The sequence below is a fragment of the Rhodovulum viride genome, assembly GCF_003265965.1.
Taxonomy (GTDB): domain Bacteria; phylum Pseudomonadota; class Alphaproteobacteria; order Rhodobacterales; family Rhodobacteraceae; genus Rhodovulum; species Rhodovulum kholense.
The window spans coordinates 1-54,919 of record NZ_MUAV01000001.1; the positions used below are offsets into that span (position 1 = coordinate 1).

Here is a 54,919-nt window from a genome sequence, read left to right on the forward strand (position 1 = left end):
CGGGCCGACCCGCCGGGGGCTTTGCCCCCGGACCCCCAGGGTATTTCTGCCAAGAAGAAGGCTTGGCCCAGGTCGCGCGGGGCCCAGGCGGGCAGCGCATCGCGGTCGATCTCGATCCCGAGACCGGGGCCGGTGGGATGGCGACGCGGCCCGCCTCGAGCCGGACAGGCGTCTTCACGATCTCGGCGAGGAACGGATTTCCGGTGCGGTCGAGGTCGGGCAAGGGATCGTTCGGCGCATGGCGCCGGGGCACCGGTGGCAGCAGCGCCAGCATTTGCCGCGAAGCGTCCAGGTGGACGCCGGGTCCCCAGACATGGGCGACGACGCGGATGCCTTCGGTTTCGGCGCAGGCCGCGATCTTGCGCATTTCGGTCAGCCCGCCGCAGCCGGTCACGTCGGGTTGCAGGATGTCGATGGCACCGGCGCGGATCGCCTGCGGATGGGCGTGACGGGTGTGCCAGGTCTCGCCGCCCGCGACCGGGATCGGCTGGCCGCGCCGGACCTCGGCATAGGCGCCGAGATGTTCGGGCAGGACCGGTTCCTCGAACCAGGCGATGTCGTATCGGGCGGCGGCGCGCCCGAGCCGGATCGCTTCGATCGCGTCATGGCCGTGATTGGTGTCGATCATCAGCGGGCGCGTTCCGAGGATCTGGCGCGCGGTGCGGATCGCGTCGAGATCGGCGTCATGGCCGAAGACGGTCTTGATCGTGGCGGCAGTGAAGCCCTCGGCCCGTGCGCGGTGGAGGTCTGCGCCAGGCGCGTCGATCCGGTCGCAGAGGCCGGGACGGAGGTCCGGTGGGCGCCGCCCGCCAGCGCGTGGACCGGCACCCCGTAATGCCGCCCGGCAATGTCCCCGAGCGCGATGTCGAGGGCCGATTGCGCGGTGACGCTCGGCCGCGCTGGCCCTGGTCGCGGAACTGGGTCGCGAGCCGCGTCCAGAGCGGCTCGATCGCCAGGGGGGCGCGGCCGCTCAGCCAGGGCGCCATCTCGGCGATCACGGCGGCATCGGTGCGGGCGGGGCCGAGCGCCTCGCCCCAGCCGGGGGGCCGTCCTCGCAGACGATCTCGACGAGGCAGGCCCAGCGGTCGCGGAAGGTCGAGAAGGCGCTTTCGAAGCCGGAATCGAGCCTCTGGTGCAGAAGATGCGGGCGGATCTCGGCGATCTTCACGGTCCCGATCGCTTCGCACCGCGCAGCTGCGCCCGTTCGCGGCGCCAGATGTAAAGTCCCGAGGCGATGATGATGGCGCCGCCGCAAAGCGTCCAGACCGTGGGCCAGGTGTCGAAGACGAGGATGCCCGCCAGCGCCGCGAGGAAAACCTGAAGATAGACGACAGGCGCCAGCAGCGAGGCATCGGCCAGCCGGTGGGCCTCGGTCGCGGCGATATGGCCGGCGGCGCCGAAGGCCCCGATCAGCAGGAAGACCGTCCAGTCGGTGCCGCCCTCGGGCCAGACCCAGCCGCCCGGAACGAAGGGCAGGATCGCCAGGGCCGCAAGCCCCGCCGACCAGATCTGCTGGGTCGAGATCGCCTCGATCCCGGCCAGTATCCGGGTCAGCACGAAGTAAAGCGAGGCCAGGGTCAGGGCGCCGAGGCTGAAGAGCATCGCCGGGTGGAAGGCCGCGCCCCAGGGCTGCATCACCACCGCGACGCCCAGAAAGCCCGTGCAGACCGCCGCGATCCGGCGCAGCCCGACCCGTTCGCCCAGCATCGGGATCGCCAGCAGCGTCACCGCGATGGGGCCCGCGAACATGATCGTGGTCGTCACCGTGATCGGCAGGTATTTCAGCGCCGCGAAATTGCAGACCGTGCTGCCCAGCAGGAAGACCGACCGCAGCACCTGACGCACCGGGCTGTTCGAGCGCAGCGCCGCCAGCCCCTCGCGCGGCAGGAAGACCACCAGCGCCAGCAGGAAATGGATCAGATAGCGCGCGAAGACCACCTGCAGCGCGGGCAGCCCGGCGAGGATCAGCCATTTCGCCGAGCTGTCGATGCAGGTGAAGAAGGCGACCGCCAGTGCCATGGCCAGCACCCCGGTCAGCCTGCGATCCTCGCGCGGACGTCCGATCCCCATCGGGGCTCAGCCCACCGCCCAGCCGCCGTCGATCACATGGGTCTGGCCGGTGGTGAAGGCGCTTTCGTCCGACGCGAGATAGACCGCGAGATGGGCGATTTCGGCCGGGGTGCCGATCCGGCCCATCGGCTGGCGGGCGACGAAGGCGCGGTGGGCGGCCTCGTAATCGCCCATGGCGCGCAGCCGGTCATGCAGCGAGGGGCTGTCGACCGTGCCCGGGCAGATCGCGTTCACCCGGATGCCGCGCGTGACATAGTCGAGCGCGACCGATTTCGTCATGCCGATCACCGCCGCCTTGGTCGCGCCGTAGACAAAGCGGTTGGGGGCCGCGACCAGCGACGAGACGACCGAGGCGATATTGACGATCGAGCCATGACCGCGCTTGAGCATGCCCGGCAGTGCGGCCTGCATCGCATGGAACTGCGCGCGGACATTCAGCGCGACGGCGAAGTCGAACTCGTCGTCGGTGGCCTCGAGTAGCGTGCCCGCATGCACGATGCCCGCGCAATTGACCAGCACCTCGGGATCGGCCGCGCGGATCGCCTCGGTCAGGGCCGCCTTGTCGGTCACGTCCAGCCCGAAGGTTTCGGCCGTGAGCCCCGTCAGCAGCGTCGGGTCGAGATCGGTCGCGACCACGATTGCGCCTTCCGCCGCGAAGGCCTCGGCGATGGCCCGGCCGATGCCCTGACCCGCGGCTGTCACGAAGGCGCGTTTTCCGTCCAGTCTCATGTCTGTCCCTTTTTTGAATGGGTTGCGATCCAGTCGGTCATCTGCGGCACCATCAGATCGCCCGCGCCCCCGTCGCGGGCGGCACGCAGGGTGGCATCGGTCGCGCCCGAGATCGGGCTTTCGCGTCCGAGATCCTCGGTCATGCGCCGGTAATAACCCACATCCTTGGCGGCATTCGCGACCGAGAAGGCCAGGTCGATCCGGCCCTCGACCGCATAGGCGCGGATGAAGTCCATCATCCCCGATTTCAGCGGCCCGGCCGACATCACCGAATAAAGCGCCTCGCGCTCGATCCCGGCGGCATCGGCCATGGCGAAGGCCTCGGACATGGCGCAGGCGGTGGTCATGGCGAAGAAGTTGTTGATCAGCTTGATCGTGTGCCCGTTGCCGAGCTTGCCCAGATGAAAGACGTTCTCGCCGAGGATGTCGAGTACCGGCCTGACCCGGTCATAGGCGGCGCGCTCGCCCGCGCACATGATGTTCAGCAGCCCCTCGCGGGCCTGGGCGGGGGTGCGCCCCAGCGGCGCATCCAGATAGACCGCGGCCTTTTCGGCCAGATCGGCGCCGATCTTCAGCGTCGAGGCGGGCAACGAGGTGCCGAAGTCGATCACCACCTGGCCCTCGCGCGCGCCTGCAAGGATGCCGTCGGGGCCGTAGATCCGGGCCTCGACCTGATCCGAGGTCCCCATGCACAGCATCACGATGTCGCTTTCCTCGGCCAGCGCCCGGCCCGAGGCGGCCTCGGTCGCGCCTTGCGCCAGCGCCTCGTCGATCCCCGAGCGGTCGCGATGGCCCAGCACCGTCAGTTCCATCCCGTTCTTCTGCAGGCATTCGACCATGGCCCGGCCCATGAGGCCGAGCCCGACGAAGCCGATCCTCGGATCATCCATATCCCTCTCCCGTTCCGGTCCCGTTCACATCACCGCGCCGATCTGCCAGGGCACGAATTCATGATCTCCGAGCCCCTGCGCCTCGGATTTCGTTCTCTCGCCGCTCGCGACGCGAAGCCACAGATCGTAGATCTCGCGCCCGACCTCCTCGACGCTGGCCGCGCCCTCAAGGATGCGGCCCGCATTCACGTCCATGTCCTCGGTCATCCGGGTGAACATCGCGCTGTTGGTGGCGATCTTGACGGTCGGGGCGGGTTTCGAGCCGAAGGCCGAGCCGCGACCGGTGGTGAAGGCGACCAGCGTGCAGCCCGAGGCGATCTGGCCTGTCACCGAGGCCGGGTCATAGCCGGGGCTGTCCATGAAGACGAAGCCCGTCTCGGCGATGGGCTCGGCATAGCGCAGCACGGCGGTCAGGGGCGTCGTGCCGCCCTTGGCGGCCGCGCCCAGCGATTTTTCAAGGATGGTGGTCAGCCCGCCGCGCTTGTTGCCGGGGCTCGGGTTGTTGTCCATCGAGCCGCGGTTGCGCGCGGTATAGTCCTCCCACCAGCGGATCAGGCCGATCAGCTTTTCGCCGGTGGCGCGGTCCTTGGCGCGGGCGGCCAGCAGATGTTCGGCGCCGTAGATTTCAGGCGTTTCCGCCAGAACGCCGGTGCCGCCCTGGGCGACCAGCAGGTCGCAGGCATGGCCCAAGGCCGGGTTCGCGGTGATCCCCGACCAGGCATCCGAGCCGCCGCATTGCAGCGCGACGGTCAGATCCGAGGCCGGGCAGGGCGTCCGGCGGGCGGCATCGACCAGCGGCAGCATCGCCTCGATCCGCGCGATGCCCTCCTCGACGGTGCGGCGCAGCCCGCCGGTGTCCTGGATCGTCATGTGCTGGAACAAGGGCCCCGGGGTCAGGCCGAAAGCCTGGATCAGCCAGTCGATCTGCATCGTCTCGCAGCCCAGCCCGGCCATCAGCACGCCGCCCACATTGGGGTTGCGGGCATAGCCCCAGATCACCCGTTGCAGCGCCTCGAAGCCCTCGCCCGATCCGGCCATTCCGCAGCCGGTGCCATGCACGAAGGCCGCGACCCCGTCGACATTCGGGTAGGGCGCCAGCCGGTCTGGGGTGAAATGCGCGGCGATCCGGTGCGCGGCGGTGGCCGAGCAGTTGACCGAGGTCAGCACCGCGATGAAGTTCCGCGTGCCGACCCGGCCGGTCGGGCGGCGATAGCCCAGGAAGCGGTCCGCCGCCGGTGCGGGCGGGGCCGGGCGCAGGTTGGTGGCGAAGGCATAGTCGGCCCCGACCGCGCGGAAGGCCAGATTGTGGGTGTGGACATGGGCGCCGGGCGCGATGTCTTCGGCGGCATAGCCGATGACCTGGGCGTATTTCAGGACCGGCGCGCCCGTGGCGATCGCCTCGGTCGCCATCTTGTGGCCCATCGGGATCGGCTGGACCGCGCCCGCCTGGCCAGGGGCCAGCGCCGTGGCGGCGGTGACCACATTGTCGGCCTCGGACAGTCTGACGGTCTTCATGGCGTCTCCTCCGGGCCGGTCCCGCAGATGTGCGGCGCCCCCCTCACAGGAACAGCGTCACGATGGGCGGCCAGATCAGCAGGACCGACAAAGCGAGGATCTGCAAGCCGATGAAGGGCAGGAAGCCGCTGAAGATGTCGGTCAGCGAAATCTCGGGCGGGGCCACCGATTTCAGATAGAAGGCGGCGGGGCCGAAGGGCGGCGAGAGAAAGCTCACCTGCATGTTCATGCAGAAGACGACGCCGAACCAGATCGCCACATGCCGGGGGTCGAGCTGGCCAAGCACGCCGATCTCGGCCGGGGGCAGCTTCAGCACGATGGGCAGGAAGACCGGCATGATCAGCAGCACGATGCCGACCCAGTCCATGAACATGCCCATGACGAGGAAGATCAGCATCATGACGAGGATGATGCCCATGGTCGGCATGTCCGCCCCGACGATCAGGTTCGCGACATAGTTCGGCCCGCCCGCCAGCGTATAGGCCGCGGCCAGCGCGGCCGCGCCGATGGTCACCCAGATGATGGTGCCGGTCGAGCGCAGCGTGCGCATCAGGCTGTCCCAGACGATCTCGAAGGTCATCTCGCGCCGGATCAGCCCGATCGCGAAGACCGCGACGACGCCCATGCCCGCGGCCTCGGTGATGCCGGTGATGCCGCCATAGATCGAGCCCAGAACCACCCCGATCACCACTGTCGGCGCGACCAGTCCCTTGCCCATCTGCCAGCCCGCGCGGGTCCGCTCTGGCCCGACGGCCAGAAGGATCGCGGCCAGCGCCAGCGCCAGCGCGCCCACCAGCCAGGGAATGTCCGACACCATGCCAAGGAAAATGGGCGCGACACCCTCTTGCACGCGATTGGCGCCGGTCGCCGTCAGGAAGGCCACCCGCACCAGCAGCGCGCCCGCGATCCACAGCGTCATGCGGGCAAGGAAGCCCAGAAACATCAGCGCCTTCTCGCGCCCGGCCGGGTCGCCCGGATCGGCCGGTGGCAGGGGGGCGAGGCCGGGGTTCAGCCGCGTCCGCACCAGAATGTAGATCAGGAAGAACGAGGCCAGCATGAAGCCCGGCAGGAAGGACGCGGTGAACAGCGCCTTGATCGAGGTCTCGGTCACGAGCCCGTAGAAGATCAGCACGATCGAGGGCGGGATCATGGTGCCCAGCGAGCCCGAGGCGCAGATCGTGCCGATGGCGAGGTTCCGGTCATAGCCCAGCCGCAGCATCTGCGGGAGTGCGATCAGGCCCAGCAGCACGACCTCGCCGCCGATGATCCCCGACATGGCCGCCATGATCACCGCCATGATCGAGGTCACGACCGCGATGCCGCCCCGGGTCCGCGACAGCCACATGTTCAGCGAGGAATACATGTCGCGCGCGATGCCGGAGCGTTCCAGCAGCGCCGCCATGAAGATGAAAAGCGGGATCGAGATCAGCACGTAATTCGTCATCTGCCGATAGATCGCCTGGCCAAGCACCGCGAAGGGGCCGCGCCCGAAATCGCGAAACAGCAGATCGGGGCCGAATTTCATCACCAGCGTCGCGACCGCCAGAAAGGCCGAGGCAAAGCCCAGCGGCATTCCAATGGCCAGCAGAGCGAACATCCCCAGAAGCAGGATCAGGCTGATCGTGCCGATATCCGAGACCTTCATCCAGCCGAAGTCGAGGATCAGCTCCATTTCAGTCCTCCAGCGTCCGGCGGATATTGGCGATTTCGGTCTCGTCGATATCGTCGAGCGCGGAATGGTATTCGGGCGGGCGGTTCCAGTCGGCGATCAGGTTTGACAACGCCTGCAGCGCGACCAGCCCGATGACGATCAGGATGGCGGGCTTGATGGTGGCCGGAAGCGGCGGGTCCCAGGCGGTGCCGAAGGTCTCCATCCGGGCGAATTTGGTGACCGCCTCGCCATAGCCGCCCCAGAGAAGGCAGAGGAAGAAGCCCCAGATCAGCCCGACCGAGACCACGTCGGCCGCCTTCTGCAACGGCCGGGGCAGCAGGTCGTAGATCACATAGATGCGGATATGGCTGCGCTGCTGCATGGCATAGAGCCCGGCCAGCAGGAAGATGAACCCGGCGATCCACAGCGACAGTTCATTGGCCCAGAGCGTTGGTTTTTCAAAGACATAGCGCGCAACGACCTCGTAGATCATCACCACGACGACGCAGACGATGCCGATCATCGCCAGCCGGGACATCACGAGCGCCACGATGTCCATCGGCCCGGTCGGCGGGCGTTCGATGGCGCCTTTCCGGTCCGACAGGTGCAGTGCCGCGAACAGCATCGCGGCCGCGAGGCTGCCCAGCATCAGCGGCACCTCGGGCCGACCCTCGGGGCGCAGCATCTCGAACATGCCGACCGGTTCGGCGCGCCAGACCTGGCCCGCGATCAGCCAGAGCGCCATCGCGGCGGCAGCCGCGCCCGAGACGATCATCGCTCCTTTCACCGCCGGGCCAAAAGGCCCCAGCCAGACGCCGTCCTTTTCCTGCATGCCGTTCCGTCTCCCTCCGGATCGGCGCGCCCCGGCCATGGCCCGGGGCGCGCGGAATGGCGGACCTAGTCGGCGATCAGGCCAAGCTGGGTCAGATAGGCCTTGTGGCTGTCGACCAGCGCCTTGGCCTCGGGCGATTTGTCGGCCCAGACGTCCCAGGCGGCCTGAGCTGCCTTGCGGAAGGTGGCGCGGTCCTCGGCCGACCAGTCATGCAGCGTCACGCCCTTTTCGGTCAGCCGCGCCGCGGCCTCGGCATTGGCCTTCTCGAAATACAGCGCAGACCGCAGCGCGAGCTTTTCCATCGCCACTTCGACGATGCGCCGCTGCTGCTCGGTCAGCCCGTCCCAGACTGCCTTGTTGCAGGCCAGATGGTCGGACGGCATCGAATGGAAGCCCGGATAGGTGGCGTGGTTCGCCAGATCGAACAGCCCGATCGACTCGTCGTTCGAAAGCCCCGAATAGTCGGTGCCCTCGATGATGCCGGTCTCCATCGCGGTGAAGACCTCGGTGAAGTCCATCACGATGGGCGAGGCGCCGAGATTGGCGAAGATCTCGGTTTCCATCCCCGGGGGCGAGCGGAACTTCCAGTCCTTCAGATCGTCCGGCCCGGCAATGGGCGTCGAGGAGACCAGCGATTCCTGGCCATAGACCCACCAGCCGATCAGCTGCATGCCGAATTCGTTGTAAAGCGTCTGTGCCTGTTCCAGCCCGCCGCCGTAATAAAGCCAGGACAGCTGCTGATAGGGCGTGTCATATCCGCCCATGATGTCGCCCACGAACTGGAATCCCGGGTTCTTGCCGGTCTGGTAGGCGCCGCCGGTCATGTCGCAGTCGAGAATGCCGTTGGCGGCGGCGTCGAAGGTCTCGACCGTCGCGACCACCGACGAGGCATAGAACATCTCGATGTCGATGGACCCGTCCGACATCGTCTCGACATCCTCGACGAACTGGGCGGCCAGTTTGCCCGAGGTCTGTTCGGGGTTGTAATGGGTCTGGATGCGCAGCGTCACGTCCTGGGCCGCCGCAGGCAGAGCCGCCCCGGCGGCAAGCGCCACCGCGGCCAGCATCGGTCTCGGATTCATGGTGTCTCCTCCCTGGATGGGGCTTCCCCCGGTTGGCGGGCCGTCTCTCCCCCGGCTCGCGATGGTGCCTTGTGAGGTGAGGCTAGCCGAAGCGCCACGGCCCGATCAACCATTTTGGTATACCAAATGTGCGAAAGGTGCTTCGGGCAAGGTCCGCAGCGGCCGGCAGGGGGGCAGGGGCGCGACACGGCGTCGGACCTGGTGGCCTCGACAAGTCCGGTTTCGTTGGTATACCAAATGGAAAGACAGGGGCCACGCGCCCGCTCCCGGCCGGGCGGCCGGGGCCGAAGGAGCAGTCGCGACATGGCGGAACAGACCCGCGCCGAGGACATCGCGAACCGGTTGCGCCGCAGCATCCTGCACGGGACGCTGCCCCCCGGCGCGCCGATCAAGGAGCGCGACACCGCCGCCGAGATGGGGGTCAGCCGCACGCCGATGCGCGAGGCGATCCGGATCATCGCCAATGAGGGTCTGGTTCTCTTGCGTCCGGCGCGAAGCCCCGTGGTGGCCAGCCCGACGCTGGCCGAGGTCCGGGACGCCATCGAGGTTCTGTCCGCGCTCGAGATGCTGTCGGTCCGGCTGGCCTGCGACCGGGCGACCGAGGCCGATCTGGACGAGATCCGGCGGCTGGAGCGCGAGCTTTCGGACAATTTCACGACGCTTGACGACATCGACCGGTTCGAGGTGGACATGGCCTTTCACCTGGCCATCGTGCGGGCCGCGCACAATCCGGCGCTGGCCGAGACGCACCAATCCTATCTGGGTCGGCTTTGGCGGGCCCGGTTCCTGTCGGCGCGCCGCAAAAGCTCGCGCGACAGCGTCGTCAGCCAGCACCGGGCCATCGTCGCGGGACTCGAGGCGCGCGACAGCGCGGCGGCTCAGGCCAGCCTGCAGGCGCATCTGGACCGGCTTCTGGCCAATGTGCGCGCCTTTTTCGAAACCGGGACCGAAACTGAAATCGGGCCAGCCCCCTCCGACGCGGACTGACGGCGGGCGGGTCCGGGGCAATCCACAACAGGGAGACGCGAATGAAACTCTTGCGCTATGGCGAGGCGGGGTCGGAAAAGACCGGGCTTCTGGATGCGGCGGGCCGGGTCCGGGACCTGTCGGCCCATGTGCCCGACCTGTCGGGGGCGGCGGTCGCCATCGCGGCGCTCGACCGGCTTCGGGGACTCGATCCCGAGACGCTGCCGCTGGTCGAGGTGCCGGGCCGCATTGGCGCCTGCCTGTCGCGGGTGCCGAACTTCTTCTGCGTCGGGCTCAACTACGCGCGCCACGCCGCCGAAACCGGGGCCGAGCCGCCGAAAGAGCCGATCCTGTTCTCGAAGGCCAGTTCGGCGCTGTCGGGGCCCTATGACCCGGTGGTGATCCCGCGCGACTCGGTCAAGAGCGACTGGGAGGTCGAGCTGGGCGTGGTGATCGGGCGCGACACGCTTTACGTGTCCGAGGCCGAGGCGCTGGACCATGTGGCGGGCTATTGCGTCATCAACGACGTGTCGGAACGCGCCTTCCAGATCGAGCGCGGCGGCCAGTGGGTCAAGGGCAAGTCGGCGCCGACCTTCGGCCCGACCGGCCCCTGGCTGGTCACCGCCGACGAGGTGGCCGACCCGCAGGCGCTGGGGCTGAGCCTCGCGCTGAACGGGCAGACCGTTCAGGACAGCCGCACCGACGACATGATCTTCTCGGTGGCCGAGATCGTGTCCTACATGAGCCGCTTCATGGCGCTGCAGCCCGGCGACATCATCGCGACCGGCACGCCGTCTGGCGTCGGCATGGGCATGAAGCCGCAACGCTTCCTGCGCCCCGGCGACGTGATGGAGCTGACGGTCGAGGGGCTCGGGACCCAGAGGCAGGACGTGGTGGCGGCGGACTGAGCGGCCCACACCCCGCCGGACGGGCGCTTCGGGCCGGGGCCGAGCCTCGGGCCGATGTCCGCCCGGACGACGGGGCCGAAGAGGGGGGCAAATACAGATCCGTGCGGCTCGGCGACGCCCCGGCGGACGGGGGAAACGCCCGCAGGCATGGCGGCCCCGTCGGGTGGTGCAGGCCTGGGCTTCAGGTATGCGCGGCCTCGCTCGGCTCCAGGCGGCCGGTCCGCTCATGGGCCGCGATCAGCCCCGCCAGGGTCAGCCGGTCGCCCGCCAGCGCCTCGACATCGGCGCCCTGGGACGCCAGCGCGCTGGCATAAAGCTCCGAGACCCGCTCGGTGCCCAGCACCGCGACCGGCCGGTTGTGCCACCAGGTGCGCATGGCGCCGATATCGCAGCCGACCATCAGCCCCGACAGTCGCGCCCGGGCAAGGCCCGGGGTCGGGTTGCTCAGCAGCGCCGAGGCTCGGATCCCGAAGATCGAACTGACGATGGTTTCGGGGTGGCGCGTGCTTTCGTCGACCGCGTTGCGGAAGGCGGCCTCGTCCCAGCTGTCGTCCATCATGTGGCGCAGGACCGATTGCCGGGCGATCAGCCCGTAGATCTCGCCGGTCATCATGGTGCGGAAGCCCTGCACGATGCCGTGGCGCAGCCGCACCCACTTGCCATGCAGGCCGGGCATGCACAGCACCCCGTCGAAGGACGCGCGATCCAGCAGGAAGCCCGCGATCCGGGTCTCCTCGCCGCGCATGACATCGGGCGGATCGATCTGGCCAAGCCCCGGCAGGATGCCGACCGAGATCCGCGAATCGAGGCTTGGGGCGGGCATCGGGGGCGCGGCATGCGGGGCGCAGGGCACCATCTCATGCGGCACCTCGACCCAGCCCTTGCGGGCGCCCGCCTGACCGCAGATCAGAACCGGCGTCACCTCGTCGGGCGGCAGCATCCCGCTTGCGAGGGTCAGCAGCGCGGATTCGAAGTCGCGTGGTCCAAGCCGCGAGACCCCTTGATCCGAGGCGCCTTCGGTCAGGACCTTGCGTCCCGCCATCGCCCAGATCCTCAGCGAGGACGGGCCCCAGGCGGCGGCGATCCAGCGCGGCGCGGTCATCTTGGCCCCGCCGGATGTCGCGCGCGGCGGGGCCGCTGCGGCGGGGGTCCGGACACTGGCCTGCCGGGCGGAGCCCCCTGATGCGCGGAGGACGGGCACGGGGCGCGCCGGGGTCCGCGCGGTGTCATGGCGGATCTCCTGGGCCGGTGCGGCGGACGTGAAAGCGCGACACCTGCCGATAGACCTCTCCCGGTCGCAGCAGCACGGACGGGAAATCGGGCCGGTTCGGCGCATCCGGCCAGCCCTGGGGTTCCAGCGCGATCCCGGCATGGGCGTCATAGGGCCGCCCCTCGTGCCCCGGCACCGGGGCGGTGGCCAGGCCGCCACCATCGTAGACCTGCAGCCCGGGGGCGGTCGTCGTCACCTCCAGCTCGACGCCCGGGACCGAGAGACGGCAGGCCGGGCGCAGCGCTGCGGCGCTGTCCCCGAGGCAGAAGTTGTGATCGAGCGGCGGCGCCTCGCGCGCCAGCACGGCATCGAGAACCGGGCGCGGCGTGCAAAAGTCGAACCGGGTGCCCGCGACCGGCGCGGGCGGCCCTTGCGGGATCAATGCGTCATCGACGGGCAGATAGCGCGCCGCCGCGACCTGAAGCCGGTGGCGGTCGAGGCTGCCGCTGCCATCGAGGCACCAGTAGCTGTGATGGGCGAGGTTGCAGAAGGTGGGCGCGCCGCTGCGGCCTTCCAGCCGGATTTCCAGCGCCCCCGCTGCATCGACCAGATAGCTTGCCCGAAGATCGAGCGGGCCGGGCAGGCCGCCGGTGCCTTCGGGCAGGGACAGGCTGAGCGTGCAGGCGGCGGGGCTGTCGGCCTCGAGCCGCCAGTTGCGGCTGGCGGTTCCCGCGGTTCCGCCATGCAGCATGCTGCGCCCGGCCTCGTTGCGCTCAAGCGTCAGGATCCGCCCGTCCAGGGGCGCGCGGCCTCCGGCGATCCGGTTCGCGACCGGACCGACGATGGCCCCGAAATAGCGCATCGGTCCCAGATAGGGGGCGAAGGCCTCCGAGCCCAGCACCAGCGCATGGGGCAGGCCCTCGATCCTGAGGTCCATCAGCGAGGCGCCCCAGGTCATGATGCGGGCCCGGGTTCCGGCCTGTCCGATCCAGATCGCGCGCACCGGGCTGCCGTCCGGCGCGCTGGCCAGCCGGTCGATCCTGGGCAGGGTGGGCGTTGCTGTGAACATGCGAAGGGTGCCCCGGACTCGCTGTCGGAACCCTGCGCCGGTCGGTCGCACGCGTTGCGCAGGATTCGCCCCCAAGGGTCCGCGACAATTGCCCCTGACGCAAGAGACTTCTCGCAAAAGTTGCGCGTCGGGGCGCTCTGGGCGAATGAAATGTCCTTTCGAGCCGCCCGTCGGGCGGCTCGGGGGCATCCGGCGCGTCCCGGCTCGGTCCGGCAAGGCCCGGCAAGGATCGTCCGGATGGCCCCCGCGGGTCGGGTCAGGCGGCCTCGAAGCTCAGATGCACCTTGACCGCGCGGCTGCGGTCGCCCGCGGCCTCGAAGGCCTCCTGCGCGTCTTCCAGCGGATAGGTGGCCGTCACCATCGGGCGGACGTCGATCCGGCCCGAGCCGATGGCCGCGACCGCATCGGCGAATTCGGGGTGGAAGCGGTGGGTGCCGCGCACCTGGATCTCCTTGCCGACGATCAGGTTCAGCGGCACCGGGGTCTCGCCCGCGACGCCGACCTGCACGAGGATGCCGCGCGGACGCAGCGTGGCGATGGCCTGGCCGATGGCGGGGGCGGCGGCCGAGCATTCGAAGACCACGTCGAACTGGCCCTTGTCGGCGCCATAGGGCTCCATCGCGGCCGGGTCGCGGGCGATGTTGACGATGCGCGTCGCGCCCATCTGCAGCGCGACCTCAAGCGGCCGGTCCTGCAGGTCGGTCACCACCACCTCGGCGGCGCCGCCTTCGGCCGCCGCGGCCGCGCAAAGCGACCCGATGGGCCCAGCGCCCGTCACCAGCACCGACTTGCCGGTCAGATCGCCCGCGATCCGCCGGGCATGCAGGCAGACCGCCAGCGGCTCGGAACAGGCGGCCTGGGTCAGCGAGATCCCCTCGGCCACTGGCAGGCATTGCTGGGCACCGATCACGATCCGGTCGCGGAACAACCCCTGTTCATGGGGGAAGCGCATGGCCGAGCCGCGAAAGCGCATCTCGAGGCAGTGGTTGAACATGCCTTGCTGGCAGTAAAGGCAGCTGCCGCAGGGGTGCGAGGGGTTCAGTGCCACCATTTGCCCCTCGGCCAGCCCGGTCACGCCAGCGCCCAGCGCGATCACCGTACCCGCCGCCTCGTGGCCCAGCACGATCGGTTCGCGCACCCGGACCGGGCCGAAGCCGCCATCGTGGTAGTAATGCAGATCCGACCCGCAGATCCCGCCCGCGCCGACCGCGACCAGCACCTCGCCGGGGCCGGGACCCTCCAGCGGCAGGGTCTCGATACGGATGTCGTGGGGGGCGTGCAGGCGGCAGACGCGGGTGTCCATGGAAAGCTCCTACGGGATCAGGACGGAAGGCAGCCAGGTCGCGATGGCCGGCACGTAGGACACGAGCAGCAGCACCGCGATATTGGTTGCGAGGAAGGGCAGGATGGCGATCACCACCGGCGTCAGCGGCAGCCGGGCGATGCCCGCGCAGACGAAGAGGCAGACGCCGACGGGCGGAGTGGTCAACCCGATCATCAGGTTCAGGACCGCGAAGGTCGCGAAATGCAGCGGGTCGATGCCGACCGCCTGCGCCAGCGACAGAAGCGGCACGAAGAGGATGATGAGGGCCGCGATGGTCTCCATGAACATGCCGACGAAAAGCAGCAGCAGGTTGATGATGAGGATGACCAGGAACTTGTTGTCGGTGATCGACAGCACGCCCTGGGCGATGGCCTGGGGAATGCGCTCCGACACCAGGATCCAGCCGAAGACATTGGCAAAGCCCACCAGCGCCAGGATGCCGGCCGAGGCGACGGCGCTGTCGACGATCACCTTCGGCACCCGGGCGAGCGGCAGGTCGCGATAGACAAAGCAGCCCACGATCACGGCATAGACGCTGGCCACCACGGCGGTCTCGGTGGGTGTCGCGAGGCCAGAGAGCAGGCCGTAGATGATCAGGAAGGTCATGGCGATGGCCCAGATCGCGCCGCCAAAGCTGCGGGCGACCTCGCCGAAGCCCTGCCAGGGCTGGCGCGGGAAGTTCTTGCGCCGGGCGATGACATAGGCCGTCACCATCATGGCAAGACCCATCAGGATGCCGGGCACGGCGCCCGCGAGGAACATCTTGCCGACCGAAATCCCCGACAGCGCGCCGACGATGATCATCGGCACCGAAGGCGGGATGATCGGCCCGACGGTCGACGAGGCGGCGGTGACCGCGGCCGAATAATCGGCCGGATAGCCTGCCTTCTTCATGCCGGGGATCATCACGCCGCCGATCGAGGCGGCATCGGCCACGGCGGTGCCGGTGATGCCGCCGAACAGCATCGAGGCCGCGATATTGGTCAGGCCCAGCCCACCGCGGATCCAGCCGACGAGGGCATTGGCAAAGCGCACGATGCGGTTGGTGATGCCGCCCTGGTTCATCAGGTTGCCCGCCAGGATGAACCCCGGGATCGACAGCAGCACGAATACGTCCATGCCCGCATACATCTTCTGCGGCATGACCACCGGCGGGATGCCCGCCAGCAGCAGATAGCCCAGCGACGACAGCCCCAGCGTGACCGCGACCGGAATGCCGACGACCAGACCGCCGACGAAGATACCGAAAAGAACCCAGACCTCCATCAGATCTCCTCGGCCTTCTCGGGCGTGCCATCCTCGGTGCCGGTCAGCATGCCCAGCACGCGCAGAGCGGCAAAAAGCGCCAGCAGCGCCAGCATCAGGAACACGGTGAGATGCACATAGCTCATGGTCAGCCCCAGCGCGGGCGAGCTTTGCATCCGCCCGATGCTGACGAAGCGCCAGGCATGGGGTAGCAGATAAAGCGCAAGCCCGCCGGTCGCGAGCGCCGAGACCAGCCGCAGCCGCCAGGGCCAGCGCCCGGGCAGAACCTCGCAGACGATGTCGACATTGACCATGTCGCCGGTCCGCAGCGACAGCCCGGCGCCAAAGGCGATCAGGAACAGCAGCGCAAAGCGGGTCAGTTCCTCGGTCCAGACGGGCGAACTGCCTAAGCTGCGGCCGACCACCTGGATCAGCACGGCGCCGATCAGAACGGCGAAGGACAGCCCGACTCCGACCCGGGCAAGGGCGGTGACGGTCGAAATGAAGCGCTCTGTCTTGGTGGGCATGGGGCCTCTGGCTTTCGGGGAAGCCGGCCGGGCCCCTCGGGCGGGTCCGGCCGGTCCAACTCGTTACGGGTCCACTCGTTACGAAACACGAGACCGCGCACGACGCGTGTCAGCGAAGGCGGGTCACAGGACGCGGGTCATTGGCCGAAGATCTCTTCGGCGATGGGGCGGATCTCGTCGCTGACATTGGCCAGAACCGCTTCCTTGGCCTTGGCGGCGAAGGCCGCGTTGTCGACCTCGACGAAGGTCATGCCGTGCTCTTCCAGCCAGGCGCGGTCGTCCGCGAGGCTCTGCTCGAACAGCTCGCGCTCATAGGCCTGGGCGCGCTTGGCGGCTTCCATCACCGCGGCCTGATCCTCGGCCGAAAGCTTGGCCCAGGTCAGTTCCGAAATGGTCAGGTAGATCCAGGACCGCACATGGTCGGTGAGGTTGACGTATTTCTGCACCTCGTTGAAATTCGCCGACCGGATCAGCGCCAGCGGGTTTTCCTGCCCGTCGATGGTGCCGTTCTGCAGCGAGGTGAACACCTCCGAGAAGGCCATCGGCGTCGGCTGGGCGCCGAGCGACTTCCAGACATCGACGAAAAGCGGCACGTTCGGCACCCGCATTTTCAGCCCGTTCAGATCGTCGGGGCTCTTGATCGGGCGGTTCGAGGTCAGCTCGCGCGCGCCGCGGGCGAAATAGGTGATCGGGCGGATCTGGGCGCGTTCGACGATCTGCGCCTCGATCTTCTTGCCGATCTCGCCCGAGGCGACCTCGTCCATGTGCTCGATCGAGCCATAGGCATAGGGCAGGGCCAGAAGGGAGGCCATCGGCGCCCAGTTCTGCAGGCTCTCGCCGGTGATCGTCATGTCGACGGTGCCCAGCTGCATGCCGTTGATCAGGTCGATTTCCTTGCCGAGGCTTTCATTCGGATAGACCTCGACCGCGATCCGCCCGTCGGTCAGCGCCGACAGCTCTTCACCGAATTTCAGCGAGGCCTTGTGCCAGGGATTGTCCTCGTTGGCGAGATGGCCGAGCTTCAGCGTGATCTCCTGCGCCATGGCCGGTGCGGCGGCAAGCCCCGCGATCAGCGCGGCGGCCGCAAGGCCGGGCAGTTTCCAAGCGGTTGTCATGTGGGATCTCCTCCTGTGACGTCGGTAAGGGGGTCTGGCTCGCTCGCGGCGCTTTCGAAGAGGCCGTCGAAAAAACCGGGATTCTCGGCCGCGATGGCGGGCAGGTCGTTCAGGATCTCGCGCAAATGGGCCCGGGTCGCGGCCTCGGCGGCGGCCACGTCGCCTGCGGCGATGCCATCGACGATGGCGGTGTGCTGGGCGATGAGCTTGTCCACCGGAAACCGCCCCAGCGCCAGGAACCGCACCCGGTCCATCTGCGACTTGAGCCCTTCCAGCAGCTTCCACGCGCCGGACTTGCCCGCGCCCTCGGCCAAGGTCCGGTGAAACACCTCGTCCAGCTGGATGAAGTCGCGGGGCGCGGTTTCGACCACGGCGGCCTGCCGGTCGATCTGGGCGCGGAGCCGCGCGATCAGCGCCGGGTCGGGGCGCCGCGCCAGCAGCCGGACGATGTCGGCCTCGATGGCCTCGCGCACGAAGCGCGCGTCCAGCACCGAGGAAATGGCGATGGTGGTCACCAGGCTGCCGCGCTGCGGAAGGATCGACAGCAGCCCCTGTTCGGAAAGCTTGATGAAGGCCTCGCGCACCGGCTGGCGGCTGACCGCGCAGCTGCGGGCGATCTCGGCCTCGGACAGCCGGTCGCCGGGCTTCAGGTCGTTGCGGATGATCCGGAGACGCAGGAAGCGGTGCAACTGCGGGGTGATCGGACGCGCCGGGTCAAGCACGCATCCCACCGCCCTCTCGATGTGCTCGTCCATGATTCGCCTCCCCTCCGGCTCTGGGCTACCATACTGCCATACTAGTCAGCAATCGTCCCGGCTGCTAAACGGAACCCGAAACGCGACTCGGAAAGGCGATGCGATGCGGCAGACGTGGCGGTGGTTCGGCCCCAAGGACCTGGTTTCGATCGACGACGTGCGGCAGGCGGGGGCCGTGGGTGTCGTCTCGGCCTTGCACCATGTGCCGACCGGCGCGGTCTGGACCCCCGACGAAATCGCCCGGCGCCAGGCCGAGATCGCCACCATGAAGGACGGCACGCCTTCGACCCTGACCTGGGACGTGGTCGAAAGCCTGCCCGTTTCCGAGGACATCAAGAAGCAGAAGGGCGACTGGCGCGCCCATATCGACGCCTATCGCGACAGCCTGCGCCACCTCGCCGCCGCGGGCATCGAGGTGATCTGTTACAACTTCATGCCGGTGCTGGACTGGACCCGCACCGATCTGGCGTGGAAGCGGCCCTCGGGCGCGACCTGCATGCGGTTCGATCTGACCGATTTCGCGGCCTTCGACCTGTTCATCCTCGCCCGTCCGGGGGCGACCGACGACTATGACGAGGCCCTGCAGGCGGCGGCCGAGGCGCGCTTCCGCGCCATGTCGGATGCCGACCGCGATCAATTGGCGGGCAATGTGGTCTTCGGCCTGCCGGGTGCCGCCGAACGCTTCACGCTGGAGGATGTGCGCGCGCATTTGGCGGAATACAGCGGCATCTCCGAAGACCGGCTGCGCGGCCACATGATCGACTTCCTCTCGGAAATCGTGCCGCTTGCCGAAGAGCTTGGGCTGAGGCTTTGCTGTCATCCCGACGACCCGCCGGTGCCGCTTCTGGGGCTGCCCCGGATCATGTCGACCGAGGCGCAGTATGAGGCGGTGATGCGCGCCGTCGACAGCCCCGCGAACGGCATCACGCTCTGTTCGGGCTCGCTCGGGGCACGCGCCGACAACGATCTGCCCGGCATGATGGACCGGCTGGGCGACCGGGTGCATTTCCTGCACCTGCGCAACGTCACGCGCGAAACCGGCGCGGTGTTCGGGTCGTTCCACGAGGCCGAGCATCTGGGCGGCCACACCGACATGGTGGCGCTGGTCGAGGCCGCGCTGCGCGAAGAGGCCCGCCGCCGCGCGTCGGGCCGTGCGGACTGGTCGATCCCGTTCCGCCCCGATCACGGGCAGGACATCCTCGACGATCTCGGCCGCCGCGCCCAGCCGGGCTATCCCTCCATCGGCCGGCTGAAGGGGCTGGCGGAACTGCGCGGGATCATCGCGGCCCTCGAACCCCGGATCGCGGTCTGACCCGGCCGGGCGTGGCCAAAGTTGCCAAACCGGCCGGGCTCGGGCAGTCTTGACCCAAGGGCGCGCGGCGGCGCGCCTGCGGCCTGGAATGCACCGAACCCGGAAAGGGGGCAGCGGTGGCACGCGAGGACTCCGGAGAGCCGGCCCGCCGGTCGGCGCTGAAACGCGGGCAGGCAGTCGAGGCGCAGCCCGGGCATGACCCCGCAGCCGTAATCCTCGCGGACCCGGCCGGGGCCGATCCCGAACCGGCGCTCGAGATGCTGACCGAGGCCGATCTGCCCGAGATCGAGACCCTGGGGCCGGGGGCCGATGTCGGCCTTGATGGGGGATCGCAAGAACGGCACCTAACTCATTCCCTCATTGCCACAATTCGAAACCGAAGGGTCGATCAGCGCGTCCAACCGGTCGATCCAGTGGCGCGAGAAGGTGGTCGAGCCGCTCTTCGAGAGCAGGCCCGATCACGTGATCAGGCACATGTTCGCCGAGCCGATGTTCAAGCCTATCGCGGTCGAGAACGGCGCGCCGAGGATCGAGGACATCACCCGCGGGATCAGCCACGGCACCTGAACGATATTCTATACAGTGACTTAGCCAAGGCAGTTGAGGCTTCACATGAAGGGGGGCATGGTGCTGGCCGGATCCCAGGGCGGGCAGATCGCCGTCAAGGCGCGGGTGCCCTGCCACTTCCAGGGGCGGTTCGAGGGCGCGGACATCGCGGCCGGGCTGCTCGAAGGCACCGGCCCGTTCGTGGTCGGCGAGTCCGGCAGCATCGCCTTCAGCTAGGGCTACGACATCGGGACCAACATCCAGGAGAACAAGGTGTCGGTCTGCCGGATCTCGGCGGTGCAAGGGAGAACCACGGATGGCACGCGCGAAATTCCTGTGCGACGCGGAACGCTGCATCGAATGCAACGCCTGCGTGACCGCTTGCAAGAACGCGCACGAGGTGCCCTCGGGCATCAACCACTGCCGGGTCATCACCCTGCAGGACGGCGAGCCGGGCCAGCGGTCGATCCCGGTCGCCTGCATGCATTGTTCCGACGCGCCCTGCATGGCGGTCTGTCCGGTCGACTGCTTCTGCCAGACCGAGGACGGCGTGGTGCTGCAGTCCAAGGAACTGTGCATCGGCTGCGGCCACTGCTTCTACGCCTGTCCCTTCGGCGCGCCCCAATCCCCGCAGGCGGGCAATTTCGATCGCGATGGCGGCCCGGTTCGGCCGCGGCCTGCCCGCGCCGGGGCTTTTCGGCCATGCCGAGGCGCTGGTCGCGCTGGCAGCGAGCCTCGTCGGCATCGATCTTCTGCTGGCGCGGGGCACCGAGCGACGGCCCCGAGGCGCAGGCGGCGCTGACCGCGGCGGTCTGCGAGGGGCTGGGGCTCGGCCCTCGGATGCGGCTTGTCGATCTTGCCGACCCCGACGCGCTGTCGGAGACGCTTGATGCCCATCGCCCGCCGCCCCGCGCCCCCGCGCCGGTGCGGCCGCATGGCGGGCGGCGCGAGGCGGCGCGGCTGGCCGCGCGGGTGCTGGCCGGGCCAGAGCGCCGCGCGGGGCCGCCGATCCCGCTGCCGAAGGGCGCGCCCCATGGCGCGGTGCGGCTCGACCCCGAGGCCTGGGCGCTCTGCCTGTCCCGCGCCGGGCTCTGCCCCTCGGGCGCGCTTGGCGACACCCCCGACCGGTCCGAGCTGCGGGTCCGCGAAGAGGCCTGCCTGCACTGCGGGATCTGCGCGACGGTCTGCCCCGAGGAGGCCATCGCGCTGGTGCCGCAACTCGACCGGCCGGACGCGGCGCTGAGCCTGCGCGTGCTGAAGGCCGAAGACCCTTATGCTTGCATCGAATGCGGCGCGCCCTTCGGGGTGAAAACGACGGTCGGGCGCATCGCCGCCCAGCCGGCCGGCCGCCAGCCGATGGTCAGCGGGTCGGACAAGGCCCGGCCGATCCGGATGGGCGACCGTTGCCGGGTCCGGGTGCAGTTCGACGTCCCCTGCGCGCCCTTCCGCATGGGCGCGCGCCCGCGCACCGCCGCCGACTATCCGCGCGACCCCGAGGACTGAACCCGCCCCGCGACGCCGCACTTGCCTCGCCGTGCGGGCTGTTTGAGAACTTCGGCAAGGGGACGTGTTCGGGGAAGGAACGCGGCCACGGCGAAGGGTCTGACCCGCGCGGTGGCGCTGGAGGTGTTGAAGGCCATCGCTCCGGGCGAGGCCGGGATCGATCTGGTGGCCCGGCATGGCAGCCCCGACCAGATGCGCCGCGCTGGAAAGGCGGGCCGTGGGCCGCTAGGCTGCGCCCGGGACAGGACGCGGCAACGGGGAGGCACGGCATGGGCGGGGCGCTGGGACTGGATCTGGGAACCTCGGGGCTGCGCGCCCTGCTGATCGACGAAGCCGGGCAGCCGGTCGGCGCGGCCGAGCGCGCCTATGGGGTCGCGCATCCCCATCCGGGCTGGTCCGAACAGGACCCGGCCGACTGGATCGCGGCGCTCGAGGCCGTGATGGCCGATCTGGCGGCCCGCTTTCCCGAAGCGATGGCGGGGGTGCGCGGCATCGGCGTCTCGGGGCATATGCACGGCGCCACGCTGCTCGATGCGGCGATGACCCCGATCCGGCCCTGCATCCTCTGGAACGACACCCGCAGCCATGCCGAGGCGGCACGGCTCGACGCGCTGCCCGGCATCCGCGAGACCTCGGGCAATATCGTCTTTCCGGGCTTTACCGCGCCCAAGCTCGACTGGGTGCGCCGCCATGAACCCGAAGCCTTCGCTCGGGTGGCCAAGGTGCTGCTGCCCGCGGCCTTCCTGAACCTTTATCTGACCGGCCGGGCGGTGGCCGACATGTCGGACAGCGCCGGGACCTCGTGGTTCGACACCGGGCGGCGCGACTGGTCGGACGCGCTGCTGGAGGCCGGGCACATGCGCCGCGACCAGATGCCCGATCTGGTCGAGGGCTCGGACCCGGCGGGCACGCTGCGCCCCGAGCTGGCCGCGCGCTGGGGCATCGGCCCCGGCGCCGTCGTGGCAGGCGGTGCGGGCGACAACGCGGCCGCGGCCTGCGGCACCGGCGCGCTGGCCGAAGGGCAGGGCTTCGTGTCGCTCGGGACCTCGGGCGTGCTGCTGGCGGCGCGGGACGGCTACCGGCCCGACCCTGGCAACGCGCTGCATACCTTCTGCCATGCGGTGCCGGGGCGGTGGTACCAGATGGGGGTGATCCTGTCGGCGACCGACAGCCTGAACTGGCTGGCGCGGATCTCGGGCCAGAGCCCGGCCGACCTGACCCGCGCCCTGGGCGAAGATCTGCAGGCGCCGGGGCGGGTGCGGTTTCTGCCGTATCTCTCGGGCGAGCGGACGCCCCATAACGATGCGGCGATCCGGGGCGCCTTCACCGGGCTCGGGGCCGAGACCGGGCTGCCCGACCTGACGCGCGCGGTTCTGGAGGGCGTGGCCTTCGCGCTGCGCGACTGCGCCGAGGCGCTGCGCGGCGCGGGGGCGGATCTGGGTCATCTGCTGGCCATCGGCGGCGGGGCGCGGTCGGACTACTGGCTGCGGCTGATCGCGACGGTCCTGGGCGTGCCCTTGCAGGTGCCCGCCGGGGGCGAGCTTGGCGCCGCCCTCGGCGCCGCGCGTCTGGGCCGGGTGGCGGCCAGCGGCGCCGCGCCCGAAACCGAGATGACCCCGCCCGCCATTGCCCGCACCGTGGCCCCCGAGCCCGCGCTGGCCGACGCCTTCGAGGAGGCCTATCGGGGGTTCCGCGCGGCTTATCCCGGGCTGAAGGCGATCCAGTAAGGCCGACCGTGGTCAGGCGGTCAGGACGCCCGCAAGACCTTCCAGCATCGCCAGGCACTGGGCCAGCTGCTTGCGGCTGACATATTCGTCGGGCTTGTGGGCCTGGGCGATGGACCCGGGGCCGCAGACCGCGGCGGCGCAGCCGAGGCTCTGGAAAAGCCCCGCCTCGGTCGAGAAGGGCACCGCCTCGGCCCGGCTCTGGCCGGTCAGCCCGGCCAGAAGCGCGCGCGCCGTGCTGTGGGGCATCGGCTCGAGCCCGACCACCTCGCCCACCACATGGGTCCGGATATCGGCCTCGGGGGCGACGGCGCGCATCGCGGGCAGAAGCGACGCCACCTCGCGCGCCATGGCGGCCTTGGCATGGGCGATGTCGTCGGCCTGCACGGGCCGCATCTCCCAGGCGATCTCGGCCCGGCCGGGGATCACGTTATGCACATGCCCGCCCGAGATCCGGCCCAGATTGATCGTGGTCCAGGGCGGCTCGAACGGGCTGTCCTCGGGGGCGCGGGCCTTCAGCTCGTCGGCCAGCGCCAGCAGCCGCGCGGCATAGCGCACCGCCGCCTCGGCCGCGTTGACGCCCGCAGGCGGGTTCGACCCGTGGCCCTCGCGGCCGTGAAACTCGACCGTGTACTCGCAGCATCCCTTGTGCGCCTCGACGATGCGCATCTCGGTCGGCTCGCCGACGATGGCGATCCCGGGGCGCAGCTCGCGCGCGGCCAGCTCGGCCACCAGCGCCTGGCCGCCCAGACAGCCGACCTCCTCGTCATGGGTAAAGGCGAAATGCAGCGGCCGTTTCAGGTCGAGCCCGGCATAGACCGGCGCCATGGCCAGGCAGGCGGCGATGAACCCCTTCATGTCGCAGGTGCCGCGCCCGTAAAGCCGCCCGTCGGCCTCGTGCAGGGTGAACGGGTCGGTCGACCAGTCCTGATCGGCGACCGGCACCACGTCGGTATGGCCCGACAGCACGATCCCGCCATCGGTATTGCGCGGCCCCAGCGTCGCGAAGAGGTTCGCCTTGTGCCCGGTCGCGTCGTGGAAAAGGTCCACCCGGGCACCCAGATCGCCCAGAAGCGCGGCCATGTGCACGATCATTTCAAGGTTCGAGTCCGACGAGACGGTGGGAAAGGCCACCAGATCGGCGAGGATCGCGCAGGTGTCGTCAAGCCGGGTCATCACGGTTTCACATAAAGCTTGCGCGGGCGGTTGCACAGGGTCTCGGCCGGGCCGTCCTCGCGGATCAGGATCGATTCGGTGATCTCGAGCCCCCAGTTCTCCATCCAGAGGCCCGGCATGAAATGGAAGGTCATGCCCGGCTCCAGCAGGGTGTCGTCCTCCTCGCGCAGCGAGATCGTCCGCTCGCCCCAGTCGGGCGGATAGCTGAGCCCGACCGGATAGCCGCAGCGCGCGCCGCGCCGGATGCCCGCGCGCTCCAGCGGCGCGGCCAGCGCATTGGCGATGTCGCAGGCGCGGTTGCCGGCCTTCGCGGCCCAAAGCCCGGCCTCGATCCCCTCGATCAGCGCGGCTTCGGCGGCGCGCATGTAGTCGGGCGGCTCGCCCAGGAAGATCGTCCGGCAGAAGGGCGCGTGATAGCGGCGGTAACAGCCCGAGATCTCGAAGAAGGTGGCCTCGCCGCTCTCGAAGGGCCGCCCGTCCCAGGTCAGGTGCGAGGCCGAGGCATCCTTGCCCGAGGGCAGAAGCGGCACGATTGCCGGATAATCGCCCCAGTCGCCATTGCCCGCCAGCGCGTCGCGGTAAAGATCGGCCACCAGCTCGTTCTTGGGCAGGCCCGGCTCGATCCGGTCGAGCACCCCGTCGATCATCCGTTCCGAGATCGAGGCGGCACGGCGCATGAAGTCGAGTTCCTCGCCCGATTTGACCGTGCGCTGCCAGTTCACCAGCGCGGTCGCGTCGACCAGATGCGCCTCGGGCAGAGCATCGCGCAGCGTCACATAGGCCTTGGCCGAGAAATAGTAATTCTCCATCTCGACCCCGATCCGCCGGGCGCCATAGCCCAGATCGCGCAGAAGCTCGGCCAGGTTCTGCATCGGGTGGCGTTCGGTCGATTGCACATAGGCGTCGGAATAATGGGTGATGTGCGCACCCGCCATCCAGACCGTGCGCACCGCGCCGTTCGCGTCCATCTGGCGGCCCCACCACATCGGGTCGGCGTCGTGAAAGACCAGCACGCCCTGATGCACATAGAACGACCAGCCATCATAGCCCGTCAGCCAGGCCATGTTCGAGGGGTCCTCGACAAAGAGGATGTCGATGCCCTTTTCCGCCATCGCCCGGCGCACCAGCCCCAGCCGCCGCCCGTATTCGGGCAGAGAGAAGGGCGCGCGGCCCTCGGCGGCATAGCCGAACTGGACGATTTCTTCGGTCATGGGCGGATGGCTCCTCGCGGCAGGCCGCCGCCGGACGGGCCGGGGCGGAGAGGGGAAGGGGGGCGATGCGCCCGATCAGACAGAAGCCGGTTTTCCCCGTCAAGGGCCGAGCCTTGGCGACCCCCGACAACACCTGACCGACGGCGCGTTCTGCCCCCTTTCCGGGCGGCGGGGTAGAGACCCGGTCCCGCATGGGCTAGGTATGGGGCGAGTGGGGCCGCGCATGCCCCGGACCGAAACGCATCGGCCGGCCGCTTCGGCGGCGCCGGTGCCGGAAGAAAGGACACCGCGTATGCTGAAGAACGACATGCTGGAACAGTGGGACCGGGAGAGCTTTTTCCATCCCTCCACCCATCTGGCGCAGTTCGCGCGCGGCGAGGCTCCGGAACGGGTGATCGCGGGCGGGCAGGGCGTCTTCATCGAGGATCGCGACGGCACCCGGCTCCTGGACGCCTTCGCGGGGCTTTACTGCGTGAATGTGGGCTACGGGCGGACCGAGATCGCCGAGGCCATTGCCGAACAGGCGCGCCAGCTGTCCTACTACCACGCCTATGTGGGGCATGGCACCGAGGCCTCGATCACGCTGGCCAAGATGGTCATGGACCGCGCGCCCGATCACATGTCCAAGGTCTATTTCGGGCTGGGCGGATCGGACGCGAACGAGACCAACATCAAGCTTGTCTGGTATTACAACAACGTGCGCGGCCGGTCCGAAAAGAAGAAGATCATCAGCCGCTGGCGCGGCTATCACGGCTCGGGGCTGATGACGGGCTCGCTGACGGGGCTTGCCGGCTTTCACAACAAGTTCGATCTGCCGCTGGCGCCGATCCTGCATACCGAGGCGCCCTATTACTACCGCCGCCCCGATCTCGACATGACCGAGGCCGATTTCGTCGCCCATTGCGCGGCCGAGCTCGAGGCGCTGATTGAACGTGAAGGCGCTGACACCATCGCGGCCTTCATCGGCGAGCCGGTGCTGGGCACGGGCGGCATCGTGCCGCCGCCCAAGGGCTATTGGGACGCGATCCAGCCGATCCTGCAAAAGCACGACATCCTGCTGATCGTCGATGAGGTCGTCACCGGCTTCGGCCGTCTGGGCGAGATGTTCGGGTCGCTGAAATACGGGCTGAAACCGGATCTCATCACCATCGCCAAGGGCCTGACCTCGGCCTATGCGCCGCTGTCGGGGTCGATCGTGTCGGACCGGATGTGGACGGTTCTGGAACAGGGCACCGACGAATTCGGCCCCATCGGCCATGGCTGGACCTATTCCGCCCATCCCATCGGCGCGGCCGCCGGTGTCGCCAACCTCAAGCTCATTGACGATCTGGGGCTGGTGAAGAACGCGGCCGAAACCGGCGGCTATTTCGTCGCCGCGATGAAGACGGCGCTGAGCGAGCACGCCCATGTCGGCGACATTCGCGGCGAGGGCATGCTGTGCGCGGTCGAGCTGGTCGAGGACAAGGGCTCGCGGACCTTCTACGACCCGCCGGGCAAGGTCGCGGGCGCCGTGGTGGCCGCGATGCTGAAAGAGGGCGTGATCGCCCGGGCCATGCCGCAGGGCGACATTATCGGCTTTGCCCCGCCGCTGTGCCTGACCCGCGACGAGGCCGACCGGGTGGTCGACGTGACCGCGCGCGCCGTCGCCTCGGTCCTGGGCTAGTCCACTTTCGATGCCCGCATCCGGTCCCGCCAAGGGGGCCGGGCGCGGGCCGGTTCAGGCTTGGTCCTTCGGGCGCAGGGTCAGCCAGATCAGCGCGCCGCCCGCAAGCGCCAGGAACGGCACCATGGCCATGTTGACGGCCATCCAGCCCTCTTGCGCCGAGCTGGCCGAGCAGTTCATCAGCCCGCCCGAGGCCAGCGAGGCCAGGGTGACGCCGCCGAAGACGAGGATGTCGTTCATCCCCTGCACGGCGCCGCGCTCTTCGGGCCCGTGGGACTGCGCCAGCATCGCGGTCGCGCCGATAAAGCCGAAATTCCAGCCGATCCCCAAAAGGATCAGGGTCACCAGAAAGCTCTCGATCTCGACGCCGGTCAGCGCCACGGCGCCCGCGGCGGCCAGGATCGCAAGCCCCAGCGCCACGATGGGCCGGGCGCCGAAGCGGGCGATCAGATGGCCGGTGAAAAAGCTTGGCACATACATCGCCAGCACATGGGCGGTGACGATATCGGCGGCGGTGCCGGTGTCGAAGCCGCAGCCCACGACCGCCAGCGGGGTCGAGGTCATCACCAGGTTCATCAGCGCATAGGACACCATCCCGCAGATGATGGCGACGGCGATGGCGGGATCGCGCAGCAGGTCGGCCCGGCTCCGGCCGTGGTGATGCGCCGGATCGCGGGGCGGCGGGCGCGGGATGTCGAGAAAGGCAAACAGCAGGACGCCCGACAGGTTGATGCCGATGGCGACCAGATAGGTCCCGAGAAACGGGATCACCATCGTCTCGGCGGTGACCTTCACCAGCTGCGGCCCGAGGATCGCGGCCACCAGCCCGCCCGCCAGCACGTAGGAAATTGCCTTGGGCTGGAACGCGCCCTCGGCGGTGTCGGCGGCGGCGAAGCGGTAAAAGCCCTGCGCCGACATATAAAGCCCGGTCAGCAGCGACCCGGCGAGGAAAAGCGCGAAGGACCCCTGATAAAGCCCCAGCGCCGCGATGCCCGCGCCTGCCGCCCCACCGGCGATGCCCAGCAGGAACCCGGCCCGCCGCCCGGCGCGCTGCATGAACCCCGACAAGGGGCCCGCCGACAGCATCGAACCCAGCACGATCAGCGAAATCGGCAGCGTCGCGAGGCAGGGATTGGGCGCAAGCGTCTGCCCGGCCAGCCCGCCCACGGTGAAGATCATCGACATCTGAGCCCCCAGAAACGCCTGGGCCAGCACCAGAACGGTCACGTTGCGCCGGGCGCGCCTGCTTTCGCGGGAGGGGGCGATATCCATGGTCATGGCGTCTGACCTAGCGCGGCGGCGTAAAGGGGGGAAGCCGCTATTTCGGGTCCGGCCCGGGGTCGGGACGGGATGGCTCTTGGCGGGCGCGGCGCGCGGGCCTATCGTCCGGTCCATGGTGGGACGGATCATCGAAACCGAGGCCTGCATGGCCGAAGGCGCGGCGCATCTGGTGGCGGTCGAGCCGCGCTTCGGCCATGCGCTGGCGCTGACCGGGCCGCTGCCGCTGCGCCGCCGCAAGGACGGGTTCGAGGCGCTGTTGTCGGCCATCGTCAGCCAGCAGGTCTCGGTCGCGGCGGCCGATGCGATCTGGACCCGGATGAAGACCGCGCGGCTGACCGGCCCGCGCAAGATCCTGTGGGCCAGCGACGACGACCTGCGCGCCTGCGGGCTTTCGCGCCAGAAGATCCGCTATGCGCGCGCGCTGGCGGGGGCGGGCATCGACTTCGCCGCGCTGCGCGGGCAACCAACCGAAGAAGTCATCGCCACGCTGGTCGCGGTGCCCGGCATCGGGCGGTGGACGGCCGAGATCTACGCGATGTTCTCGCTCGGCCGGGCCGATGTCTTCGCGCCCGCCGACCTCGCGCTGCAGGAATCCGCGCGGCTTCTGTTCGAGCTGCCCGACCGCCCCGGCGAACGCGCCCTGCGTCAGTTGGCCGAGCCCTGGGCGCCATGGCGGGCCGTTGCGGCACGGGCGCTTTGGGCCTACTACCGGGTGGCCAAGGACAGGGAGGGCATCAGGTGACACGGGTTCTGGAATCGGGGCGCGCGGGCGCGGCCAGGGGCAAGGCGGACCATCTGGTGATCTTCCTGCACGGCTATGGCGCGAACGGGGCCGATCTGCTGGGGCTCGCGCAGCCGCTGGGGCCGCATATGCCGGGCACGGCCTTTCTGGCCCCCGATGCGCCCGAGCGCTGCGAAGGCGTGCCCTTCGGCTTTCAGTGGTTCCCGATCCCCTGGATCGACGGCTCGTCCGAGGAACAAAGCGAAGCGGGGATGCGGCGCGCGGTCGATGACCTCAATGCCTGGCTCGACGCGGTGCTGGCCGAAGAAGGGGTCGCGCCCGAAAACGTCATTCTCTTCGGCTTTTCGCAAGGCACGATGATGGCGCTGCATGTCGCCCCGCGCCGCCCCGCGCCCGTCGCGGGCGTGGTCGGCTTTTCGGGCCGTTTGCTGGCGCCCGAAACGCTGGAGGACGAAGCCGTCTCGCGCCCGCCGGTTCTGCTGGTCCATGGCGATGCCGACGACGTGGTGCCGGTCGAATCCCTGCCCGAGGCCGGCAATGCGCTCAGCGGCGCGGGTTTCGAGGTCTATGCCCATGTGATGAAGGGCACGGGCCACGGCATCGCCCCCGACGGGCTGTCGGTCGCGCTGGCCTTCATGCGCGAGCGGCTGGGGATCGACGGGCTCGACTAGCCCGCCGGTTCCGCAGGTCGGCCCGGCGTCTCCGGGCGAAGCGGGCGACCCGGCCCGGCGCCGCGATCAGCTTCGGGACCGGGCGGCGATGGCCTCGCCTGCGGCCCGGGCCGAAGACCAGGCCCACTGGAAATTGTAGCCGCCCAGCCAGCCCGTGACATCGACCGCCTCGCCGATGGCGTAAAGCCCGGGAACTCCCGTGGCCTCCATGGTGCGCGAGGACAGCCCGGCGGTCGAAATGCCGCCCGCGGTCACCTCGGCCTTGGCATAGCCCTCGGTGCCGGTCGGGAAGAGCGTAAGACCGCCCAGCGCGGCGGCGGCGCGGTCGATCTCGGCATCGGAGGTGTTTCCAAGCTCGGCACCGAACCCGATCCGGGCGGCCATCGCCTCGGCCAGCCGGTTCGGAAGCATCTCGCTCAGCGCGGCGCGGAGCCGGGCGCGGGGGGCCTTGCGCCGTGCCGCGCGCAGACGCTCGGCCGCGTTCGCGACCAGCGTCAGCGTCACCGGCGCGCCGGGTGTCCAGTAGGACGAGACCTGCAGGATGGCCGGGCCGGACAGGCCGCGATGGGTGAAAAGCGCAGCCTCGGTAAAACTGGCCGTGCCGACCCGCGCCGTCACGGGACAGGACAGCCCCGAAATGCCCGTCAGGTCCTGCGCGTCGGGGCCCAGCGTCAGCGGCACCAGCGCCGGTCTTGGCGGCACGATCCCGAGCCCGAAGCGCCGGGCGATGTCATAGGCGATGCCGGTCGCACCCATCTTGGGGATCGAGGGGCCGCCGGTGGCCAGCACCAGCTGCGGCGCCGTGGCGCCCGCCACGCGGAACATCCCGTCGCCATGGCCGATCTCGCCGATCGGGGTCGAGAGCCGGATCTCGACCCCGCCGCGCGCGCATTCGTCCAGCAGCATGGTCACGATCTGCCGGGCCGAGCCGTCGCAGAACAGCTGCCCCAGGGTCTTTTCGTGCCAGGCGATCCTGTGACGCTCGACCAGCGCGAGGAAATCCCATTGGGTATAGCGGGCCAGGGCGGATTTGGCGAAATGCGGGTTCTCGGACAGGTAATTCCCGGGGCCCGCGCCGGTATTGGTGAAATTGCAGCGCCCGCCGCCCGAAATCAGGATCTTCTTCCCGGCCGCCTCGGCGTGATCGAGCAGAAGCACGCGCGCCCCGGCCTGTCCGGCGGTGGCCGCCGCCAGAAGGCCGGCAGCCCCGGCTCCGAGTATGATCGCATCGTAATTCATGCCGGTGCTCTAAGCCGCCCGGCCGGAGGGGAAAAGGACGAAATGAAGGGGGCGGGGGCGGCCTTGGGGCGGATGCCGGGCTTGCGGGACGGTTGGTCCGGGGGCGGCGGAAAGCGCGCCGCTCCGGGGCCTCGGCGAGGCCCCGGGCGCGTAGCTGTCGTTCAGAGGTCCTTGCGGACGGTCTTCTTGCCGGTGATCATGGGCGTCACCAGGTTTTCGCCCTTCCACTTGGAATAGAAGGCGATGGCCGCGACGTGCAGCGCCACGAGACCCAGCACCACCCAGCCCATCTGGACGTGGAATTTCAGCGCGGCTCGGGTGGTTTCGGAACCGACGTATTTCGCCAGCGGCCCGACATTGATGTAGTCGTCGGGGTCGACGAAAAGGCCCGATCCGGCCTGCAGCAGCAGCGCGCCCAGCAGGATGAAGACGAAGAGCCCGCCCACCGGGTTGTGCCCCGGCCAGTAGGAGGGTTTCCGGCGGAACATCCCGAAGACGTATTTCAGGATGGAGAAGGGACCGTAGGCGAAGCTTGAGAACCGGGCATGCTCGGGGCCCCAGAGGCCCCAGAGCAGCCGGAAGGCCAGAAGGCCAAGCACCGCATAGCCGAACCAGAAATGCAGGGTCATCTGGTCGGGGCCGAAATGCCCCAGGCCCCAGGCCGCGACGACCGAAATCGTCAAGGCCCATTTGAAGAGGCGCAGGAGCGGGTCCCAGACCCGGACGGTTTGCAGGGTTTCGGTGTCGCCAGGGGCGGTGCTTGTATCCTTCATGGTGCGATCCTCAGGTCAGTCTCAGTGCTTGGCGCGGTACGTGTCGTGGCAGCCCTTGCAGGTGCCGCCGACCTGCTGGACGCCCTTGGCCAGCTCGCCCTTGTCGAGACCGGCAACCTCGTTGAGGTTTTCGACCGCCTTCACGAAGGCCATGCCTTTTTCCTGAACGCCGGCCATGTCTTCCCAGATCTTCGGCAGCGCATCGGTGCGGCCGGGCATGTCGGCATTCGAGGTGCCGGGCATGTAGAGATGGCCGACATTGTAGCGGGTGAGGGTCAGCATGTTGTCGGCCGCGGTCTGCGCCTTGGCCCCGTCATAGTCGGTCTCGCCTTTGACCATCGACACGAGGGTGCCCATGTTGGCGCCGAGCAGACTGTAATAGCCTTGGCGGGCCTCGACGACGTCGTCCTTCACGTCGGCAGCCGAGGCCGCCAGCGGCAGCGCGGCCAGAGCAGCGGTCAGAAGAATCTTGTGCATTGCAGGTCTCCGTCCTGGGTTGCGGGTTTGGCTCATGTTCGCGCGCCGGTCTCTATAACGTGGACCGGCGGAATTTCCGTTGCCAAAACCACGTCATTTTTCACAGAGGATCTGTGCCCGAATGCGGTATTGCGGTGCCCGTCCCAGAACCTATATCTTCAAGTTGTCTTTATCCGCGCGAGGCCTGTCCCGCGATGCCCGGTCGGGGGTGCCCGGCCCATCGCCGTCCTGCCCATCGCCGCCCGGACCGGACCGGTCGAGCCTTGCCTGTTCCAGAAACCTGTCGACGGCCTTCCATTGGCCGCGGGCGTTGCGCATCGCCGACGCGGCCGCGACCAGGGCCGCGAAGATCGCGCGCTGGCGGCGGGCATAGAACAGATGTTCGGGATGCCACTGGACCCCCAGGGCAAAGGGATCGCGGCGCCGCTCGACCGCCTGGATCATGCCGCCCCGGTCGCGCGCCGCGACCTCGAGATGTTCGCCGAGCCGCGCCACGGCCTGGGAATGCAGCGCATTGACCCGCATCGGGCGAGGGCCTGCGATCTGGGCCAGCCGGGTTCCGGGCGTCACCGTGACCGCCTTGCGCGGCAGAATGGTCCAGACCCGTTTCGAGGCGGTATAGGTGCCGTAGGCGTCCTGATCGAGCGTGCCCCCCAGTGCCACGTTCAGCATCTGCGCGCCCCGGCAGATCCCCAGAACCGGCTTGCCACGGGCGATGGCGGCCTCGACCAGACGCCGTTCCAGCGCGTCCCGCTCCGGGTCGAGCCGGGCCGAGGCCACCAGCTGCATGCCGTAAAGATCGGGCGAGATGTCGTCGCCGCCGCCGATGATCAGCCCGTCGACCCCGTCGATATCGGCACTGCGCCCGGTGCCCCAGCGGACGCCGCGCCCGCCCGCAAGCCAGAGGTTGAAGGCCACCAGCGGGAACACGCGCCATCCCGAGCGGGACGAGGTGGTCACCGCGATCAGCGGCCGGTCGTGGCGTCCGAACCGCATGTGCCGTCCCAAAGCTCCAGCCCGCAGAGAACCCGGTCGAGATGGTCGAACCAGTCCGACCGGGTGGTGGTCAGCGCCGCCCGGTAGTCAAGCCAGTCGGCAGCGAGCCCCTCCAGCGCGGCGGTGTCGGCGGCCAGCCGCTCGACCATCACCCAGCGGTTCCATTCATAGGCCAGCCGCCAGCCGGGCTCGTCGATCCGGCAATCGGGCAGGCGGTAATGGAAGGTGGGCCGCGCCCCGACCGCGTCGGCGGAGGGGCCAAGCGCCTGCGCCACCCGGTCGCCCGCGAGATGGGCAAGGCATGGCAGCATGTCGAGCCCGCGGTTGCGGGTGGGCGTTTCGGCCAGATAGGCCTCGACGAAGTCATCCCGCGACCAGCCGCGCCCGGCCGCGGCCAGCCGGTCGACGAAGCCGCGCGGATAGGGGTCGACAAAGGGCAGAAGCCGCCGCGACGGGTCGATCGGGTCGGCCTTGCGCAGCCAGTCCTCGATCAGCGCGAAGGCGCGCACGACGGGCACCAGATCGGCGGCCTCGGGGCCGGCGATCTCGGGGTTCAGATGCAGCCCGAACCCGAGAAACATCCCCTCGCGGCTGCCCTGCGCCCCCGCCGCCCGCAAGGCCCCGCGCAGCCGGTCCGCCTCGGGCAGCTGGTCGGGGGACAAAGGCGGGGTCACCACCTCGACCGGGACCACGGCGCGGCCGAGTTGCAGTCCCAGATCGGCCAGCGCGCTGCCGGCCTTGTCGCGGAAGGCGGTATCGAGGCAGATCGAGACGACGCCGAGCTCGGGCGTCTCGACCTCCAGATCGAAGGCGGCGATCTCGCGCACCGTGCCGCCCAGCGTCCGCGCCACCACCTCGGCGGCCTCGGCCTCGGTCAGACCGCCGAACTCGATCTCGATGCCGGCCCGCCGCATCTGCCCGGCACGGGTCTCGCGCGGGCAGAGCGGCAGGAACCTGTCGCGTGGCAAAAGCTGGGTAATACCGTCCATAACTGCCTTTCGGTGTCGGCCGGCGTGCCGGGCACCCCGGATCGAGCCCCCGACGCGCAGGTCGCGTCAGATCAAGCCCCGACGCGCAGGTCGCGTCAGATCGAGCCCCCGACGCGCAGGTCGCGTCAGATCAAGCCCCGACGCGCCCGGCGTGTCACAAAAAGCCTGGACGCGCCCGGTGGGTCACATCGAGAACGAGGTGCCGCAGCCGCAGGAGCTGGTTGCGTTCGGATTGTCGATCACGAACTTGGCGCCGATCAGCTCGCGGGTAAAGTCGATTGTCGCATTCTGCAGGAAGGGCAGCGATACCGAATCGACCACGACCTTCTCGCCCGCGCCCTCCAGCACCAGGTCGTCCTCGGCGGGCGCATCCAGCGTGATTGAATATTGGAAACCCGAACAGCCGCCCCCCTCGACGGCGATCCGGAGCGCCTTGCCCTGTCTGGCGGCGCCGATTTCGGACAGGCGCGCATAGGCGCGCTCGGTAACCGTGGGCGGAAGCGTCAGGTCCATCTTGCGCGAATTCCCTCATGTCAATTCCGGTCCCCAGTGAATATATGACCCCACCTGACGGGAACAAGCGACGGAGCAGACATGCTGGCGCCTTTTGCATGCAGACCTTCCGAAAGCCGCGGCCGGCTTTCCCCCGAGGAGGAAAGCGCCTTCCGGTCCTGCTTTCAGCGCGACCGCGACCGGATCATCCATTGTTCCGCCTTCCGGCGGCTGATGCACAAGACCCAGGTTTTCGTGGTCCATGAGGGCGACAGCTTCCGCACCCGGCTGACCCATACGATCGAGGTCGGGCAGGTGGCGCGGACCATGGCGAACGCGCTGGGGCTGAACGTGGAACTGGCCGAGGCGGTGGCGCTGGCCCACGATCTGGGCCACACTCCCTTCGGCCATACCGGAGAGGACGCGCTGGCCGCGCTGATGGCGCCCTATGGCGGCTTCGATCACAATGCGCAGGCGATCCGGATCGTGACCCGGCTGGAACGGCATTACGCCGATTTCGACGGGCTGAACCTGACCTGGGAGACGCTGGAAGGCATCGCCAAGCATAACGGGCCGGTGCCGCGCCCGCTGCCCTATGCGCTGGCCGAGTACGACGCCCGCCACGATCTGGAACTTCACACCCATGCCAGCGCCGAGGCCCAGGTCGCGGCCATTGCCGACGATGTGGCCTATAACAACCACGACCTGCATGACGGGTTGCGGGCGGGGCTGTTCACCGAGGAGGAACTGGCCGGGCTGCCGATCCTCGAAGACTGCTTCGCCGAGGTCGACGCGGCCTATCCGGCGCTCGACCCCAAGCGGCGGCGGCACGAGGCGTTGCGCCGCTTCTTCGGGGTGCTGGTGACCGATGTGATCGAGGGCGCGCGGGCGACGCTGGCCGAGGCCCGGCCCGGCTCGGCCGCCGAGGTGCGCGCGCTGGGGCGTCCGGTGATCGGCTTCTCGCCCGCGCTTTTCGCCGCGCTGCGCGAGATCCGCACCTTCCTGTTCCACCGCATGTACCGCGCGCCCTCGGTGGTGAAGATGCGGGCCGATGTCACGAAGATCGTGCAGGACCTCTTTCCGCTCTATCTGGGCGATCCGGCGCTCCTGCCCGCCAAATGGCGCGAGGATGTGGCCGCCGCGCCCGACGAGACCGCGCTTGCCCGGATCGTGGCCGATTACATCGCGGGCATGACCGACCGTTTCGCGATCGGGGAACATGCGCGGCTGATCGGCCCGAACGGCCTCACCCCTTCGGCGCAGGGCGGCCCGGGCGGCTCGGCCCGTTGACCCCGCGCGCGTCCGTGATAAACCGCTCGCCAGCCGGAAAGGGACCGACCATGAACCTCTTCAACGATCTGCGCGCGCTGGTGATCGACTGTCTGGACGCGATGGCCGCCGCGGGCGAGCTGCCTGCGGGGCTCGACACCTCCAACGTCGCGGTCGAACCGCCGCGCGATGCCGCCCATGGCGACATGGCCACCAATGCCGCGATGGTGCTGGCCAAGCCCGCCGGACAGAAGCCGCGCGACATCGCCGAGAAACTGGCCGCGCGGCTGGCCGCCGATCCGCGCATCGCCACCGCCGAGGTGGCGGGCCCGGGGTTCCTGAACCTGCGGCTTGCGCCCGCGGTCTGGCAGGGGCTGGTCGCGACGGTGCTGGGGCAGGGGGCCGATTTCGGCCGTTCGGACATCGGTCAGCGCCAGAAGGTCAATGTCGAATTCGTCTCGGCCAACCCCACCGGCCCGATGCATGTGGGCCATGTCCGGGGCGCCGTGGTGGGCGATGCGCTGGCGAGCCTGCTCGACTTTGCCGGCTGGGACGTGACCCGCGAATACTACATCAACGACGGCGGCGCCCAGGTCGACGTGCTGGCGCGCTCGGCCTATGAGCGGTACCGCGAGGCCAACGGGCTGGAACCCGAGATCCGCGAGGGGCTGTATCCGGGCGACTACCTGATCCCGGTCGGCGCGGCGCTGAAGGAAAAATACGGGGCGAGCCTTCTCGACAAGGGCGAAGAGCACTGGCTGGCCGAGATCCGCGTCTTTGCCACCGACATGATGATGGACATGATCCGCGAGGATCTGGCGGCCCTCGGCGTCACGATGGACGTCTTTTCGTCGGAAAAGGCGCTTTACGGCACCGGCAAGATCGAGGCGGCGCTGGACCGGCTGAAAGGCATGGGCCTGATCTACGAGGGCGTTCTGGAACCGCCGAAGGGCAAGACCCCCGAAGACTGGGAACCGCGCGAACAGACGCTGTTCCGCTCGACCGCCCATGGCGACGACGTCGACCGTCCGGTGATGAAATCGGACGGGTCCTGGACCTATTTCGCCCCCGACATCGCCTATCACTTCGACAAGGTCGAGCGCGGCTTCGACCAGCTGATCGACATCTTCGGCGCCGATCATGGCGGCTATGTCAAGCGGATGAAAGCGGCCGTCGCGGCGCTGTCCGGGGGCCGGGTGCCGCTCGACATCAAGCTGATCCAGCTTGTCAAGCTCTGGAAGAACGGCGAGCCCTTCAAGATGTCCAAGCGCGCGGGCACCTATGTGACGCTGCGCGATGTGGTCGAGCAGGTGGGCCGCGACGTGACCCGCTTCGTCATGCTGACCCGCAAGAACGACGCGCCGCTGGATTTCGATTTCGACAAGGTGCTGGAACAGTCCAAGGACAACCCGGTCTTCTATGTGCAATACGCCCATGCCCGGGTCTGCTCGGTGCTGCGCAAGGCCGCCGAGGCGGGCATCGCCGCAGATGACGCGACGCTGGCTGCGGCTGACCTCACGAAGCTCGACCACGAGGCCGAGATCGCGGTGGCGAAGAAACTCGCGGAATGGCCGCGCCTGATCGAGATCGCCGCGCGCACCAACGAACCGCACCGGGTCGCCTTTTATCTGTACGAACTGGCCTCGGATCTGCACGCGCTCTGGAACCGGGGCAACGAACAGCCCGAATTGCGCTTCCTGCAGGAGGGCGACGCGGCCACAAGTCAAGCCAAAATCGCGCTGGCCCGATCCGTGGCCGTTGTCATTTCCGCCGGTCTTGGTATTCTTGGCGTTACTCCGGTCGAGGAAATGCGCTGAAAAACAAGGCGCAATCCGTCCGGAGCGGCACAGGCAAGAACCAGAACCGGGCAGCCGAGTGCGCCTGGAAACGAGGCGGCAATGGCGGAAATCGATTTCAACGCAATGCGCGGGTCGGGGGGGCATGATGTCCCGCCCTCTCCGAAAACGATGCTGAACTGGGCCGGCGGTCTCGTCTCGCTGACCCTGATGGCGGGGCTTGTGACCTGGGGCTACCAGGTCGTCATGCGCGACGTCAGCGGGGTGCCGGTGATCCGCGCCCTCGAAGGGCCGATGCGGATCGCGCCCGACGATCCGGGCGGGCGCCAGGCCGAACATCAGGGCCTTGCGGTCAACCGCGTCGCGGCACTGGGCGAGGCCGGGCCTCCGGCCGACATGCTGCAACTGGCCCCGGCGCCGGTCGATCTGGCGGGCGACGACCGCCCGGTGATCGCGCCGCCCCCCGCCGAGGCGGCCGCCTATGGCGCAGCGGACGAGACCGCGCCGATCCTGGCTGCGGTCGGGGGGGCTGCGATGCCGGTGCCCGATGCCGATGGCGGCGCGCTCTTCGAGGGCGACGACCTGTCCGCCGCGGCCGACCCCGAAGCTCTGGCCGGGGACGATGTCGAGGGCGCCACCGAGGCCGCGCTGCCGCTGCCCGCGGGGGCGCTGCGCCAGTCGCCGCGCCCGAGAATCCGCCCGCAAGAGGACTTTGCCGCCCGTGCCGCCATTGCCGCCGCCCGGGCCGCGATGACCGCACCGGTCGCGACCGAGGTCGCCGCCGACAGCGTCGCCGTCGGGACCGCCCTGGTCCAGCTGGGCGCCTTTGACAGCGGCGACGAGGCGCGCGCGGTCTGGGACAGCCTTGCGAGCCAGCGCCGGTTCGCGGGCTTCTTCACCGACAAGACCCGGGTGATCCAGACCGTCGACCGCGGCGGCAAGACCTTCTTCCGGCTGCGCGCCTCGGGCTTTGCCGACATGGCGGCCGCCCGGCGGTTCTGCGCGGCGGTTTCGGCCGAGGGCGCGGACTGCATCCCGGTGGTGGCCCGGTGAGCAACGGCGTCGGGGCCTTCATCGCCGGATGTTCCGGACCCGTCCTGACGCCGACCGAACGGGCGTTCTTTGCCCGGACCCGGCCCTTCGGGTTCATCCTCTTTGCCCGCAATATCGAAGAGCCCGAGCAGGTCCGCAGCCTGACCCGCGACCTGCGGCAGGCGGTGGGCCGCAAGGCGCCGATCCTGATCGACCAGGAAGGCGGCCGGGTGCAGCGCCTGCGCCCGCCCCATTGGCGCCCCTGGGCGCCCGCGCTCGACCAGATCACTGTCGCGGGTCCGGCCCATGCGGCGCGGTCGATGTATCTGCGCGCGCGGCTGATCGCCTTCGAGCTGTCGATGCTGGGCATCGACGTCGACTGCGCCCCGGTCGCGGACATCGCCCGGCCCGAAACCCATGAGATCCTGAAGAACCGCTGTTACGGGACCGAGCCCAAAGCGGTGATCGCCTGCGCCAAAGCGACGGCAGAGGGGCTGCTGGAAGGCGGCGTGCTGCCCGTGATCAAGCATATCCCCGGCCATGGCCGCGCCACCGCCGACAGCCATCTGCACCTGCCGCGGGTGAAGGCCAACTGGACCGCGCTGGAAGTGACCGATTTCGCCGTCTTCCAGGCGCTCGCGGGGATGCCGATGGCGATGACCGCCCATGTGGTCTATGACGCCATCGACCCCGATCTGCCTGCCACGATCTCGCCCAAGGCCATCGCGATGATCCGGCGCGGCATCGGCTTCGGCGGCTTCCTGATGTCGGACGACGTGTCGATGAAGGCGCTGAGCGGCACCATCGCCGAACGGTCCCGCGCCTCGATCCAGGCGGGCTGCGATGCGGTTCTGCACTGCAATGGCGACATGGCCGAGATGGAAGAGGTGGCCGAAGCCAGCGGCACGCTGACGGGCGCCGCCGCCGACCGCGCAGCCCGCGCGCTGGCCCGCCGCCGCCCGCCCCAGCCGATCGACGTGACCGCCGTCGCGAGCGAGCTTTACGGACTTCTGGAGAAGGCCGCCCATGGCTGAGGGCCATGATCGCGAAACCGCCGACACGCCCGACGCCATCGCCGCGCGGCAGGCCGCCGAGGCGCTGATCGTCGATGTCGACGGCTTCGAGGGGCCGCTCGACATGCTGCTGATGCTGGCCCGGACGCAGAAGGTGGATCTGCGAAGGATTTCCGTCCTGCATCTGGCCGAACAGTATCTGGCCTTTGTCGAGACCGCGAAAAGCCTGCGGATCGAACTCGCCGCCGATTATCTGGTGATGGCGGCCTGGCTTGCCTTCCTGAAATCCCGGCTGCTGCTGCCGCCCGACCCGACCGAGGACGGCCCCTCGGCCGAGGATCTGGCCGCCCACCTGGCCTTCCAGCTGGAACGGCTCGAGGCGATGCGGGGCGTCGCCGCCCGGCTGATGGCGCGCGACCGCAAGGGGCGCGACTTCTTCGGGCGCGGCATTCCCGAAGGGGTGGAACGGGTGCGGCGGGTGCAATACACTGCGACGCTGCTGGATCTGATGCAGGCCTATGCCCGGATCCGCACCAAGGACGACTTCCGGCCCTATGTGATGGACCGGGACGCGATCTACACCATGGAAGAGGCGCTGGAACGGATGCGGGGGCTGATCGGCTATGCGGGCGACTGGGTGGACCTTGCCACCTGGCTGCCGGAAGGCTGGCACGCCGACCCCGCGCGCCGCCGGTCCGCCACCGCCGCGCATTTCGCGGCCTCGCTCGAACTGGTCAAGCAGGGCCAGCTGGAACTGCGCCAGGCGGGCACCTTCGAGCCGATCCAGATCCGCCGGAAACCGCACTGATGTCCCAGCCCGACGGCCCGGAAGACGACGAAGAGGGCAGCCTCTTCGAGGCGCCGCCGCTGGGCGAGCAGGAACGCATGGTCGAGGCGATCCTGTTTGCCTCGGCCGAGCCGGTGCGGGTTGCCGACATGAATGCCCGCATGCCGCATGGCTGCGACGCCGCCCGGGCGCTCGAGGCGCTGCGCCGCCGCTATGAGGGGCGGGGGGTGCATCTGGTGCGGGTGGGCGAGTCCTGGGCCTTTCGCACCGCGCCGGATCTGGGCTTCCTGATGCAGAAGGAAACCGTCGAGCTGCGCAAGCTGTCGCGCGCGGCCATCGAGACGCTGGCGATCATCGCCTATCATCAGCCCGTCACCCGCGCCGAGATCGAAGAGATCCGGGGCGTCTCGGTCAGCCGGGGCACGGTCGATCAGCTGCTGGAGCTGGAATGGATCCGCTTCGGCCGCCGCCGGATGTCGCCCGGCCGCCCGGTGACCTATGTGGTGACCGAAACCTTCCTCGACCATTTCGGGCTGGAAAGTGCGCGCGACCTGCCGGGGCTGCGCGATCTGCGCGCCGCGGGCCTTCTGGACAGCCGCCCGATGCCCGGCACCGAGGAGGACGACACCGACGACGCGCAGGGCGACATGTTCGAGGACGAAAGCTGAGCCGCAGGTCGGCGCCCGGCGCCGGGTCGGGCCCGGTCCCCGGGCCTGCTTGCGCCAGAGACGTGCCGCGCCAGCTGCCCTAGCGGTCCCGATCCCTAGCCCGATCCCGGTCCAGAGCGCGGCGGAAATGGGTCAGCACATGTACGCGCAGCGCCGAGGCCAGCCCTACGTCGAGCCCCCGGCTTTCGTCGATCTCGGCGGCCAGCGCATTGACCGCAATCCCGCGTTCGGCCGCGATCTCGCGCAGCGCGCGCCAGAATTCATCCTCCAGCGACACCGAGGTCCGGTGCCCCTTCAGCGTCAGCGACCGCTTGACCGGTCGCCCGCTCATGCCTCGTCGTCCGGGGTCCGCTTGTGGCCGTCAAGGGCGGCGCGGGCGCGGGCGGCATCACGCTCTTCCCGCGCCTTCTGCCCCTTGGTCCGGCCGAACCGGGCGGCGTTCTCGTCGGCCTCTGCCTTCTTCGCCGCCCGCTCGCGGGCCTTGCGCGCCTGACGCAGGTTGACGATGCCGCCCGTCATCGGGTCAGTCCTTCGGACCGATCATGTCTTCGGGCCGGACGATCCGGTCGAAGGTCTCGCCATCAACAAAGCCCAAAGCGATGGCCTCTTCGCGCAGCGTCGTGCCGTTTTTATGCGCGGTCTTGGCGACCTTGGTGGCGTTGTCATAGCCGATGGTCGGTGCCAGCGCCGTCACCAGCATCAGGCTTTCCTTCATCAGCTTCTCGATCCGCGCGGTGTTGGCCTTGGTGCCCACCACCATGTTGTCGGTGAAGGACCCCGCCGCGTCGCCCAGCAACTGCATCGACTGCAGCACGTTGTAGGACATCATCGGGTTGTAGACGTTCAGCTCGAAATGGCCCTGGCTGCCGGCAAAGCCCACCGCCGCGTCATTGCCCATGACATGGGCGCAGACCATGGTCAGCGCCTCGGCCTGGGTCGGGTTGACCTTGCCCGGCATGATCGAGGACCCGGGCTCGTTTTCCGGCAGGATCAGCTCGCCCAGACCGGACCGCGGCCCCGAGCCCAGAAGCCGCATGTCGTTGGCGATCTTGAACAGCGACGCCGCCACCGTCTTCAGCGCGCCCGAGAACATCACCATGGCGTCATGCGCCGCCAGCGCCTCGAACTTGTTCCCGGCGGTGACGAAGGGCAGGCCGGTGATCTCGGCGATCTCGGCAGCGACCCGGGTGTCCCAGCCCTTTCTGGTGTTCAGCCCAGTGCCGACGGCGGTGCCGCCCTGGGCCAGTTCGTAGATGTCGGGCAGGCAGGCCTTGATCCGGGCGATGCCCTTTTCGACCTGGCGGGCATAGCCCGAGAATTCCTGACCCAGCGTCAGCGGCGTCGCGTCCTGGGTATGGGTGCGGCCGATCTTGATGATCGAGGCGAATTCGTCCGACTTGGCGGTCAGCGCCTCATGCAGCTTTTCCAGCCCCGGCAGCAGCACGTCGCGGGCCATCATGCCGATGGCCACATGCATCGCGGTCGGGAAGGTGTCGTTCGAGGACTGCCCCATGTTGCAGTGATCGTTCGGGTGCACCGGGTCCTTCGAGCCCTTGACGCCGCCCAGCATCTCGATCGCGCGGTTCGAGATCACCTCGTTGGCGTTCATGTTCGACTGGGTGCCCGACCCGGTCTGCCAGACGACCAGCGGGAAGTTGTCGTCGAACTTGCCCTCGATCACCTCCTGCGCGGCGGCGGCGATGGCCTCGCCCAGCTTGGGGTCCAGCCCGCCCTGGGCCATGTTGACCCGTGCGCAGGCCTTCTTGATGACGCCGAGCGCGCGGATGATCGCGACCGGCTGGCGTTCCCAGCCGATCGGGAAATTCTGGATCGAACGCTGGGTCTGGGCGCCCCAGTACTTGTCGGCGGGCACGTCGAGGGGGCCGAAGCTGTCGGTCTCGGTGCGGGTTTCGGTCATCGCAATCCTCCGGTCGGGTTCGGTCCAGCTAATAGGCCGGGCCGGGCTCCGGAGCAATGCCCCCGACCTGCCGCGATCGGCCGGTCGGGCCTATTTGCGGAACTTGTCGAGGCTGACCACCTGCGCCTCGCCCGGACCGGCGCTGCCGCCATTGGCGTCGGGGCCCGGCTGTTCGGGGCCGTCGTCGTCCTCGTCCTCCTCCTCGTCGCTGTCCTGCGTCTCGAACCTCAGCCCGAACTCGACCGAGGGGTCGACGAAGGTGCGGATCGCATCGAAGGGGATATACAGCGGCTCGGGGCTGTCGCCGAAATTCAGGGTGACCGAGAATCCGTCCTCGTCGACCGAGAGATGGTCGTACCAGTGTTGCAGCACGACGGTAATCTCGGTGGGGTAGCGCTGGCGCAGCCAGTCGGCCATCTGCGCCTCGGGATGGGTCGTGTCGAAGGTGATGAAGAAGTGGTGGTCTCCGGGCAGTCCGTCGGCAGCGACATCCGACAGCACCGTGCGGATCAGACCCCGCATGGCGGCATGCATCAGATTGCCATACTCGATCCGGTCGGACATCGCGGTGATACCTCTGGGTTGTGTTGCGCCCAGCATAGGGGATTCGACGGGCAGGGGAAGGGGGCGGATGCAATTGCCCCCGAGCCCGCGCCCCCGAGAGCCGCGGCGAGGCGCGGGAGCGGGGCTGTCGGGCCGCGGGACGTGCGGGAAAGACCGTCCGGGCGCGGGCCGGGCAGCGGCCGGGCGGGGCGGGCCCCAGACCCAGCGCAAGACCAGCCTCAGACCAGCCGCTGGCCGGTCATGCCCAGTTCCAGCGCATCCTTCGGCAAAAGCCCGAGCTGGAGGAAAAGCCCGAGGAAATCCAGAGAATTGTAGGCCTCGGCCACCTTGTCGCCCTCAAAGCGCAGCATGACCTGGCCGATCAGCCTGATCGGCTGCCCGTCACCCGGGCGCCGGGCCTCGAGCTCGATCAGCGCGGACAGCCAGTCGCCCGATTCGACCACCTTGGCCAGGCGGAAGGACGGCTCGTCGACCAGATGCATCATCGCCTGGGCGAAGACGCTGAGATCGCCCGGGGTCACGGCGAGGCCCGGGAGCAGGCCCTGTTCCTGAAGATCGGGGGTGAAGAGCGTGTCGACGGCGTCGAGGTCGCCTTCGAGATAGACCCTGCGATACCACTGTTCCAGACGTGCAGCCCGGTCCATGTCGCCTCCTTCTGATGGCTCTTCGGGCCGGTCGGGGGGGGGGCAACAGCCCGGCCTCGTGCCCCGATTTCTGCGCCTGAAACCTTATCATGCCGTTAAAAGCGGCAGGCGGCGCGGGCAAGGGTTTGAAAAGGAGCGGTTTCGCGGCGCGGGGCGGGCTCAGCGGGCGCGCCGCCGCCAGACCTGCACCAGCGACAGCGCCAGCAGCCCGACCGTCGCAAGAACGAATCCCGCCGCGATGGGGCGGTCGAGAAACACCATCGGATCGCCCCGCCCGATCAGCAGGGCGCGGCGCAGGTTGGTCTCGATCAGCGGGCCGAGAACGAAGCCCAGCAACAAAAGCGCCGGGCTGAAGCGCGCCAGCGCCAGCAGATAGCCCGCAAGCCCGATGGCCGCGACCGCCAGGATGTCGAACGAGAGGCCCCGCACCGAATAGACCCCGAGGCAGAGAAAGATCAGGATCGCGGGGTAAAGCCAGCGGAACGGGATGCGCAGCATCGCCACCCAGATGCCGATCAGCGGCAGGTTCAGCACCAGCAGCAACAGGTTGCCGATACCGAAGCTCGCGACCAGCCCCCAGAACATCTCGGGCCGGGCCTCCAGCATCAGGGGTCCCGGCTGAACGCCGTGAATAACCAGCGCGCCCAGCATCAGCGCCATGATCGGATCGCCCGGTATCCCCAGGGTCAGCGTCGGCACGAAGGCCGAGATCGCGGCAGCGTTATTGGCCGACTCGGGCGCCGAGACGCCCTCGATGGCGCCTTCGCCAAAGCGTTCCGGGGTGCGCGATACCCGGCGTTCCAGCGCATAGGCCAGAAAGGACGACAGCGTCGAGCCGGTGCCGGGCAGGGCGCCGAAGAAGCTGCCAAGCGCGCTGCCCCGCAGCATCGGCCCCGGCAGCCGTTTCAGGTCGTCGCGGCGGGGCAGAAGCTGGCGGCCGCCGATCCTTTCGGTCACGCCCTGACGGTCGGGATCGCGCACATTCGCGATCACCTCGGCCACGCCGAAAAGACCCATCGCCAGCGCCACCAGATTGATGCCGTCCAGAAGCTCGGTCCGGCCGAATGTGAACCTCTGCACCCCCGAATTGACATCGGTGCCGACACAGCCCAGCAGCAGGCCCAGTACCACCATGGCAAAGCCCTTGGCCGGGCTGGACGATCCGATGGTCGAGGCGGCGACCAGCCCGAGGATCATCATCGCGGCGTAATCGGCGGCCCCGAAGGCGGTCGCCGTGTGCGACAGCCACCCCGCAAGCGTCACCAGCACCGCGATGCCGATCATGGACCCCGCAAAGGACGAGGCCATGGCCGTGAACAGCGCGACCCCCGCCCGGCCCTGCCGGGCCAGCGGATAGCCGTCAAGCGAGGTCACCGCCGATTGCGGCGTGCCCGGAAGCCGCATCAGGATCGAGGCGACCGACCCGCCATATTGCGCGCCGTAATAGACCCCCGCCAGCATGATCAGCGCCGCTTCGGGGGTGATGTAATAGGTGATCGGCAGCAGCAGCGAGATCGCCGCCATCGCGCCGATGCCGGGCAGCACGCCGACGAAGGTGCCCAGCACCACGCCCAGCACGCAATAGATCAGCACCGCAGGCTGCAGCGCGAACCCGATGCCGTAAAGCAGCCCCTCCCAGGTCGTCATGGCAGGCGCGGCCAGAGGGGCAGGCTCATCCGAAGCCCGAACCCGAAAACCAGCACCGTCAGCAGCGCGATCGCCGCCGCCAGTGCCAGCCGCCAGCCCCAGCCCGGACGCGGCGCCGGAAGCGAGGCGACCAGCACCGCCGCCGCCGTCGCGGCCACAAGGCCGATCCGGAAAAGCCCGAGCCCGAAGACGAGGATCGCGGCCAGCACCGCAAGGGCCGCCAGCGGCTCGATGCCGGGCGCGTCCGACCGGCGGCGCAGCGCGGGCAGGGCCACGACGAGGCCAAGCACGGTCAGAAGCCCGCCCAGAACGGCGGGAAAGAAGCCGGGCCCCATCCGGCGCAGGGTGCCGATGTCATATTGCGCTAGCGCCCAGCCCGCCGCCGCCGCGCCAATCGCGGCGAGGGCGAGCCCGCCCAGGATATCGGGCCAGTCCCTGTGCATCGGGTCCCGTTGCATCGGCGCGGGTGCCTCAGGGCTTGGCCGCGACCCGGTCGATCACCGCGCCCCACATGGCGGTGTCGGCCGCGATCCGGTCGGCCAGTTCCCCGGGCGTGCCGGGCGCGGCCTGCCAGCCGATGGCCAGCAGCTTCTGTTGCACCTCGGGATCGGCAAGGATCGCACCGATTTCGGTGTTCAGCCGCGCGATGATGGCCGGGTCGGTCCCGGCGGGGGCGATGAAGGCGTTCCAGAGCTCGGCCCGGAAATCTGCGGGCAGCCCGGCCCGACCGGCCAGCACCGGCACGTCGGGGGCCTGCGGGAAGGGTTCGGCCGAGGTGATGCCCAGCATCCGCATCCGCCCCGCCTCGACCTGCGGCAGCGCGGCCGAGGGCGCCATGAAGCCCGCATCGATCTCGCCCCCGACGATCGAGGTGGTGACCTCGGCATAGCTGGTGAAGGGGATGTGAAGCAGGCTGACGCCCGCGGCATCGGCGAACAGCTCGGCCGTCAGATGCGCGCCCGACCCCTGGCCGACCGACCCGTAGCTGAGAAACTCGGGCTCGGTCCCGGCCGCCGCGATGAAGCTTTCCAGATCGGTGAAGTCGGAACTTGCCGAAACCGCCAGCACCAGCGGCGAGGTCGCGATCAGCGTGACCGGGGCGATGTCGGTGGCCACGTCATAGCCCGTCGATTTCATCAGCCGGGCGGCCGTGGTCAGCGGGCCGTTGATGGTGGTGGCAAAGCTGAGGCCGTCGCCCGCATTGGCCAGCATCTGCTGGACGCCGATCACCCCGCCCGCGCCGGGCTTGTTCTCGACCACGACGGGCTGGCCCAGCCGCTGGGCCAGGGGCTCGGTCACGATCCGGGTCAGCGTGTCGGGCGAAGACCCGGCGGGGAAGCCCACATAGACATGAAGCGGCGCGGTCGGCCAGGCGTCCTCGGCGGCGGCAGCGGTGGGAAGGGCGGTCAGAGCCACGGCGCAGGCAAGCGCGGAACGGCGCGTCATCCGAAGGGTCACGGGGTCTCTCCTTTAAGGTCGGCGCCAAAGGACACGATCCGGCGGCGCATTTCAACTGCGTTCCTACCGCGTTCCTTGGGGGCGAAGCGAGGGTCGCAACCGGACGACTGACGCGGCGGCAGGACCCGCGCCCGACCGGGGGCCGGGGCCGTTTGTCCGGGGCGGGGCGGGCAGGGCGGAACGGATCGTGCTCCGGCCCGGCGGCGGGCGGAATGGTCTTGGCTCGGGCCACGGTGGGTCGGGAGGCGGTTCTTATTCGGCCTTTCGGGGCCGCTTTCTCGCGCGCCCGCGGCTCTGTGGGGTTGCGTCCGCTGCGGCTTTGGGGCACCCGACAGCCCGGACAGCGACAGCGGAACGGGACGGCATGACCGGGGCGACGATCAGCTTTGAAGGCGTGGGCAAATCCTATGCCGGCGGTGGGAAGGGGCAGGTCACGGCCCTGAGCGATGTCACGCTGAGCGTGGCGCCGGGCGAGATCTGCGGCATCATCGGCCGCTCGGGTGCCGGCAAGTCGACGCTTCTGCGCATGGTCAACGGGCTCGAACGCCCCAGCACGGGCACCGTCACCGTGGGCGGGCGCGATGTCGGTCGGGCGCGCGGTGCGGCCCTGCGGGCGATCCGCCGCGATGTCGGCATGATCTTCCAGCATTTCAACCTGCTGTCCTCGCGCACGGTGCATGGCAACATCGCCCTGCCGCTGGAAATCGCGGGCGTGCCTGCTGCCGAGATCGGCCCCCGGGTGCGCGACCTGATCGCCCGGGTCGGGCTCGAGGCGCAGGCCGAGCGCTATCCGGCCGAACTGTCGGGCGGGCAGAAACAGCGGGTCGGCATCGCCCGGGCGCTGGCCACGCAGCCCAAGGTGCTGCTGTCGGACGAGGCGACCTCGGCGCTCGACCCCGAAACCACGCGGACGGTGCTGGAGCTTCTGCGCGACATCAACCGCGATCTGGGGCTGACCATCCTGCTGATCACCCATGAGATGGCCGTCGTCCGCGACATCGCCAGCCATATGGCGGTGATCGACCAGGGCCGGATCGTCGAGGCTGGCGCGACCTATGACATCTTCGTCACGCCCCGGCATCCGACGACGCGGTCCTTCCTGTCGGGCGTGACCGGGATCACCCTGCCGGGCTTCATCGCGGGCCGCATGACCGAGACCCGGCCCCATGGCCCGGCCGAAGAGATCGTCCGCATCACCTTTGCCGGGGCGCACGCGACCGATCCGATGCTGGCGCGAATGACGGCCGAGCGGGGCATCGCCGTCAACATCCTGGCCGGCGCCATCGAAGAGATCGGCCCCCGGCCCTTCGGCAACCTGCTGGTCGCCATCGACGCGGCGCGTGGCCCCGAGGCGCGCGACTATCTCAACCGCCACGGGCTTTCGACGGAGGTGCTGGGCTATGTCGGCTAACCTGATCGGGCTGTTGATCGAGGCCACGCTGCAGACGCTTTACATGGTGTCGGTGTCGGCGGTGCTGGGCACGGTTTTCGGGCTGCCGCTGGGCGTGTTCCTGGCCACCTCGCAACGCGGCGAGTTGCTGTCGGCGCCGCTCGTCAACAAGGCGCTGGGGCTTGTCGTCAATGCCGCGCGCTCGGTGCCCTTCATCATTCTGGTCGTGGCCATCATCCCCTTCACCCGGGCGCTGGTCGGCACCTCGATCGGCACCGATGCCGCCATCGTGCCCTTGACCATCGCGGCGACGCCCTTCATCGCCCGGCTGGTCGAGAACGCGATCCGCGAGGTCGATGCGGGCCTGATCGAGGCCGCCCGCGCGATGGGCGCGACGCCCCTGCAGATCATCCGCAAGGTGCTGCTGCGCGAGGCGCTGCCCGGCATCGCGCTTGGGCTCACGCTCGCCGTGGTCAGCCTGATCGGCTATTCGGCCATGGTCGGCGCGGTCGGCGGCGAGGGGCTGGGCGATCTCGGCATCCGCTACGGCTATCAGCGCTTCATGCCCGACGTGATGCTGGCCGTCGTCGTGATCCTGATCGTGCTGGTGCAGATCGTGCAATCGGCCGGCGAATGGATCGCCGCCCGTGTCGACCGCCGCGCGCCGCGCAACCGCGGCCACTGAACGCTCGCAGACAAGAAAGGAACCGTCCGATGCTGCGTCTGATCCCTCTCGTTTCCGCCCTCGCCCTGTCGGCCGCCGCCGCGATGGCCGACGACATCCGTGTCGGCGTCTCGCCCGGCGAACATGCCGAGATCATGGAAGAGGTGGCCAAGGTCGCCGCCGGTGCCGGGCTGAATATCGACGTGGTCGAGTTCTCCGACTATGTCGTGCCGAACCAGGCTCTGGCCGATGGCGATCTCGACGCCAACAGCTTCCAACACCGCCCCTATCTGGAAAACCAGATCAAGGATCGCGGCTTCGATCTGGTCGAGATCGCGACCACCATCACCACGCCGATGGGGGTCTATTCCGACAAGATCGAGGATCTGGCCGCGCTGCCCGAAAAGGCCAAGGTCGCGATCCCGAACGATCCGACCAATGGCGGCCGCGCGCTTCTGCTGCTGCAGGATCTGGGGCTGATCACCCTGGCCGAGGGGACCGGGCTGGTGCCCAGCCCGCTTGACGTTCAGGACAACCCCAAGGGGTTGAAATTCCTCGAACTGGACGCCGCCCAGCTGCCCCGCGCGCTGGCCGATGCCGATATCGCGGTCATCAACACCAACTACGCCATCGCCGCGGGGCTCAGCCCCAAGGACGATTCCATCGCGATGGAAAAGGCCGAAAGCCCCTACGTGAACATCATCGTGGCGCGCAACGGCGATCAGGACCAGCCCTGGGTCAAGACCCTGGTCGAGGCCTATCACAGCCCCGAGGTGAAGGCCTTCATCGACGAGAAATATCACGGCGCGGTGCTGACCAGCTGGTGATCGGCCCCGGCAGGACTGCCGCGCGGGCGTCTTGAGGCCCGCCAAAGACGGAATGGCGGCCCCGCCGGATCGCGGGGTCGCAGTTCCTGTCCTCGGTCACAGCGCTGTCGGGCGGATCGGCTTTGGCGCGCGGAAGAGGCCGGTCGGGTCTGGCGGCGGACCGCGTCGCTCGTGCCGGGATTTCGGCGCTCTCCTGGATGTCCTCCGACGCGAGACTGACGAGGGGCTTTCAGGACGTCGCCGCTGGCCCGAGGCGAGGTCCGCGCCGTTTCGCGGGCGCAGGGCCTGCGAAGGGTTCTCCCGAAGCGCGGCGGGATGCGATTGCGGCCGACGCTTGCCGGGCCGGGCGGTCCGACCGGCGCGGAGGGCGTCACCGTCCCGATCCAGGCCGACAGGGCGCGGCGCGACAAAAAGGCCGCCCGTGCGGGGGGCGGCCTTCGATCCTGTCGGATCTTCCGGGGAACCGGATCGTCCCGGTCAGGGTCGGGCGGTTGCCGGACCCGGTCGGGATCATCTCTGGAGGATCAAGACCCCACCCGCCCGTTTGTCGGGTCGGTGCGGGGTCTTGTGGCCTCCCCCCCGGAGCTCGTGGTTCGTCTCAGGCCTTGGGCGCGCCCTCGCCGGGCTTGCCGGGGGCAGTCCCCTGCGGGCGGGCCTGCGGTTGCGCGGCTTGTCCGGCCGGGGCGGATTGCACCCGCTTGCCGGTGTTCAGCGGATCGTCCTGGCGCTGCACCGAGCCTTCGAAATGCGCGCCGCTCTCGATCGCGATGGTCTTGTGGATGATGTCGCCCTCGACCCGGGCGGTCGAGGTCAGGCGAACCTTCAGCCCGCGCACGCGGCCGATCACCCGGCCGTTGATCACGACGTCATCGGCGACGACCTCGCCGCGCACGGTGGCATTCTCGCCGACGGTCAGCAGATGGGCCGAGATGTCGCCGTCGATGGTGCCCTCGATCTGGATATCGCCGGTGGTCTTGAGATTGCCGGTGACGACGAGGTCGGAGGACAGCATCGAGGCGGGCGGCTTGGCGCGGGGCGGCGTGGGGAGAGGGCTGTCGCCGGGGCGGGGAGCGGCGGGCGTCTCGAATGCCTTCGCCTTCTCGGCCTCGCCGGCCTTGGGCCCGGGCTCGTTGATCCTGCTCTTAGAAAACATTTCTGGCTGCCTTGATATAGGTCATCGGGTTCACGGGTTTCCCGTCGACGCGCACCTCATAGTGAAGATGGGTGCCGGTCGACCGTCCGGAACTTCCCATATCACCGATCCGGTCCCCGCGCGAGACCCTTTGGCCGGCCTCGACGCGGATCTTCGACATGTGACCGTAGCGGGTGACGATCCCGAATTCGTGCCGGATCTCGACCATGCGGCCATAGCCCGACACCCATTGCGCCTTGACCACCACCCCGTCGGCGGTGGCGTAGATCGGCGTGCCATAGGCCGAGGCCATGTCGGTGCCTTCATGCATCCGCTGCCCGCCCAGCGTCGGATGCTCGCGCACGCCGAAGGGGCTGGTCAGCCGGTAGCCCGCCTTGACGGGCTGGGCGAAGGGCAGCTTCTCGGCCGCGATCCGGTACATGTTGATTTCGTCGAGACGGCCCATGATCGCGCGGGCGCGGATCTCGTCGGGGGTCAGGTCGGCCGCGGCGCCCTTGGTCGAGACCGACAGCGGCGTCAGCGGGCCGCCGACGCCAGAATAGCCCTGGCGCACGCGGTTGATGATGGACTTGGTGTTCAGCCCCGCCGCCTTGAACATCTTGTCGAGCGGCGCCATCGAGACCGTCAGCGCCTCCTCGAGCGAGGTGAAGATCTGGTCGTTGCGTTCGGCGTCAAGCTCGCGCTCGTAGGAAATGGTGCGGACCATGTCATAGGCCGAGGCCGCGTCGGCGGCGATCCGGTCGCGTTCCTCGGCGGTCTGGTCGAGCGCGCCGGTCAAGAAGGCGAGGGTTTGCTGGACATCGGCCGGGCGCGGCCCTTCGGCGGGCGCCGTTTCGCCCGCCAGCTGCGCGGCCAGCTCCTGGCTGCGGCCTTGGGCGGTGTCGCGTTCGGCAAGCGTGCGGCGCAGCGTCTTCTGGATCACGGCCATCCCGGTTTCCAGCTCGCGGCGGCGCTCTTCCGAGGCCAGCAGCGCGGATTGCATCTTCGAGACCTCGTCGAGCGCGAGGTTGAACCGGTCCTGCGCCTCGCGCACATCCTGGGCGCGGCGGTCGCGCTCGGCGGCGATGGCATTCAGGCGGCTGTCGTAAAGCGCCTGTTCGCGGCGGGCCTGATCGCGCAGATTGCCCGAACCGACCTGGTCGATCAGCAGGATCGAGCTAGCTACCATGGTCCAGGCGACAAGCGCCGTCGTGCCCGAGAGGGCCGCCGCCTGGGTCAAAGGCGACAACCGGACGAAACGCGTGCTGTCGTCGGACCGGAGGAATAGTCGTTTTTCGGGAAGGTAGCGCCCGAGCGCCACATCGATGCGGTGAAGGAATCGCGCCGTCAATGTCTGCCTCATCTGCCCGTTTCCGGTCCGGTTCAGACGCTCCGCAGCCGGGACGCCTTTGTCCCGTGACTACTCAGAGCCCTGTCCCATCGCAAGGTTCTTAAGCCCTTTTCAGGCATTTGGGTGAAACTTAGGCGGAAGGCGGCGAAATCCTGCCGATTTACACGCGGGAGTTGCATTAACCTCACAGGTTCGATCCGGATAATCCGGACCTGTCGCGACCGGGCCACAGGGTCTGACACGGTCGGGTTGAAAGGCCGAGAGGCACGGGGCGCGGTCCGCCCCGCCCGTGTTCGCAAGGGCCCGTGTTCGCAAGGGGCAGGGGGCGTCGGCGTCACCGGGCGGGGCCTCCGACGCTCCTAGGACCCGGTCACAGCGCGCGGACTGCCTCCAGCACCTCTTCGGCATGGCCCGGCACCTTCACCTTGCGCCAGATCCGGGCGATGCGGCCCTCGCCGTCGATCAGGAAGGTCGCGCGCTCGATGCCCATATAGGTCTTGCCATACATCGATTTCTCGACCCAGACGCCGTAGCGCTCGCAGACATCCCCGGCCTCGTCGGACAGAAGCGGCACGCTGAGCTCGTGCTTGCAGCGGAACTTGCCATGCTTGACGACGCTGTCCTTCGAGATGCCGAAGACGCGCGCGCCCGCCGCCTCGAATTCGGCCAGCAGGCCGGAAAAGGCGATGGCTTCCTTCGTGCATCCCGACGTGTCATCCTTGGGATAGAAATACAGCACCACGGGCGCCGGGCGCTGCGCCGACAGGGTCACGGGGTCGCCCGCATCCTGAGGCAGGGTGAAATCGGGGGCGGTCTGGCCGGTCTCGGTCATGGTCAACTCTTTCCTCGGGGCCCGGATAGGACGGGCGGGACGGGTTGGCAGATGGGCGCCATCGGTGTAGCGCGACGGTGTAGCGCGACGGGGCAAAGAATAGCCGCCGCGGGCAGGCGGGCAAGACGGGAGCGGGCGGGCCGCGCTGCGGCGGGGCGCCCGGAGGCATGAGCGACACAGACACCCCCTCGGATCCTTCCGGGCTGCATCCGCATCAGCGCTTCGGGCTCTGGGTGCTGATCGGCCTTGGCATGCTGGCGGGCGCGCTGGGGCTGCTGGCGCTGGTGCTGAGCGAACGCACGGTGACGCTGCCCGACTGGGCGACCGCGCGGATCGAGGCGCAGGTCAATGCCGGTCTGTCGCCGCTGGTGCTGCGGCTCGACCGGGTGGGCGTGAGCCTCTCGCGCAACGAGTCCCCGCAGGTGCATCTGGGCGGCGTGACGCTGACCGATGCCGCCGGGCGCCAGGTGCTGCGCCTGCCCCGGGCCGATGCGCGGCTCGACGGGCGCGCGCTGCTGCAGCGGCGGCTCGAGGTCTCAAATCTGGCACTGACGGGCGCCGATCTCACCCTGCGCCGCGGCGCCGACGGGGTCATAGACCTTGCGCTTGGCGGCACCGGGGCGCCGTTCAGCCTTGGCGGCAGCGTGGCCGAGGTGCTTGACGAGATCGACCGCGCCTTCGACACGCCCGCGCTCGCGCCATTGCGCGCGGTCAGCGTCGAGGGGCTGGCGCTGACCTATGTCGATGCCCGGGCGGGCCGCACCTGGCGGGTCGAGAACGGGCTGATGACGCTGGATCAGACCGCCGAGACGGTCGCGGTGCAGGCCTTCTTCTCGCTGCGGGGCTCGGCCCCTGTCGCCTCGGAATTCGCCTTCGGCTTCACCTCGTCGAAGGGCAGCCCGGCGGCGCGGTTCTCGGCCAGCTTCTCGGACGTGCCCTCGGCCGACATCGCCACCCAGTCGCCCGCGCTGGCGCCGCTCAGGCTGATCGAGGCACCGATCTCGGGGGCGATACGCAGCCAGATCGACGCCGCCGGGAAGATCGGCGATCTGAGCGCCTCGCTGGAAATCGGGCAGGGCGCGCTGACCCCGCCGGGCGGCGCGGTACCGATCCGGTTCGATTCGGCGCAAAGCTATTTCACCTACAACGCGCAAAGTGGCCGGATCGAGCTTGGGCGGCTGTCGCTCGACACCTCGGCCCTGCGGCTTTCGGGCGAAGGCCATGCCGATCTGGTCGCGCGCGAG

The 54,919-nt window shown here is 69.2% G+C and carries 57 protein-coding genes and 1 pseudogene (1 of these 58 cut by a window edge); 22 read left to right on the forward strand and 36 right to left on the reverse strand.

What is annotated here, in order from left to right; translation table 11 throughout:
* Positions 1-706, reverse strand: a 706-nt coding sequence (locus BYZ73_RS23650; RefSeq protein WP_281269457.1) for an enolase C-terminal domain-like protein, incomplete at its 3' end; no start/stop codon positions are given.
* On the opposite strand from BYZ73_RS23650, the gene BYZ73_RS23655 reads away from it, so the two are divergent.
* Positions 605-835: a hypothetical protein gene (locus tag BYZ73_RS23655; RefSeq protein WP_245943007.1), complete on the forward strand. Its 231-nt coding sequence runs from the start codon at positions 605-607 to the stop codon at positions 833-835. The genes BYZ73_RS23650 and BYZ73_RS23655 overlap by 102 nt on opposite strands.
* A 159-nt stretch (positions 836-994) precedes the next feature.
* Here BYZ73_RS23655 and BYZ73_RS23660 read toward each other — a convergent pair whose 3' ends face one another.
* The 8 genes from BYZ73_RS23660 to BYZ73_RS00040 all read right to left on the reverse strand — a co-directional run bounded on the left by BYZ73_RS23660 (position 995) and on the right by BYZ73_RS00040 (position 8,769).
* A complete protein-coding gene (locus BYZ73_RS23660; protein ID WP_245895472.1) occupies positions 995-1,168 on the reverse strand; it encodes a hypothetical protein in 174 nt (57 codons plus the stop codon).
* A complete protein-coding gene (locus BYZ73_RS00010; protein WP_112314411.1) occupies positions 1,165-2,070 on the reverse strand; it encodes a DMT family transporter in 906 nt (301 codons plus the stop codon). Before BYZ73_RS00010 ends, BYZ73_RS23660 begins: the two co-directional genes overlap by 4 nt.
* Before the next feature lie 6 nt (positions 2,071-2,076).
* On the reverse strand, positions 2,077-2,799 hold the full coding sequence (locus tag BYZ73_RS00015; protein ID WP_108023194.1) for an SDR family oxidoreductase: 723 nt from the start codon (positions 2,797-2,799) through the stop codon (positions 2,077-2,079).
* Entirely contained in the window at positions 2,796-3,689 is an 894-nt protein-coding gene (locus tag BYZ73_RS00020) for an NAD(P)-dependent oxidoreductase (RefSeq protein ID WP_112314412.1), read from the reverse strand. Before BYZ73_RS00020 ends, BYZ73_RS00015 begins: the two co-directional genes overlap by 4 nt.
* Positions 3,690-3,713: 24 nt before the next feature.
* Entirely contained in the window at positions 3,714-5,204 is a 1,491-nt protein-coding gene (locus BYZ73_RS00025) for a UxaA family hydrolase (protein ID WP_112314413.1), read from the reverse strand.
* A 43-nt stretch (positions 5,205-5,247) separates the two neighbouring features.
* A complete protein-coding gene (locus tag BYZ73_RS00030; RefSeq protein ID WP_220086773.1) occupies positions 5,248-6,876 on the reverse strand; it encodes a TRAP transporter large permease in 1,629 nt (542 codons plus the stop codon).
* Between the two features lies 1 nt (position 6,877).
* Positions 6,878-7,687 (reverse strand): TRAP transporter small permease subunit, encoded by an 810-nt coding sequence (locus BYZ73_RS00035; RefSeq protein WP_245943008.1) that lies wholly within the window; start codon positions 7,685-7,687, stop codon positions 6,878-6,880.
* 65 nt (positions 7,688-7,752) lie between these two features.
* Positions 7,753-8,769 carry a TRAP transporter substrate-binding protein gene (locus tag BYZ73_RS00040; protein WP_112314414.1) on the reverse strand — a complete coding sequence of 339 codons (1,017 nt, stop codon included), beginning with the start codon at positions 8,767-8,769 and terminating at the stop codon, positions 7,753-7,755.
* A gap of 303 nt (positions 8,770-9,072) precedes the next feature.
* On the opposite strand from BYZ73_RS00040, the gene BYZ73_RS00045 reads away from it, so the two are divergent.
* Both BYZ73_RS00045 and BYZ73_RS00050 read left to right on the forward strand, forming a co-directional pair.
* Positions 9,073-9,756, forward strand: a complete 684-nt coding sequence (locus BYZ73_RS00045) for a GntR family transcriptional regulator (RefSeq protein ID WP_112314415.1) — start codon at positions 9,073-9,075, stop codon at positions 9,754-9,756.
* Between the two features lie 41 nt (positions 9,757-9,797).
* Positions 9,798-10,643 carry a fumarylacetoacetate hydrolase family protein gene (locus BYZ73_RS00050; RefSeq protein WP_112314416.1) on the forward strand — a complete coding sequence of 282 codons (846 nt, stop codon included), beginning with the start codon at positions 9,798-9,800 and terminating at the stop codon, positions 10,641-10,643.
* 181 nt (positions 10,644-10,824) lie between these two features.
* Here the strand turns inward: BYZ73_RS00050 and BYZ73_RS00055 are convergent, their stop codons facing one another.
* The 7 genes from BYZ73_RS00055 to BYZ73_RS00085 all read right to left on the reverse strand — a co-directional run bounded on the left by BYZ73_RS00055 (position 10,825) and on the right by BYZ73_RS00085 (position 17,888).
* Positions 10,825-11,745, reverse strand: a complete 921-nt coding sequence (locus tag BYZ73_RS00055; protein ID WP_181497918.1) for a 2-dehydro-3-deoxygalactonokinase — start codon at positions 11,743-11,745, stop codon at positions 10,825-10,827.
* 124 nt (positions 11,746-11,869) lie between these two features.
* Positions 11,870-12,922 (reverse strand): aldose epimerase family protein, encoded by a 1,053-nt coding sequence (locus tag BYZ73_RS00060; protein ID WP_112314418.1) that lies wholly within the window; start codon positions 12,920-12,922, stop codon positions 11,870-11,872.
* 256 nt (positions 12,923-13,178) lie between these two features.
* Positions 13,179-14,225 (reverse strand): L-idonate 5-dehydrogenase, encoded by a 1,047-nt coding sequence (locus BYZ73_RS00065; RefSeq protein WP_112314419.1) that lies wholly within the window; start codon positions 14,223-14,225, stop codon positions 13,179-13,181.
* Between the two features lie 9 nt (positions 14,226-14,234).
* On the reverse strand, positions 14,235-15,512 hold the full coding sequence (locus BYZ73_RS00070; protein WP_108023212.1) for a TRAP transporter large permease: 1,278 nt from the start codon (positions 15,510-15,512) through the stop codon (positions 14,235-14,237).
* Complete coding sequence (locus tag BYZ73_RS00075) at positions 15,512-16,018, reverse strand: TRAP transporter small permease (RefSeq protein WP_108023214.1); 507 nt, start codon at positions 16,016-16,018, stop codon at positions 15,512-15,514. Before BYZ73_RS00075 ends, BYZ73_RS00070 begins: the two co-directional genes overlap by 1 nt.
* A gap of 137 nt (positions 16,019-16,155) precedes the next feature.
* A complete protein-coding gene (locus BYZ73_RS00080) occupies positions 16,156-17,133 on the reverse strand; it encodes a TRAP transporter substrate-binding protein (RefSeq protein WP_112314420.1) in 978 nt (325 codons plus the stop codon).
* Positions 17,130-17,888: a GntR family transcriptional regulator gene (locus BYZ73_RS00085; RefSeq protein ID WP_108023218.1), complete on the reverse strand. Its 759-nt coding sequence runs from the start codon at positions 17,886-17,888 to the stop codon at positions 17,130-17,132. Before BYZ73_RS00085 ends, BYZ73_RS00080 begins: the two co-directional genes overlap by 4 nt.
* A 103-nt stretch (positions 17,889-17,991) precedes the next feature.
* On the opposite strand from BYZ73_RS00085, the gene uxuA reads away from it, so the two are divergent.
* From uxuA to xylB, 6 genes and pseudogenes are all read left to right on the forward strand, one after another.
* Complete coding sequence (gene uxuA / locus BYZ73_RS00090; RefSeq protein ID WP_112314421.1) at positions 17,992-19,200, forward strand: mannonate dehydratase; 1,209 nt, start codon at positions 17,992-17,994, stop codon at positions 19,198-19,200.
* A gap of 360 nt (positions 19,201-19,560) precedes the next feature.
* Positions 19,561-19,767 carry a hypothetical protein gene (locus BYZ73_RS00095; RefSeq protein ID WP_112314422.1) on the forward strand — a complete coding sequence of 69 codons (207 nt, stop codon included), beginning with the start codon at positions 19,561-19,563 and terminating at the stop codon, positions 19,765-19,767.
* Between the two features lie 45 nt (positions 19,768-19,812).
* The gene (locus BYZ73_RS22595; RefSeq protein ID WP_181497919.1) at positions 19,813-19,983 is read left to right on the forward strand and encodes a hypothetical protein; all 171 of its coding nucleotides are present in this window, start codon (positions 19,813-19,815) and stop codon (positions 19,981-19,983) included.
* A gap of 79 nt (positions 19,984-20,062) precedes the next feature.
* A pseudogene (locus tag BYZ73_RS00100) lies at positions 20,063-20,404 on the forward strand (4Fe-4S binding protein); the annotation flags it as partial.
* Between the two features lie 44 nt (positions 20,405-20,448).
* Entirely contained in the window at positions 20,449-21,249 is an 801-nt protein-coding gene (locus BYZ73_RS00105; protein WP_146746236.1) for a 4Fe-4S binding protein, read from the forward strand.
* A gap of 269 nt (positions 21,250-21,518) precedes the next feature.
* Positions 21,519-22,976: a xylulokinase gene (xylB, locus tag BYZ73_RS00110; RefSeq protein ID WP_112314425.1), complete on the forward strand. Its 1,458-nt coding sequence runs from the start codon at positions 21,519-21,521 to the stop codon at positions 22,974-22,976.
* A gap of 12 nt (positions 22,977-22,988) precedes the next feature.
* Here the strand turns inward: xylB and argE are convergent, their stop codons facing one another.
* Both argE and BYZ73_RS00120 read right to left on the reverse strand, forming a co-directional pair.
* The gene (argE, locus tag BYZ73_RS00115; RefSeq protein WP_112314426.1) at positions 22,989-24,149 is read right to left on the reverse strand and encodes an acetylornithine deacetylase; all 1,161 of its coding nucleotides are present in this window, start codon (positions 24,147-24,149) and stop codon (positions 22,989-22,991) included.
* Positions 24,149-25,360, reverse strand: coding sequence for a M24 family metallopeptidase (locus tag BYZ73_RS00120; RefSeq protein WP_112314427.1), 1,212 nt, complete (start codon positions 25,358-25,360; stop codon positions 24,149-24,151). Before BYZ73_RS00120 ends, argE begins: the two co-directional genes overlap by 1 nt.
* A gap of 292 nt (positions 25,361-25,652) precedes the next feature.
* Here BYZ73_RS00120 and BYZ73_RS00125 point away from each other — a divergent pair, with 292 nt between their 5' ends.
* Complete coding sequence (locus BYZ73_RS00125) at positions 25,653-27,023, forward strand: aspartate aminotransferase family protein (protein WP_112314428.1); 1,371 nt, start codon at positions 25,653-25,655, stop codon at positions 27,021-27,023.
* A gap of 54 nt (positions 27,024-27,077) precedes the next feature.
* Here BYZ73_RS00125 and BYZ73_RS00130 read toward each other — a convergent pair whose 3' ends face one another.
* Positions 27,078-28,301, reverse strand: coding sequence for an MFS transporter (locus tag BYZ73_RS00130; RefSeq protein WP_112314429.1), 1,224 nt, complete (start codon positions 28,299-28,301; stop codon positions 27,078-27,080).
* A gap of 115 nt (positions 28,302-28,416) precedes the next feature.
* Between BYZ73_RS00130 and BYZ73_RS00135 the strand changes: the two genes are divergently transcribed.
* Both BYZ73_RS00135 and BYZ73_RS00140 read left to right on the forward strand, forming a co-directional pair.
* A complete protein-coding gene (locus tag BYZ73_RS00135) occupies positions 28,417-29,046 on the forward strand; it encodes a DNA-3-methyladenine glycosylase family protein (protein WP_112314604.1) in 630 nt (209 codons plus the stop codon).
* On the forward strand, positions 29,043-29,717 hold the full coding sequence (locus tag BYZ73_RS00140; protein ID WP_245895474.1) for an alpha/beta hydrolase: 675 nt from the start codon (positions 29,043-29,045) through the stop codon (positions 29,715-29,717). Before BYZ73_RS00135 ends, BYZ73_RS00140 begins: the two co-directional genes overlap by 4 nt.
* 66 nt (positions 29,718-29,783) lie before the next feature.
* On the opposite strand, the gene BYZ73_RS00145 is transcribed toward BYZ73_RS00140, so the two are convergent.
* From BYZ73_RS00145 to BYZ73_RS00170, 6 genes are all read right to left on the reverse strand, one after another.
* Positions 29,784-30,956, reverse strand: a complete 1,173-nt coding sequence (locus BYZ73_RS00145; RefSeq protein WP_112314431.1) for a BaiN/RdsA family NAD(P)/FAD-dependent oxidoreductase — start codon at positions 30,954-30,956, stop codon at positions 29,784-29,786.
* Between the two features lie 161 nt (positions 30,957-31,117).
* Positions 31,118-31,729 carry a cytochrome b/b6 domain-containing protein gene (locus BYZ73_RS00150; RefSeq protein ID WP_112314432.1) on the reverse strand — a complete coding sequence of 204 codons (612 nt, stop codon included), beginning with the start codon at positions 31,727-31,729 and terminating at the stop codon, positions 31,118-31,120.
* A gap of 21 nt (positions 31,730-31,750) precedes the next feature.
* On the reverse strand, positions 31,751-32,206 hold the full coding sequence (locus BYZ73_RS00155; protein ID WP_108023246.1) for a c-type cytochrome: 456 nt from the start codon (positions 32,204-32,206) through the stop codon (positions 31,751-31,753).
* Between the two features lie 150 nt (positions 32,207-32,356).
* Complete coding sequence (locus tag BYZ73_RS00160; protein WP_112314433.1) at positions 32,357-33,202, reverse strand: gamma-glutamyl-gamma-aminobutyrate hydrolase family protein; 846 nt, start codon at positions 33,200-33,202, stop codon at positions 32,357-32,359.
* Positions 33,172-34,191, reverse strand: coding sequence for an amidoligase family protein (locus BYZ73_RS00165; protein ID WP_112314434.1), 1,020 nt, complete (start codon positions 34,189-34,191; stop codon positions 33,172-33,174). Before BYZ73_RS00165 ends, BYZ73_RS00160 begins: the two co-directional genes overlap by 31 nt.
* A 183-nt stretch (positions 34,192-34,374) precedes the next feature.
* Positions 34,375-34,698, reverse strand: a complete 324-nt coding sequence (locus BYZ73_RS00170; RefSeq protein ID WP_108023698.1) for a HesB/IscA family protein — start codon at positions 34,696-34,698, stop codon at positions 34,375-34,377.
* Positions 34,699-34,785: 87 nt separating this feature from the next.
* Between BYZ73_RS00170 and BYZ73_RS00175 the strand changes: the two genes are divergently transcribed.
* The 6 genes from BYZ73_RS00175 to scpB all read left to right on the forward strand — a co-directional run bounded on the left by BYZ73_RS00175 (position 34,786) and on the right by scpB (position 41,248).
* On the forward strand, positions 34,786-35,973 hold the full coding sequence (locus tag BYZ73_RS00175; RefSeq protein WP_112314435.1) for a deoxyguanosinetriphosphate triphosphohydrolase: 1,188 nt from the start codon (positions 34,786-34,788) through the stop codon (positions 35,971-35,973).
* Positions 35,974-36,023: 50 nt separating this feature from the next.
* The gene (argS, locus tag BYZ73_RS00180) at positions 36,024-37,769 is read left to right on the forward strand and encodes an arginine--tRNA ligase (RefSeq protein WP_112314436.1); all 1,746 of its coding nucleotides are present in this window, start codon (positions 36,024-36,026) and stop codon (positions 37,767-37,769) included.
* A 150-nt stretch (positions 37,770-37,919) separates the two neighbouring features.
* A complete protein-coding gene (locus BYZ73_RS00185; RefSeq protein ID WP_245943009.1) occupies positions 37,920-38,801 on the forward strand; it encodes an SPOR domain-containing protein in 882 nt (293 codons plus the stop codon).
* Positions 38,798-39,814, forward strand: coding sequence for a beta-N-acetylhexosaminidase (gene nagZ / locus BYZ73_RS00190; RefSeq protein WP_245895475.1), 1,017 nt, complete (start codon positions 38,798-38,800; stop codon positions 39,812-39,814). The genes BYZ73_RS00185 and nagZ overlap by 4 nt, the downstream gene beginning before the upstream one ends.
* On the forward strand, positions 39,807-40,601 hold the full coding sequence (locus BYZ73_RS00195) for a segregation and condensation protein A (protein ID WP_112314437.1): 795 nt from the start codon (positions 39,807-39,809) through the stop codon (positions 40,599-40,601). The genes nagZ and BYZ73_RS00195 overlap by 8 nt, the downstream gene beginning before the upstream one ends.
* A complete protein-coding gene (scpB, locus tag BYZ73_RS00200; RefSeq protein WP_112314438.1) occupies positions 40,601-41,248 on the forward strand; it encodes an SMC-Scp complex subunit ScpB in 648 nt (215 codons plus the stop codon). The genes BYZ73_RS00195 and scpB overlap by 1 nt, the downstream gene beginning before the upstream one ends.
* A gap of 79 nt (positions 41,249-41,327) precedes the next feature.
* Here the strand turns inward: scpB and BYZ73_RS00205 are convergent, their stop codons facing one another.
* The 8 genes from BYZ73_RS00205 to BYZ73_RS00240 form a co-directional block, all read right to left on the reverse strand.
* The gene (locus BYZ73_RS00205) at positions 41,328-41,579 is read right to left on the reverse strand and encodes a ribbon-helix-helix domain-containing protein (protein ID WP_112314439.1); all 252 of its coding nucleotides are present in this window, start codon (positions 41,577-41,579) and stop codon (positions 41,328-41,330) included.
* On the reverse strand, positions 41,576-41,767 hold the full coding sequence (locus tag BYZ73_RS00210; protein WP_112314440.1) for a DUF4169 family protein: 192 nt from the start codon (positions 41,765-41,767) through the stop codon (positions 41,576-41,578). The genes BYZ73_RS00205 and BYZ73_RS00210 overlap by 4 nt, the downstream gene beginning before the upstream one ends.
* A gap of 4 nt (positions 41,768-41,771) precedes the next feature.
* Positions 41,772-43,166 carry a class II fumarate hydratase gene (gene fumC / locus BYZ73_RS00215; RefSeq protein ID WP_112314441.1) on the reverse strand — a complete coding sequence of 465 codons (1,395 nt, stop codon included), beginning with the start codon at positions 43,164-43,166 and terminating at the stop codon, positions 41,772-41,774.
* A 90-nt stretch (positions 43,167-43,256) separates the two neighbouring features.
* Complete coding sequence (locus BYZ73_RS00220; RefSeq protein WP_108023271.1) at positions 43,257-43,730, reverse strand: SspB family protein; 474 nt, start codon at positions 43,728-43,730, stop codon at positions 43,257-43,259.
* 218 nt (positions 43,731-43,948) lie between these two features.
* Positions 43,949-44,374 carry a nuclear transport factor 2 family protein gene (locus tag BYZ73_RS00225; RefSeq protein WP_112314442.1) on the reverse strand — a complete coding sequence of 142 codons (426 nt, stop codon included), beginning with the start codon at positions 44,372-44,374 and terminating at the stop codon, positions 43,949-43,951.
* Between the two features lie 159 nt (positions 44,375-44,533).
* The gene (locus BYZ73_RS00230; RefSeq protein WP_112314443.1) at positions 44,534-46,021 is read right to left on the reverse strand and encodes a tripartite tricarboxylate transporter permease; all 1,488 of its coding nucleotides are present in this window, start codon (positions 46,019-46,021) and stop codon (positions 44,534-44,536) included.
* Positions 46,018-46,479: a tripartite tricarboxylate transporter TctB family protein gene (locus BYZ73_RS00235; RefSeq protein ID WP_112314444.1), complete on the reverse strand. Its 462-nt coding sequence runs from the start codon at positions 46,477-46,479 to the stop codon at positions 46,018-46,020. The genes BYZ73_RS00230 and BYZ73_RS00235 overlap by 4 nt, the downstream gene beginning before the upstream one ends.
* Before the next feature lie 13 nt (positions 46,480-46,492).
* A complete protein-coding gene (locus BYZ73_RS00240) occupies positions 46,493-47,479 on the reverse strand; it encodes a Bug family tripartite tricarboxylate transporter substrate binding protein (protein WP_146746237.1) in 987 nt (328 codons plus the stop codon).
* Between the two features lie 364 nt (positions 47,480-47,843).
* Here BYZ73_RS00240 and BYZ73_RS00245 point away from each other — a divergent pair, with 364 nt between their 5' ends.
* From BYZ73_RS00245 to BYZ73_RS00255, 3 genes are read left to right on the forward strand one after another with little or no spacing between them, the layout of a single operon-like run.
* On the forward strand, positions 47,844-48,890 hold the full coding sequence (locus BYZ73_RS00245) for a methionine ABC transporter ATP-binding protein (protein WP_112314446.1): 1,047 nt from the start codon (positions 47,844-47,846) through the stop codon (positions 48,888-48,890).
* Positions 48,880-49,554, forward strand: a complete 675-nt coding sequence (locus BYZ73_RS00250; protein ID WP_108023283.1) for a methionine ABC transporter permease — start codon at positions 48,880-48,882, stop codon at positions 49,552-49,554. The genes BYZ73_RS00245 and BYZ73_RS00250 overlap by 11 nt, the downstream gene beginning before the upstream one ends.
* A gap of 29 nt (positions 49,555-49,583) precedes the next feature.
* The gene (locus tag BYZ73_RS00255; protein WP_108023285.1) at positions 49,584-50,360 is read left to right on the forward strand and encodes a MetQ/NlpA family ABC transporter substrate-binding protein; all 777 of its coding nucleotides are present in this window, start codon (positions 49,584-49,586) and stop codon (positions 50,358-50,360) included.
* A 598-nt stretch (positions 50,361-50,958) separates the two neighbouring features.
* Here BYZ73_RS00255 and BYZ73_RS00260 read toward each other — a convergent pair.
* From BYZ73_RS00260 to BYZ73_RS00270, 3 genes are all read right to left on the reverse strand, one after another.
* Positions 50,959-51,513, reverse strand: a complete 555-nt coding sequence (locus BYZ73_RS00260) for a bactofilin family protein (RefSeq protein WP_108023287.1) — start codon at positions 51,511-51,513, stop codon at positions 50,959-50,961.
* Positions 51,503-52,843: a M23 family metallopeptidase gene (locus BYZ73_RS00265; protein ID WP_245943010.1), complete on the reverse strand. Its 1,341-nt coding sequence runs from the start codon at positions 52,841-52,843 to the stop codon at positions 51,503-51,505. Before BYZ73_RS00265 ends, BYZ73_RS00260 begins: the two co-directional genes overlap by 11 nt.
* A 370-nt stretch (positions 52,844-53,213) precedes the next feature.
* Positions 53,214-53,675, reverse strand: coding sequence for a peroxiredoxin (locus BYZ73_RS00270; protein WP_112314448.1), 462 nt, complete (start codon positions 53,673-53,675; stop codon positions 53,214-53,216).
* 167 nt (positions 53,676-53,842) lie between these two features.
* Between BYZ73_RS00270 and BYZ73_RS00275 the strand changes: the two genes are divergently transcribed.
* Positions 53,843-54,919 carry the beginning of a YhdP family protein gene (locus tag BYZ73_RS00275; protein WP_112314449.1) on the forward strand. Its footprint extends 2,187 nt past the window's final position, so the window shows 1,077 of its 3,264 coding nt (coding positions 1-1,077); it begins with the start codon at positions 53,843-53,845; the stop codon falls past the right edge of the window.

Coding starts and splice junctions, on each gene's coding strand:
- BYZ73_RS23655 (WP_245943007.1), top strand. CDS start 605: ATGGCCGTGATTGGTGTCGATCATCAGCGGGCGCGTTCCGAGGATCTG.
- BYZ73_RS00010 (WP_112314411.1), bottom strand. CDS start 2,070: ATGGGGATCGGACGTCCGCGCGAGGATCGCAGGCTGACCGGGGTGCTG.
- BYZ73_RS00015 (WP_108023194.1), bottom strand. CDS start 2,799: ATGAGACTGGACGGAAAACGCGCCTTCGTGACAGCCGCGGGTCAGGGC.
- BYZ73_RS00020 (WP_112314412.1), bottom strand. CDS start 3,689: ATGGATGATCCGAGGATCGGCTTCGTCGGGCTCGGCCTCATGGGCCGG.
- BYZ73_RS00025 (WP_112314413.1), bottom strand. CDS start 5,204: ATGAAGACCGTCAGACTGTCCGAGGCCGACAATGTGGTCACCGCCGCC.
- BYZ73_RS00030 (WP_220086773.1), bottom strand. CDS start 6,876: ATGGAGCTGATCCTCGACTTCGGCTGGATGAAGGTCTCGGATATCGGC.
- BYZ73_RS00035 (WP_245943008.1), bottom strand. CDS start 7,687: ATGCAGGAAAAGGACGGCGTCTGGCTGGGGCCTTTTGGCCCGGCGGTG.
- BYZ73_RS00040 (WP_112314414.1), bottom strand. CDS start 8,769: ATGAATCCGAGACCGATGCTGGCCGCGGTGGCGCTTGCCGCCGGGGCG.
- BYZ73_RS00045 (WP_112314415.1), top strand. CDS start 9,073: ATGGCGGAACAGACCCGCGCCGAGGACATCGCGAACCGGTTGCGCCGC.
- BYZ73_RS00050 (WP_112314416.1), top strand. CDS start 9,798: ATGAAACTCTTGCGCTATGGCGAGGCGGGGTCGGAAAAGACCGGGCTT.
- BYZ73_RS00055 (WP_181497918.1), bottom strand. CDS start 11,745: ATGACCGCGCCGCGCTGGATCGCCGCCGCCTGGGGCCCGTCCTCGCTG.
- BYZ73_RS00060 (WP_112314418.1), bottom strand. CDS start 12,922: ATGTTCACAGCAACGCCCACCCTGCCCAGGATCGACCGGCTGGCCAGC.
- BYZ73_RS00065 (WP_112314419.1), bottom strand. CDS start 14,225: ATGGACACCCGCGTCTGCCGCCTGCACGCCCCCCACGACATCCGTATC.
- BYZ73_RS00070 (WP_108023212.1), bottom strand. CDS start 15,512: ATGGAGGTCTGGGTTCTTTTCGGTATCTTCGTCGGCGGTCTGGTCGTC.
- BYZ73_RS00075 (WP_108023214.1), bottom strand. CDS start 16,018: ATGCCCACCAAGACAGAGCGCTTCATTTCGACCGTCACCGCCCTTGCC.
- BYZ73_RS00080 (WP_112314420.1), bottom strand. CDS start 17,133: ATGACAACCGCTTGGAAACTGCCCGGCCTTGCGGCCGCCGCGCTGATC.
- BYZ73_RS00085 (WP_108023218.1), bottom strand. CDS start 17,888: ATGGACGAGCACATCGAGAGGGCGGTGGGATGCGTGCTTGACCCGGCG.
- uxuA (WP_112314421.1), top strand. CDS start 17,992: ATGCGGCAGACGTGGCGGTGGTTCGGCCCCAAGGACCTGGTTTCGATC.
- BYZ73_RS22595 (WP_181497919.1), top strand. CDS start 19,813: ATGAAGGGGGGCATGGTGCTGGCCGGATCCCAGGGCGGGCAGATCGCC.
- BYZ73_RS00105 (WP_146746236.1), top strand. CDS start 20,449: ATGCCGAGGCGCTGGTCGCGCTGGCAGCGAGCCTCGTCGGCATCGATC.
- xylB (WP_112314425.1), top strand. CDS start 21,519: ATGGGCGGGGCGCTGGGACTGGATCTGGGAACCTCGGGGCTGCGCGCC.
- argE (WP_112314426.1), bottom strand. CDS start 24,149: ATGACCCGGCTTGACGACACCTGCGCGATCCTCGCCGATCTGGTGGCC.
- BYZ73_RS00120 (WP_112314427.1), bottom strand. CDS start 25,360: ATGACCGAAGAAATCGTCCAGTTCGGCTATGCCGCCGAGGGCCGCGCG.
- BYZ73_RS00125 (WP_112314428.1), top strand. CDS start 25,653: ATGCTGAAGAACGACATGCTGGAACAGTGGGACCGGGAGAGCTTTTTC.
- BYZ73_RS00130 (WP_112314429.1), bottom strand. CDS start 28,301: ATGACCATGGATATCGCCCCCTCCCGCGAAAGCAGGCGCGCCCGGCGC.
- BYZ73_RS00135 (WP_112314604.1), top strand. CDS start 28,417: ATGGTGGGACGGATCATCGAAACCGAGGCCTGCATGGCCGAAGGCGCG.
- BYZ73_RS00145 (WP_112314431.1), bottom strand. CDS start 30,956: ATGAATTACGATGCGATCATACTCGGAGCCGGGGCTGCCGGCCTTCTG.
- BYZ73_RS00150 (WP_112314432.1), bottom strand. CDS start 31,729: ATGAAGGATACAAGCACCGCCCCTGGCGACACCGAAACCCTGCAAACC.
- BYZ73_RS00155 (WP_108023246.1), bottom strand. CDS start 32,206: ATGCACAAGATTCTTCTGACCGCTGCTCTGGCCGCGCTGCCGCTGGCG.
- BYZ73_RS00160 (WP_112314433.1), bottom strand. CDS start 33,202: ATGCGGTTCGGACGCCACGACCGGCCGCTGATCGCGGTGACCACCTCG.
- BYZ73_RS00165 (WP_112314434.1), bottom strand. CDS start 34,191: ATGGACGGTATTACCCAGCTTTTGCCACGCGACAGGTTCCTGCCGCTC.
- BYZ73_RS00175 (WP_112314435.1), top strand. CDS start 34,786: ATGCTGGCGCCTTTTGCATGCAGACCTTCCGAAAGCCGCGGCCGGCTT.
- argS (WP_112314436.1), top strand. CDS start 36,024: ATGAACCTCTTCAACGATCTGCGCGCGCTGGTGATCGACTGTCTGGAC.
- BYZ73_RS00185 (WP_245943009.1), top strand. CDS start 37,920: ATGCTGAACTGGGCCGGCGGTCTCGTCTCGCTGACCCTGATGGCGGGG.
- BYZ73_RS00195 (WP_112314437.1), top strand. CDS start 39,807: ATGGCTGAGGGCCATGATCGCGAAACCGCCGACACGCCCGACGCCATC.
- scpB (WP_112314438.1), top strand. CDS start 40,601: ATGTCCCAGCCCGACGGCCCGGAAGACGACGAAGAGGGCAGCCTCTTC.
- BYZ73_RS00205 (WP_112314439.1), bottom strand. CDS start 41,579: ATGAGCGGGCGACCGGTCAAGCGGTCGCTGACGCTGAAGGGGCACCGG.
- BYZ73_RS00210 (WP_112314440.1), bottom strand. CDS start 41,767: ATGACGGGCGGCATCGTCAACCTGCGTCAGGCGCGCAAGGCCCGCGAG.
- fumC (WP_112314441.1), bottom strand. CDS start 43,166: ATGACCGAAACCCGCACCGAGACCGACAGCTTCGGCCCCCTCGACGTG.
- BYZ73_RS00220 (WP_108023271.1), bottom strand. CDS start 43,730: ATGTCCGACCGGATCGAGTATGGCAATCTGATGCATGCCGCCATGCGG.
- BYZ73_RS00225 (WP_112314442.1), bottom strand. CDS start 44,374: ATGGACCGGGCTGCACGTCTGGAACAGTGGTATCGCAGGGTCTATCTC.
- BYZ73_RS00230 (WP_112314443.1), bottom strand. CDS start 46,021: ATGACGACCTGGGAGGGGCTGCTTTACGGCATCGGGTTCGCGCTGCAG.
- BYZ73_RS00235 (WP_112314444.1), bottom strand. CDS start 46,479: ATGCAACGGGACCCGATGCACAGGGACTGGCCCGATATCCTGGGCGGG.
- BYZ73_RS00245 (WP_112314446.1), top strand. CDS start 47,844: ATGACCGGGGCGACGATCAGCTTTGAAGGCGTGGGCAAATCCTATGCC.
- BYZ73_RS00250 (WP_108023283.1), top strand. CDS start 48,880: ATGTCGGCTAACCTGATCGGGCTGTTGATCGAGGCCACGCTGCAGACG.
- BYZ73_RS00255 (WP_108023285.1), top strand. CDS start 49,584: ATGCTGCGTCTGATCCCTCTCGTTTCCGCCCTCGCCCTGTCGGCCGCC.
- BYZ73_RS00260 (WP_108023287.1), bottom strand. CDS start 51,513: ATGTTTTCTAAGAGCAGGATCAACGAGCCCGGGCCCAAGGCCGGCGAG.
- BYZ73_RS00270 (WP_112314448.1), bottom strand. CDS start 53,675: ATGACCGAGACCGGCCAGACCGCCCCCGATTTCACCCTGCCTCAGGAT.